Raw genomic sequence first — 43,302 nt, forward strand, 5'->3', positions numbered from 1 at the left:
GCAGGGGCGTGTAGCAGACGCGCACGTCGCGGTCGTCGCCGATGGGCAGGGCGGCCAGCGCGGCGGTGTAGTCGGCGGTGAGGCCCTCGGGGGCCGGGGCGACGGCGGTGCCGCGGGGCAGCTCGTCGGCGAAGGGGGTCCGGTCGATGGCGGCGGAGATGTCCGCGTCCGAGGGCGGGACGATCTGCGCGCCCACCTCGCCGGGCGCGGCGTCCCCGGCGGTGCCCTGGAAGACCTTGTAGCCGCTGTCGCGGGCGGGGTTGTGGCTGGCGGTGACCATCACCCCGGCGGCGGCGCTCAGGCGGCGCACGGCGTAGGCGAGCACGGGGGTGGGCAGCGGGGCGGGGAGGAGGACGGGGCGGCACCCGGCCCCGGCGAGCACCTCGGCGGTGGCGCGGGCGAAGTCGGCGGAGCGGTGGCGGGCGTCGTACCCGACGGCGACGACGGCGCCGGTGCCGACCCAGTCGGCGACCCCGGCGGCCGCGCGCATGGCGACGGCGGTGTTCATCCGGTTGGGGCCCGCCCCGAGCTCGCCGCGCAAGCCCGCGGTGCCGAACTCGAGGCGGGCGCCGAACCGGTCGGCGAGGGCCGCGTCGTCACCGGAGTCCAGGAGGGCGATGAGCTCGGCACGGGTGGCGGGGTCGGGGTCGTGGGCCAGCCATTCGCGGGCACGGTCGCGCAGGACGGCCGCGGTCTCCTCCATGCGAACGCCTTTCTTACGCAGAGGGTGCGCCCCGGTCGCCCGGGCGCCGCCAGCCTACTCCGCAGGCGCCGACAGGGGGCGGGCCTTGCGCCGAGGGGCGAAGGGCGCGGCGCCCCTCACCCCGAACCCACCCGGCGCAACCAGGTGTAACGCCGCATCTCCGCGAGCGCGGAGTTCGGCTGCAGCCGTTCGAGGTGCAGGCCGCCATGGCCGACCCGCCTCCGCCTGCGCCGGGCTCGGGGCCCGATAGTGCGCGCGGCGCATCTGCGGCGGTCCATCTCCGCCTGCGCGGAGTTCGGCCCCCGTCCCCGAGCAGACGCGGACGAAGGCCGGCCCATCACCGCGTGCGCGGAACTCGGAGCGAATGACCTGCGGCGACGCCAGGCATCATCTTCCGGCGACCACCCCGGCGCCCCGGGCGTCAGAGCTTGGCCACCACCCCTGCCAGCAGGTCGCCCAGTCCGGCGGCGGCCTCGCGGCCGGTGTCCAGGACCTCCTTGTGGTCCAAGGGCTGGTCCGACAGTCCCGCCGCGACATTGGTGACCAACGAGATGCCGAGCACCGACGCCCCCAGGGCACGGGCCGCGATCGCTTCCAGGGCGGTCGACATGCCCACCAGGTCGGCCCCGAGCGCGCGCAGCATGCGGATCTCGGCCGGGGTCTCGAACTGCGGGCCCGACATCGCCGCGTACACGCCCTCCGGCAGCGACGGGTCGACCTCGCGCGCCAGCGCGCGCAGGCGCGGGTCGTACAGGGTCGTCAGGTCGACGAAGTCCGCACCGCTCAAGGGCGAGCGCGCGGTGAGGTTGATGTGGTCGGCGATGAGGACCGGGCTGCCGACGGGCACGTCCGAACGCAGTCCCCCAGCGGCGTTGGTCAGCACCACGTTCCCGGCTCCGGCCTGGACCGCCGTGCGCACCGCGTGCGCGACGGCGTCGGTGCCGTGCCCTTCGTACAGATGGGTCCGGCCGAGGAAGACGAGCACTTCACCACCTCCGGAGCTCACGACCCGCACCGTCCCGGCGTGTCCGGTGACGGCGGGCGGCGGGAAGCCCGGGAGGTCGGTCACGGGGACCTCCTCGACGGTCTCCCCCAGCGCATCGGCGGCCGGTCCCCAGCCGGAGCCCAGGACGACGGCGGCGCGGAAGGAATCGGTACCGGTGCGCTCGCGCAGCGCGTCCGCGGCCTCTCGGGCTCTGGCGATCGGGTCGGTGCTCACGGGTCGCGTTCTCCTCACGGTGGTCCGGGTGATCGCGGCCGCCCGCACGGGGGGACGGTCGCGGGAATGCCGCTTGGGGCATCCTTTCCCGTCCCGGCGGTCGAAGGCAATGGTGGCCGCGCCGGGCGCCCCCGTGTGTCGCGAAGGGCGCCCCGGCAACCGACCACTCGACGAACGCCCAGTTCACGCCCTTACGGGAGGGTGCCCCAGCCCTGCTTGCCGGGCGGCGGGTTCCTCGCGGTCCGGGTCGGCGGCGGCTCGGCCCTCTCCGCGATGATCTCGACGGAAGTGCTGTCGTTCCGGCGGTTCTGGCAGCACTTTTGTCGAGATCATCGCGGGGAGAGCCGACCCCAGGTCACACCAGGGGCATCGACAGCACGTGCTGGGGCCCCGCATCGGCGCCCAGGTATCGGCGGCCCGTGTCCTCGAACCCTCCGGCGGTGTACGCCCTGTACCCGGCGGGGTTGGCCGTCTTCACCGTCGCCAGGACCTCCTCCGCCTCCGGGGCGGCCTCGCGGGCCAGCGACGGCAGCAGGCGGCAGGCCCGGCGCGCCACCCCTTCGCCCTGCCATCGGACCTCGATCAGGAACGACCTCAGCATCACCGCCCGCTCCGGCGCCGCCGTCAGGCTCGACCCGTCGCCAGGGACGATCCCTGTTCCCGACGGCACCGCCTTGTCGAGGATCCCGAAGCCCGCCGTCGCGCCGTCCACCAGGACCGCGAAAGGCACCTGCCCGGGGACGGCGTCGGCCTTGGGGAGCGTCACCACCGGCGGGTCCACGAACCTGCCCTGCCCCGGTGCCAGGCGCAGGCGCAGGACGTCGGCGCGGACGCGCGCGATGAACGCGAGGCGCGCGTCCGCGCCGGCCGGATCGTCGCCCGGCTCCCTGCCCGACTCATCGCGGGCCTCGCGCGGCCCACCCGACTCATCGCGTGACGCTTCACCTGGCGGCTCGTCCCGGGCCTCGCCCGGTGGCTCGTCCGACACTCCGTCCGGCTTGTCCAAACGCAGCAGCTCGACGGCTCCACGGTGCCCCGTGGAGCCGGTCACGCCGGGCATCGCCTCTCCTCCAGGTCTCCTCGGCGGGCCGGATGACGGCCCATCGCCCCGCCCGCGGCGCCCCAGGCGACCTCAGGCGCCCCAGGCGCCCGAGACCGGGCACCTCAGGCGCCACAGACGCCGCCCGGGCACCTCGCGCACCTCAGGTGCCGACGGGGTGCCACACGGTCTTGGTCTCCAGGAACGGCCGGATACGGCCCAGCCCCGGGTCGGCCTCCCACTCCACCGCCGGGTCCGGGCGCAGCACCCGCTTCAGGGTCTCGGCCGCCGCCTCCTCCAGGTCGGCGGCCAGGTCTCCCGCTCCGGCCACGTCCAGCGCCCCGGCCAGGTCCAATGCGTTCACATCGGCGTGCGCGGCCAGCGGCGGGGCCAGCTCGGCCGTGCGGCCGGTGAGGATGTTGGCGACCCCGCCCGGCAGGTCCGAGGTGGCCAGCACCTCGGCCAGCGCCACCGCGGGCAGCGGCGCCCGCTCGGAGGCGACCAGCACCGCCGTGTTGCCCATGGCGACCACCGGCGCCAGCACCGACACCAGCCCCAGCAGCGGGGCGTCCTGCGGCGCGAGCACCGCCACCACCCCGGTCGGCTCGGGCGCGGACCGGTTGTCGTAGGGCCCGGAGACCGGGTTGGTGCCGCCGAGCACCTGGGCGGCCTTGTCGGTCCAGCCCGCGTAGTACACCCACCGGTCGATCGCGGCGGACACCTCGCGCTCGGCCTCGGGGCGCCCCGCACCGGTGGCGGCCGACAGCTCGGCGGCGAACTGGGCCCGCCGCCCCTCCATCATCTCCGCCGCCCGGTACAGGACCTGCCCCCTGTTGTAGGCGGTGCGCCCCGCCCACCCGGGGAAGGCCTTGCGGGCCGCCGCCACCGCGTCCCGGGCGTCCTTGCGCGAGGCCATGCCCGCGTTGGCCAGGTGTTCTCCGTCCGCCGACGCCACGGGGTAGGACCTCCCCGACTCCGATCGCGGGAACGCCCCGCCGATGTACAGCTTGTGGGTCTTGCGGACGGCGACGCGCGGCGCCGCCGCCCCGTCGTGCCGGTGCTCAGACAAGGTAGGCCTCCAGTCCGTGGCGCCCGCCCTCCCGGCCGTAGCCGGACTCCTTGTACCCGCCGAAGGGGCTGGCCGGGTCGAACCTGTTGAAGGTGTTGGACCACACCACCCCGGCTCGCAGCCGCTCGGCGGTCCACAGCATCCGCGACCCCTTCTCGGTCCACACCCCGGCCGACAGCCCGTAGGGCGTGTTGTTGGCCTTGGCGACCGCCTCCTCGGGGGTGCGGAACGTCAGCACGCTCAGCACCGGCCCGAAGATCTCCTCGCGGGCGACCCGGTGGGCCTGCGTCACGCCGGTGAAGACCGTCGGGGGGAACCAGTGGCCGCGCTCGGGCAGCGGGCACGGCGGCGACCAGGCCTCGGCGCCCTCGGCACGCCCGGTCTCGGCCAGCGCGCGGATGCGTTCGAGCTGGGCGGCCGAGTTGACCGCGCCGATGTCGGTGTTCTTGTCGAGGGGGTCGCCGAGCCGCAGCAGGGCCATGCGGGCCCGCAGCCGCTCCAGGAACTCCTCCGCGACCGACTCCTGGACGAGCAGCCGCGACCCGGCGCAGCACACGTGCCCCTGGTTGAAGAAGACGCCGTTGACCACGCCCTCCACGGCCTGGTCCAGGGCGGCGTCGTCGTAGACGATGTTGGCGCCCTTGCCCCCGAGCTCCAGGGTGAGGCGCTTACCGGTTCCGGCGAGGGTGCGGGCGATGCCCCGGCCGACCTCGGTCGAGCCGGTGAAGGCGACCTTGTCGGCCCCCGGGTGGGAGACCAGCAGCCGCCCGGTCTCCCCGTCCCCGGGGACGATGTTGACGACGCCCGGAGGCAGTCCCGCCTCCTGGCAGACCTCGGCGAACAACAGCGCCGACAGCGGGGTGGTCTCGGCGGGCTTGAGGACGGCGGTGTTGCCGGCCGCGAGCGCCGGGGCGATCTTCCAGGCGAGCATCAGCAGCGGGAAGTTCCACGGCACGACCTGCGCGCACACGCCGACCGGCCGGGGGTCGGACCCCATACCGGCGTAGGCGAGCTTGTCGGCCCACCCGGCGTGGTAGAAGAAGTGCGCGGCGGCCATGGGCACGTCGAAGTCGCGCGTCTCCTTGATGGGCTTGCCGTTGTCGAGGGTCTCCAGCACGGCGGTCTCGCGGGCCCGCTCCTGGAGGACGCGGGCGATGCGGAAGAGGTACTTGCCGCGCTCGGCGCCGGGCAGGTCCCGCCAGACGGTGTCGTAGGCCCGACGGGCGGCGGCCACGGCCCGGTCGACGTCGGCCTCCCCGCAGACCGCCACCTGCGCCAGCGGCTCCTCGTCGGCGGGGTTGGCGGTGGTGAGGTGCTCGCCGCTCTTGGCGGGCGCGAACTCCCCGTCGATGAACGGGTCGTAGGCCTCGCGCAGCCGCACCACCGAGCGCGACTCGGGGGCGGGTGCGTACTCCAGGGGCTGTCCGTCCAACCGCGAACCCTTCCTGCTCGTGCCGTGACCGTCGGCCGCTTCTCCGCCGACTTCTCCGCCGCCGGCTCCGGCGGCCTGCTCCTCCGGCGCCCGGGGCCGGTCCTCGCTGCTCATGGGGGCCGCCTCAGTCGATGGTGAAGTAGTCGGGACCGGCGTAGGCGCCGGTGCGCTGCTTGGCGCGCTGCATCAGCAGGTCGTTGAGGAGGCTGGAGGCGCCGATCCGGAACAGTGCCGGGTCCAGCCAGCGAGGCCCGGCCACCTCCTGCACCATGACCAGGTTGCGGATCGCGTCCTTGGCGGTGCGGATGCCCCCGGCGGGCTTGACGCCGACGGCGCGGCCGGTGGCCGCCAGGTTGTCGCGGACGGCCTCCAGCATCACCAGCACGACCGGGGGCGTGGCGGCGGGCGCCACCTTCCCGGTGGAGGTCTTGATGAAGTCGGCGCCCGCGCCCATCGCCAGCCAGGAGGCGCGGCGCACGTTGTCCAGGGTGGCCAGTTCGCCGGTCTCCAGGATGACCTTGAGGTGGGCGCCGCCGCAGGCCTCCCGGACGGCGGTGATCTCCTCGTGGACCTTGCGGTAGTCCCCGGCGAGGAACGCGCCGCGGTCGATGACCATGTCGATCTCGGTGGCGCCGTCGGCCACCGCGCGGCGGGTGTCGGCGAGCTTGGCCTCCAGCGGGGCGCGCCCGGAGGGGAAGGCGGTGGCGACCGAGGCGACGCCCACGCCGCTGCCGCGCACCGCCTCGGCGGCGACGCCGACCAGGTCGGAGTAGACGCACACGGCGGCGGCCGCGGGGGCGTCCGGGTCGTCGGGGTCGGGGCGGCGGGCCTTGGCGGCCAGCGCGCGCACCTTCCCGGGGGTGTCGGCGCCCTCCAGGGTGGTCAGGTCGACCATGCGCACGGCAAGGTCGAGCGCGGCGGCCTTGGCGGTCGTCTTGACCGAGCGGGTGGCCAGCCCGGCGGCGCGTTCACGGGCGCCGACGTCGTCCACGCCGGGCAGCCCGTGCAGGAACTCGCGCAGGGCCCGGTTGGTGGGGGCCTGCTCGGCGGCGATGGCGGTCTGGGGCACGGTCCACCTCGTGAGCGGTCGTCGTGAGCGGTTCCTCGTCGTCGGCCGGGGATCGTCCGGCCCTCGCCTGGGGCCACCCTAGCGCGCGGCCGCGGGGGCGCCCTCCTCCGCGGGCCGGGCCGCCGCGGCGGCCGCCGCCGGAGCCGCGGCCCGCCCTGTTGCCGTCCACGGATGCGACGACGGAATCACGGCTCGGACAGACCGCGCCCTGGCCTTCGCCGTGCAGGGATGCCGACCGGGCGCGCCCCGCCCGCCTGGCTCACCCGCGGCTTCCGGCACCGCCCGCCGGTCCTGGGACTCCACCGAGGCCGAGGCCGGGGACCGGGCCGGGGCCCCGGCGGGGCGCGCCCGCCCCGCCACGGCGGCCCGTACCCTGAACAGGCGAGGGACGTCGGCACCGGGCCGACGCCGCGCCGGAGGGGGACATGGCCGAGTTCCGGATCGTCTCGCAGGACGGGTTCGACCTGAAGCGGCTCGCGGCGGCGCTCGCCGAGTCGCAGGGCTGGCCGCGCGAGCGCATCGGCATCTGGGAGAACCGGCGCGACGGGGAGGTCGTCGTCACCGTCGACGACGAGCTGCTGGCCCCCTCCTCCGGCCCCGACCCGCTCACCCTGCCCATGCACACCCCCCGGGACGTGCACCGCGCCTGCGAGCTGATCCGCCGCCGGGACGTCTCGCTGCGCGGGGTGGACTTCGCCGAGCTGCGCCGCGAGGCCGCCCGCTTCTTCTCCGCGGGGTGGTCGGTGGCCGACCTGCTGCACGCGCTCAGCCACCGCCCCGACGGCGCCCCCTGGCCGCGCGGCGAGGGCTACCAGGGGGTGGAGTGGCTGCGGCACCGCCTCAAGCACTGGACCACCCCCAGCGGCGACATCCGGCCCTCGGTCTCCCAGGAGACGGTGCAGATGCGCATCGTCGGCCGGGCCGGGCTGCCCGAGGACATCGGCATGCCCCCCGACGGGACGGAGGAGGACGCCGGGCCGCGCACCGGCCGTGCGGCCCCCGACCGGGTGCGCGCCGCCGCCGACGACGCGCGGCGGCTGATCCGCGCCGCGACCCGCACGACCAGCGACGGCCTGTCCCACCAGGAACGCACCGCAACCCGTATCAATCGGACACCGGACGCGGATCAGTAGCTTCGGGGCACGACACCCCAGTCGGTGATGCGTTACATTCCTCCGGAAGCGCCGTAACGTTGGACACGGTCCGCACCGCGGACCCGCGGCCGCGGCCCGCCGCGGCCCCGACCGTCCCTCGCGTCCCGCCGCCGGGAGGGCCCATGGCCGACACGTCCCTGTCCACCCTGCTGCCCGCCGACGCCATCGTGACCGGGATCGCGGCCGACGACTGGCGCGCGGCGATCCGCGCCGCCGGTGAGCTGCTCGTCGCCGGAGGCGTGGCGACCTCGGACTACATCGGCCAGATGCAGGACGCGGTGGACGAGTACGGCCCCTACATCGTCATCGCGCCGGGGCTGGCCCTGGCGCACGCCCGGCCCAGCGAGGCGGTGCTGCACACCGGCATGTCCTGGGCGAGCCTGGCGCGGCCGGTCGCCTTCGGCCACCCGCAGAACGACCCCGTGGAGCTGGTCATCGGGCTGGCGGCGGTGGACCACGACGGCCACTCCGGCGCCCTGTCCCGCCTGGCGCGCATGCTGGGCGACCCCGAACGGCTGCGCGAGCTGAAGGCGATGCGCGAGCCCGAGGCGATCCACAAGGCGATCACCGAGTACGAGAGGGGCGAATAGGTGAGGATCCTCGCCGTGTGCGGCATGGGCATCGGCACCAGCGTGCTGCTGAAGGCCAATGCCGAGAAGGCCGTCCAGGACCTGGGGCTGGACGCGGAGGTGGAGGTCGCCGACATCGGGACCGCACGCGGCGCCGCGGCCACCGCCGACCTGGTGCTCACCTCCGGCGAACTGGCCGCCGAGCTGGGCGACGTGGGCGTTCCGGTCACGGTGGTGGCCAACTTCATGGACGCCGAGGAGATCCGCCGGGCCGTCGCCGGGGCCACCGGGCGCTGACCCCGGGGAGCCGGCGCCGAGACCACGCCGGCAAGGGCGTTCTTCCCGAGATCGACGCGGTCCGTCCGCGCGGCCTCGACCCCCGGTAGTCGGACAGGCGGGAGCCCCCCATGGACGCGGTCCTCGCGATCGCCCGGTTCGTCGTCAACGAGATCCTCAGCGTCCCGGCCTACATGGTCGGGCTGATCACCGCGGTCGGCCTGATCGCGCTGCGCCGCTCCGCCGGGCAGGTGGTCGGCGGCGGCATCAAGGCCGTGCTGGGCTTCCTGCTCATCGGCGCCGGGGCGGGCCTGGTCACCGCCGCCCTGGAGCCCCTGGGCACGATGATCCAGGGCGCGGCCGGCGCACAGGGCGTGGTGCCCACCAACGAGGCGATCGTGGCCATCGCCCAGCAGGAGTTCGGGGCCCAGGTCGCCTGGATCATGATCGCCGGTTTCGCGCTCAGCCTGGTGCTGGCGCGCTTCACGCCGCTGCGGTACGTGTTCCTCACCGGCCACCACACCCTGTTCATGGCCACCCTGCTCACCATGGTGCTGGCGACGACCGGCCTGCCCGCCGCGGCCGCGGTCGCCCTGGGCGCGCTGCTGCTGGCGGTGGTGATGGTGTCCCTGCCCGCGCTGGCCCAGCCGTGGACCCGGGCGGTGGGCGGCGACGGCAAGATCGCCATCGGCCACTTCGGCACCCTGGGCTACGTCGCCGCCGGCGCCACCGGGCAGCTCGTCGGCAAGGGCAGCCGCAGCACCGAGGACATGAAGCTGCCCGAAGGGCTGCGGTTCCTGCGCGACTCCATGGTGGCGACCGCGTTGAGCATGGTCGTCATCTACGTGGCGGTGGCGCTGCTGTACTGGGCCCGCCAGGGCACCGGGGCGGCGCTGGAGATGTTCCCGCCGACCGAAGGGGTCGAGCCCACCGTCGGGCACTTCCTGATGGCCTCCGTGATGCAGGGACTGCAGTTCGGGATCGGCGTGGCGGTGATCCTGTACGGCGTGCGCACCATCCTGGGCGAGCTGGTCCCGGCCTTCCAGGGCATCGCCGAGCGCGTCGTTCCGGGGGCGGTGCCCGCCCTGGACGCCCCGATCGTCTTCCCCTTCGCGCAGAACGCGGTGCTCGTCGGGTTCCTGGCCAGCTTCGCGGGCGGGCTCGTGACGCTGGCGTTCATGGCCGCGGTGGTCAACCCGGCGTTCGGGCTGGCGCTGATCCTTCCCGGGCTGGTGCCGCACTTCTTCACCGGGGGCGCGGCGGGCGTGTACGGCAACGCGACCGGCGGTCGGCGGGGCGCGGTGCTCGGCGCCTTCGTCAACGGCGTGATCATCACCGTGCTGCCCGCGCTGCTGCTGGGCGTGCTGGGCTCGTTCGGGGAGGCGAACACGACCTTCGGCGACGCCGACTTCGGGTGGTTCGGCATCGCGGTGGGCTACTCCTTCCGGGCCGGGGACGCCGCCGGTGTGGTGCTGTCGCTGCTGGTGGCGGCGGTCCTGTTCGCGGCGGCCGTGCTGGTGCAGCGCAAGGCCGTGCTCGGGGGCTGGGACCCGGCCGCGCGGCACAAGGCCGCGCTGGAGCGCCGCACGACCGGATAGACGGCGGGTGCGAGGAGGCCGTGTCCGGGGGCCGGGCCGCCGCCCGGGCTCGCGGACACGGCGCGCGCACGGCGGAAGGGGGCGGCCCGCAGGACCGCCCCCTTCCTCTCCGCTCAGGTCACAGGTGGACGGCGGGCTCGGGCGCGGCCCCGCCCTCGGCCCCCTCCTCCTTCGCGGCCGGCTTCATGAACAGGGACAGCACCGCCGCCCCGGCCATGACCGCCGCCGCCACGCTGAACGCCAGGAACAGGCCGTCCATGAACGCCAGGTGGCTCGCCCGGGTGACCGCCTGGGCGACCGCGTCGGAGGCGCCCTCCGGGACCACCGCGGAGCCTTGGGCGACGGCGCTCTGCAGCGCGGCGAGCCCCTCCCCCTGCGGCAGTTCCAGCCCGGCGTCGCCGAAGTGGCCGGGCAGCGTCGCGGCCACCCGCACCGACAGCACCGCGCCCAGCACCGCCGTGCCCAGCGACCCGCCGAGCTGCATCGCGGCCTGCTGCATGCCCGAGGCCACCCCGGCCAGGGAGACCGGCGCGCTGGTGAGGATCGCGGCGGTGGCGCCGGTCATCACCATGCTCAGCCCCACGCCCAGCAGCACGAAGCCGACCGAGGTGTAGACGACCCCGGTGTCGGGGGTGAGCCGGGAGAGCATGAACAGCGCGACCGAGGCGCTGACCAGGCCGCCCACCGTGGGCACGCGCGTGCCCACGGTGTCGATGAGGCGCCCGGCCGGGGTGGCGCAGATCGCCATCATCGCGGTCAGCGGCAGCAGCTGCAGCCCGGCCTGCAGCGGTGTCAGCCCCAGCACCCCCTGCAGGTAGAAGGTGATGAAGAAGAGCGAGCCCATCAGCCCCAGGGCCATCAGCACCATCAGCACCACGCCGATGGAGATGGGCGCGGAGCGGAAGATGCCCAGCGGCAGCAGCGGCGCCTCGGCCTTGCGCTCCCACAGCACGAACACGGTGCCGAAGGCCAGGGCGACCGCGAGCACGGTCAGCGTCTCGGCGTGGGCCCACCCCTTGACCGGGGCCTCCACCAGCGCCCACACCAGGGCGAAGATCGCGACGCTGAGCAGCGCGATCCCGGGCAGGTCCATCCGCGAGGAGGTGTCGGTGGGGCGGTTGGGGCCCAGCAGCCACACCCCCAGGCCCAGGGCGGCCAGACCGACGGGGATGTTGATCAGGAAGGCGGCGTGCCAGCTGAACGCCGACACCAGGATGCCGCCGACGATCGGCCCGGCCGCGGTGGCGCCGCCGATCAGGCTGCCGAACATGCCGAAGGCCCGGCCCAGCTTGTCCGGCGGGAAGCTGGAGCGCAGCAGCCCCATCGCCGCGGGGGCGATGGTGGCGCCGAACACGCCCTGCAGGATGCGGAAGGCCACCAGCGGGACCACCGCCGAGGACAGGGCGATCGCCACCGAGGTGAGGGTGAAGCCGACGACGCCCACCATGAACACACGGCGGTGGCCGTAGCGGTCGCCGAGCTTGCCCGCGGTGATCAGGAAGACCGCCAGGCCGAGCAGGTAGCCGTGGGTGACCCACTGCAGCTCGGCCAGGGAGGCGTCCAGGTCGGCGCCGATCGCCGGGTTGGCCACGGCCACGATGGTCCCGTCCAGGGCGACCATCATCACCCCGAAGGCGATGGCCACCAGCGTGCCCCAGGGGCCGCCGCGCGGCCCCGGGCGCCGCCCTGGCGGCGCCTCCCGTGGTGCCGTCTGCGTCATGCGTCCCCCGTTCCCCCGCGGGCCGCCCCGCGGTGCCTACCGATCCGTCGCGACCCGGCAACACTAGTGGCAGCCGCTGACAGATGACAATCACTGACGTATTTTGCGCCCGGCGGTATCCTCGGACCGACCGATCCGCGAAAGCGGAGGTGGCGCCGCCCCCGCACGCGCCCCCCGGCGGGGCGCGCGGCCGAACCGGAGGAGCACGTGACCGGAATCACCGCCGGAGCCGACGCACCGGACCACCCGGCCGGCCTGCGCGAGCGCAAGAAGGCCCGGACCCGCGAGGCCCTGGTCGGGGCCGCGCTGGACCTGTTCGCCGAGCGGGGGTTCGAGGCGGCGACCACCGAGGAGATCGCCGCCGAGGCGGAGGTCTCCCAGCGGACCCTGTTCCGCTACTTCCCGTCGAAGTACGACATCGTCCTATCGGTCTACGACGACATCGAAGAGGTCTTCCTCCACAGGCTCCGGGAACGGCCGCTCAACGAGCACCCCTTCACCGCGATGGCCCGGGCCGTCCAGAACACCCGCGCGGACCTGAGCCCGACCGTGGTCGCGGGCCAGCTCCGGCTGCTGCCGGTGCTGGCCGAATCGCCCCACCTGCTCGCGGCCCGGTTCGACTCGGGCAACCGGCACACGGCGCGCCTGGAGGCCCTGATCGCCGAGCGGTGCGGCGCCTCGCCCCGCGACCTCCGGCCCCGGCTCCTGGCCTCGGTCTTCGGATGCGCCATGAAGACCGCGGTCACCCAGGCCTGCATGGTCGCCGAGCCCAGCGCCGACCGGTTCTACGCCCTCATCGAGACGGCGATGGACACGCTCGTCCCAACGCTCACCGAGCCCTGGCACCTTCCGGCCGGGAAGGAGGCGCCTCCCACAGCGGAGGGCGCGGGGCCGGCGGGTCAGGGCCCGACGGCTCAGGGGCCGATGGATCAGGGGTCCGGTTCCGATTCGTCGAACACGGCCGATGATGCTTCCATAGCGCCGTGAGCCTCCGCCACACGTTTTCCACCTGCGAGGACGCGGTCGGCTGAGGCGCGGCGGCGCGGCGCGGGAGAAGGGCCGCTCACTCCTCGCCCCCGGGGCGGGGCCTCCTCCGCCGCCACAGCAGGGAGCCGACGACCGCCGCGGCCGCCGCCACGCCCGCGCCCGCCACCGGGACCGCTCCCCAGGTCTCCATGGCGGCCTCCACCATCCGGCGGCTCTCCGCCCGCGGGTCGGCCAGCACGGTCAGGCAGAACACCGCCACCAGCAGGGACACCGCCCCGGTGAGCAGGGCCCGCTGGAGGCGGCCCGGCTCGGTCCGGCGGTGCAGGACACGGCCCGCCTTCAGGATGCGGCCGGCCCGCAGCAGCCTCAGGGACACCGCCACGCGCGCCAGGCGCAGCATCTGCAGCGGGCCGACCACCAGCACCACCGCGAGCACGGCGGCCACGGCCGCCAGAGTGGTCCAGCGGTGATCGCGCAGCCACGCCCGCTTGCCCTCGGCGAGCAGGAACAGCAGACCCCATTCGGCCCACAGCACCGCCCCGGCGGCGATGTTGGCCCAGCGGCCCGTCGCCGCCACCGCACCGGAGCCCCAGACCTCGAAGAACACGGCGGGGACCGAGACGAGCGCGGCCGCGATCACCACGGGGGCCATGCGGCGCTCGGCTTCACGGGCCCGGAGGTTCACCGCCCCGTCGCCGCTGCCGCCGCCCATGCGAGCGAGGCTACTCCTCCGGTTCCGGCGCTCCGGCGGCCGGTGTCCGCGTCGGTCCGCGATCCGCGCCGCCGTCCGCGTCCGGCTCGCCGCAGTCCGGGAACCGCCACCCCGTCTCCCGCTCCCAGCGAGCGGTGGCCTCCAACAGCGCTTCGGAGGACATGGCGAAGAAGGCCCCCACCTCGTCCAGGCGGGCACCGGCCGGGGTCCCGGCCCCGAGGATGCGCGCGCCTTCCCGAGCCGCCTCGGCCAGCTGCAGGTTCGCCCGGATGCTCGCCTCCCACGCCCGGACCCACGCGGTCCGGTCGGCGAAGTACAGGTCGCGGCGCCCGCCCGGAGCGCGTTCGCGCCGCAGCAGGTCCTGCTCCTCCAGGTAGCCGACGATCTTGGACACCGACGCGGGGCTGAGGCCGAGCCGTTCGGCGAGCTCGGCGGCGGTGAGACCGGCGTCGGCCACGAACAGGGCGGCCACGACCCGCGCCGGGGTGCGCGGCAGACCGGTCGCCTGGAGCGGCCCGATGACGATCTCCTCGGCCCGGCGCCGCGCCCCGTCCACTGGGCCGGGGGCCTGGGACGCCGAGCGCGGCGGCGCCGCAGGGCCGCGCCGGGCGCGGCGCTCGGCCTCCCTCTGGGCGCGGTCGGGCCGGTAGTCGTTCGGCCCCCCGTTGCGCATCACCTCGCGCGTCACGGTGGATGTGGGCCGCCCCAGCCCGCGCGCGATCCCGGCGTAGGACAGCCCGTCGCCCAGACCGCGGGCGATGCGGCGGCGCTCGTCAGGGGTGAGGCGTCCTCCGGGCATGCGCTTCCCCCTTACTCGTCGGCGGGCCGTGCCGAAATGCGCGCCCCTTCACCCCATTGTGCGTTCACTCGACCTTCATTGCAACGTAGCGACCACGGGAAGGTTGCATTCACCCCACACCCACCGCAACGATTGTCGCCTTACACCAGGCATGACAGGCGATCTGACCTCTGCCCGCATTGATGAGTTTTTGAATGCAACGTAGCGTTTCATTCGATCGAAACTCTGACGGGGGAGATCCACCATGACCACGGCACCGTTGCCGGAACTGCCCGGGATGCCCACCGCCCGCCCCGCCGGGCACCCCTTCGACCCGCCCGAGGAGCTGGCCGGGGTGCGCCCGCTGGCCCGCATCCCGCTCGCCGACCGAACCCCGGGGTGGCTGGTGACCGGCTTCGCCGCCGCCCGCGCCGTCACCTCCGACCCGCGCTTCAGCACCCGGTCGGAGCTGCAGCGCCTCGTACTGCCCCGGTTCGGGATGCCCGACCGCATGCCGCCCGCCCCGCCCGGGATGTTCCTCCAGGCCGACCCGCCCGAGCACACCCGCTACCGGCGGCTGCTCACCGGCAGGTTCACCGTCCGCCGGATGCGGCTGCTCACCGAGCGCGTGGAGCGGACCGTCGCCGACCACCTGGACGCCATGGAGCGCGCGGGCGGCCCCGCCGACCTGGTCACCGCCTACGCCCAGCCCGTCCCCGCCCTGGTGATCTGCGAGATCCTCGGGGTCCCCGCCGAGGACCACGCCCGGTTCAACGGGGCCGCCCGCACCTTCAACGACCCCGCGGCGACCGCCGAGGAGACGGACCGCGCGTGGCAGGAGCTTTACGCGTACCTGCGGGACCTGGTGGCCGCCAAGCGCTCCGCCCCCACCGACGACATCCTCAGCGAGCTGACCGACTCCGACCTCACCGAGGAGGAGCTGGTCAACGTGGCCACACTGCTGCTGGCGGCCGGGCTGGACACCACCGCCAACATGATCGCGCTGGGCACCTTCGCCCTGCTGCTCCACCCGGACCAGCTCGCGGTCATGCGCGACGAACCCGCGGCCGTCGACAAGGGCGTGGAGGAGCTGATGCGGTACCTGAGCATCCCGCACACAGGCCAGCGCGCCGCCCTGGAGGACGTCGAGCTGGAGGGGCACACGATCAAGGAGGGCGACACGGTCGCCGTGTCCCTCGCCGCCGCCAACCGCGACCCCGAGCGCTTCCCCGACCCCGACCGGCTCGACCTGAGGCGGGACGCGCCCGGGCACCTGTCCTTCGGCCACGGCGTGCACCAGTGCCTCGGCCAGCAGCTCGCCCGTGTGGAGATGCGGGCCGCCTTCCCCGCACTGCTGCGGCGCCTCCCCGACCTGCGCCTCGCGGTGCCGCCGGAGGAGGTACCGCTGCGCTCCGAGGCGGACATCTACGGCGTGGAGGCCCTGCCCGTCACCTGGGGGCCGGAAGGGGGCGGGCGATGAGGATCGGCGCCGACCGCGACCGGTGCATCGGGGCGGGGATGTGCGTCCTGACCGCCGCCGACCTATTCGACCAGGACGAGGAGGAGGGGCTGGTGCGGGTGCTGGACGGGGCGCCCGCCGCCGACCGGGAACGGGACGCGCTCCGGGCCGCCCGCCTGTGCCCGTCCGGCGCGCTGGCCGTCACCGACGGCGCCTGACCGGCCCCGCCCCGCGCCGCGTCCCGTGACGCGGCGCGGACCTCGGCGTACCGTCGGTTCATGAGCAGCAACGACCGTGTCCTCGTGGAACGCTCCGGACCGCACGCCACCATCACCATGAACCGGCCGGAACGCCGCAACGCCCTCTCCGAGGGGTTCATGGAGGAGCTGACCGCGGCCTTCGAAGAGGCCGCCGCCTCCGACGCGCTCGGCATCACCCTCGCCGCCAACGGCCCGGTGTTCTCCGCCGGGCACGACTTCGCCGACCTGGCCGGCGCCGACCACGCCGCGACCCGCCGCACCCTGCTCACCTGCGCCCGGCTCATGCGCACCGTGCAGTCGGTGCCCCAGGTCGTCCTCGCCCGCGTGCACGGGCTGGCCACCGCCGCCGGGTGCCAGCTCGTCGCCACCTGCGACCTGGCCGTGGCCGGGTACAGCGCCGGGTTCGCGGCCCCCGGCGGGAAGGGAGGCTGGTTCTGCCACACGCCGATGGTCGCCGTCTCCCGCAACGTGGGGCGCAAGCGGGCCGCGGAGATGGCGCTGACCGGCGACGTGATCGACGCGAGCACGGCCGCCGAATGGGGGCTGGTCAACCGCGCCGTCGCCGACGCCGAGCTGGAGGAGACCGCGCGCGACCTGCTGGAGCGCGCCACCCGCGGCTCCCCGCGCAGCAAGGCCCTGGGCAAGCAGGCGCTCTACGCCCAGATGGAGCGGCCCGAGTCCGACGCCATGGCGTACGCGGTGGAGGTGATGGCGGCCGCCGCCCAGACCCCGGAGGCCCAGGAGGCGATGGCGGCGTTCCTGGACAAACGCACCCCCAAGTGGCCCGCCTGACCGGCAGGTGATTCGCACCGCACAGGCGATCGCCGGGGCGAACGGCCGGTACGAGCACCCTCACCCTCCTGCCAGGGAGGCGGCGATCGACGTCCGCCCCGCCCGCCGTGCGGGGAGCACGGCCGCCGCCATGGCCGCCAGGCCCGACCCGGCCACGACGAGGGCCAGTTGTCCGACCGGCACCGCCGGAACCGCGTCGGCGCGCATCGCGGTGATCACCGCCAGGCCGTACAGGCCGCCCACGGCCGCGCCCGTACACGCCCCGACCGCCCCCAGGACCAGGGCCTCGACCGTCAGCATCCGGCCGAGCTGGCGCCGGGTGACCCCCAGGGCGCGCAGCACGGCCGACTCCCGGGTCCGCTCCACCACCGACAGGCTCATCGTGTTGGCGATCCCGATCAGGGAGACGACCACGGACAGGGCCAGCAGCCCTCCGACGATCATCACCAGGTTGGACAGCGCCTCCTCCAGCTGCCGCCGCGCGTCGTCGGTCCCGGTGATGGACACGGCCGGGTACTCCTCGGTCCCGGCCTCCACGGCGGCGCGGCCCTCCTCGGGGCTCAGGCCCGGGTCGGTGTTGATCATCAGGGCCCCGTAGCCGCGTTCACCGAACAGGGCGGTGAAGCCCTCCCCGGTCATGGAGAACGGCGGATAGGGCGAGGCCCGGACGACCGCGGCGACCTCCAGTTCGGCGGTCCGCCCGTCCCCGGTGGCCACGCCCACCGTGTCGCCCACGCCGATGCCGAACTCCTCGGCCCGGTCGGGGGTGACGGCGATCTGTCCGGGCCCCATCGCGTCCGGGCGGGCGCCCTCGACGACCACCGGCTCCTCGAACGGGCCGCCGGGGACCACGCTCGCCAACCCGGCCTCCTTCCCGTCCAGCTCGACCACCGCCTCGCGCTGTGCGCCGATCTCGGCGACGCCGTCGGTTCCCCGGAGCCGCTCGACCACCCCGGGCGGGATCTGCGCCTGCTCCGCCGTCCCGGGCGCCGTCACCATGAAGTCGACCGGGAGCGCCTGCTCCACGCCCTTGTTCACCGACGCCTCGAAGCTCTCCGCGGCCACCGAGACACCGGACATCAGGGTCACCCCGACGGCCAGAGCGATCGCGGTGGTCGCCGCCCGCCGCGGGGCGCGGCGGGCATTGGCCACCGCGAGGCGCCCGGGGGTGCCGAACAGCCGTCGCGGCAGGAAGCCGACGACCAGGACGGCCGGACCCACGAGCATCGGCCCCAGGGCCACCAGTCCCAGGAAGAAGAGCATGCCGCCGACCACGACGGTGCTCAGCGCCGCGGCCCCCGGCCCCAGGGCCGGCACGGCCGCCGCCGAGGCGCCGGCGCCCGCCGCGGCCGCCAGCAGGCCCAGCACTCCGCGCACCGACCCGAACCGCCCGCCTTCGCGCTCCCGGGTGCTGTTCAGCGCGGCGACCGGGGGCACACGGGTGGCGGCGTGCGCGGGAACGGCCGCGGCGCCGACGGTGACCGCGACCCCGGCGGCCAGGCCGACGGCGATGGTCAGCGGCGTGACCGCGACGACGGAGTAGGGGATGTCGCTGCCGAAGGCCCTGAGGACGGGGACGGCCGCGTACCCGGCGGCGACGCCGAGGGCCGCCCCCACCACCGAGGCGGCGGCCCCCAGGGCGGCGGACTCGGCGAGCACGCTGCCGAACACCTGGGAGCGGGCGGCCCCCACGCACCGGAGGAGGGCCAGCTCGCGCTTGCGCTGGGCCACCAGGATGCTGAACGTGTTGAAGATGACCAGCCCGGAGACCAGCAGGGAGACGAGGCCGAGCATCGCGAGCCCGGCGCTGAGCAGGGCCGGGTCCACACCGCTCCCCGCCGCCTTGGCGTCGGCCCACTGCCTGCCGGTCAGGACCTCCTCGCCTCCCCCGCCCATGGCCGCGGCCACGTCGGCGCGCAGGTCCTCGGGGGCGGGGCCGGACGAGGTGATGTAGATGCCCGCGTAGTCCGCCTCCCCGGTGACCGCCTTCGCGGTCGGGAGCGTGAAGACCGCCGCCCCGCGCAGGGCCATGGAGCCCTCGCCCCGGGTGTCGACCAGCCCGGTCACCGTCATTTCGCGCGGCCGCCCCTGGGCGTCGAGCACGCCGACCGTGTCGCCGACGCCCGCGCCCGCGTCGTCGGCGGTCGACGCGGCCAGCGCGACTTCGTGGTCGGCCTCGGGGGCGCTGCCCTCCACCGTGGAGGTGCGCAGGGTGACCGAGGCGGCCACGGGCTTCTGGCTCAGGGGGCGGCCGTCCGCGCCGAGCAGGGTCGCCTGCCCCTCCACGACCCCTTGGGCGCGCTCCACCCCGTCGAGCGCGGCCAGGTCGTCGACGGTCTCCTGCGGCAGCTTGCGCAGGCCGCTGGAGGTGAGCACCGCCACGTCCACGTCGGCCGTGTTGGCGGTGACGGTCCGTTCCGCGTCCGCGCGGAGGGTGCCGCCGAGGACGAGGGTTCCAACGGTGAAGGCCGCCCCGACCACGGTGGCCAGGGCGGCCATCGCCAACCGCGCCTTGTGGGCACGGAGCCCGGCGAGCGTCGTCCTCCACACTGGTCGTCACCCCTCCGGCATCGCTTGGAGCGCGGGGCGCGATACGCCGCCGCCTCGGACACGGCCGTGACGGTAGCCGGGCGGTCACTCCGCAGGGATCGGCCGATCGGCCGAGAGGCTCCGGGGCGTGGGCGCCGCGGGCGGGGCGGGCCAAGTGTGGGGCGCGGCTTCGGCGGGTGGCCGGATGCGGACGAGGGGCGGGGGCGGGCTCAGCCCTGGCGGGCCGGGTGGGCCCCCCGGTCGGGGACGAGGTCGGCGCCGCGGTCGGCGAGCCACCCCAGGGCGCGTTCCAGCGGTCCCCGGCCCAGCAGCAGCTTCCACACCGTGCACAGCACCAGCGCCGCCACCACGAAGGCCTCCCACCGGAACGGAGCGGTGTCCTGGAAGGACATGCCGCCGAGCGCCATGACCACGATGTGCCCGGCGTAGACCGTCAGCGCCATGGCCCCGGCCGCCGACAGCGGGTACAGCGGCACCCGCGCGTGCTCGGCCGCGTACAGGCAGGCCACCAGTACCAGCAGGGACGTGCCGATCGCGCCGACGGCCTCGTAGCTGGTGCCGCTGTGCGGGCTGGCGATGAGCAGCCACAGCGGGGAGTCCGTCGGGACCTGCCCGTGCATGTTGCCCAGCTCCCCGACGACCCAGTCGCGCATCGGCGCCAGCCCGGCGGCGTCCAGGCCGGTGGCACCCCAGGTCGACGCCGCGAGGTCGGCCGCCAGGCGGTCGATCCCGCCCAGGGGGTACAGCAGCAGCCAGGACCCGCCGTAGCCGAGCAGGGCGAGTGCGGCCCCGGTGCCCAGCATGCCCAGGCGCACCCGGGCCGCGTTCAGGTCCAGCCGTCCGACCGCCATGCCCGCCACCACGAACGCCATGAACGTGAACGCCGGGTAGTAGCCGGTGAGGAGGAGGTCGGTGATGCCGCCGATGGAGTTCTCCCGGAACCCCTGGTCGCCCATGGCCGAGCGGATCAGGAACGATGCCTGCGGCCCGATGAGGGCGACCGCCGCCGCCGTGCAGCCCAGCGCGACCGGGCCCAGGGTGAGCAGCGGCAGGGCCAGCACGAAGAACCCGGCGTAGTAGGCGAGGATCACCGCGACCGGCGCGTCGAGCACGTCCAGGGCCATCCCGAGCAGGGCCAGCACCACCGCGCGCACCAGGATGCGCGCCACGGGGCGCTGCAGCGCCAGGCCGGGGAGGGGCTGCGACCTGCCGGTCATCAGCGCCAGGGAGACCCCGGCGAGGAAGGCGAACAGCGCCGAGGACCGGCCGCGGGTCAGCCCGTGGAAGGCCTCGGCCGCCTCATCGCCCGCGAGCCCGGCGACGCCGAGCGAACCGACGCCGAGGTGCACGGTGAGCATGCCGAAGACGGCGAGGGCGCGCGCGGCGTCGATCCCGGCGATGCGCTCGCGCGCCGCGGGCGCCGCCGACCCGTCGGGGAGGCGGGGGTCCTGGGGCGGAGTCACGACGCCCACCTTAGGAGGTATTGCGGTGTTTTGGGGCGGCCCGCGGGGGCCGGTTTCGGGGCCTGCGCTGGAGTCGCGGCCCCCACCGGCCGGGGGCGGCACGGCGCCGCCCCGCCCCCGGCAGCCGCCGCTCAGTCCCCGCCGCGCGCGAGCGTCGAGAAGTAGTCCAGCGCCTCAGGGTTGGCCAGGGAGTCTCGGCTGGCCACCTTCTCGGCGGGCTCGCCCATCAGGATGCGCTTGACCGGGACCTCCAGCACCTTGCCCGAGAGGGTGCGCGGCACCTGGGCGATGGCCCGCACCGAGTCCGGGACGTGCCGGGGCGAGCAGTCCTCGCGGATGCGGCGCGCGATGGCCTTGGTGAGCGCCTCGCCCAGGTCGGCGCCCTCGCGCAGGACGGTGAACAGTTCGATGCGCGAGCTCCCGTCCTCCTGGGGCACGTCCACCACGAGCGCGTCGACGACCTCGTCCAGGGACAGCACCGCCCGGTAGATCTCGCTGGTGCCCATCCGCACCCCGCCCCGGTTGATGGTGGAGTCGGAGCGGCCGTAGATGACGGCGGTGCCGCGGTCGGTGATGGAGATCCAGTCGCCGTGCCGCCACACCCCCGGGTACATGGAGAAGTAGCTGTCGCGCAGGCGCTCCCCGTCGTCGTCGCCCCAGAAGTACAGGGGCATGGACGGCGCGGGCTCGGTGACCACCAGCTCGCCGACGTCGCCGACGAGCTCCTTGCCCTCGGGGTCCCAGGAGGCCACGGCCATTCCCAGGGACCGGGCCTGGATCTCCCCCTCGTACACCGGAAGGGTGGGCACGCCGCCGACCAGGCAGCTGCAGATGTCGGTGCCGCCGCTGGTGGAGAAGAGCCACAGCCCGTCGCCGAACTCGCGGTAGCACCAGTCGAACCCCTCGGGGCTGAGCGGCGACCCGGTGGAGCCGATGGCGTGCAGCGCCGACAGGTCCCGCCCCTCCGTGGGGTGGATGTCGGCCTTCATGCAGGTGGAAAGGTATCCGGCGCTGGTGCCGAAGACGGTGACCCCGGCGCGTTCGGCCAGGTCCCACAGGGTCCCTAGGTCGGGGTGGCCGGGGTTGCCGTCGAACAGCACGATGGAGGCCCGGGTGAGCAGCACGCTCACCAGGAAGTTCCACATCATCCACCCGGTGGTGGTGAACCAGAACACCCGGTCGGTCTCCTGGGCGTCCAGGTGCAGGTGGAGATTCTTGAGCTGCTCCAGCAGGATGCCGCCGTGGCCCTGCACGATGGCCTTGGGCAGCCCGGTCGTCCCGGAGGAGTAGAGCACCCACAGCGGGTGGTCGAAGGGGAGCCGCTCGAACTCCAGCTCGGCGCCCTCCCCGGCGCGCTCCAGCGCCTCCCAGGCCAGGGCGTCCTCGGGCACCTCGTCGCCCAGGTAGGGCAGCACGACGGTGTGCTCCAGGCCGGGCAGCTGGGCGCGGAGCTCGCGCACCGTTCCGGTGCGGTCGAAGTCCTTGCCGCCGTAGCGGTAGCCGTCGACGGTCAGCAGCACCTTCGGCTCGATCTGGGCGAAGCGGTCGATCACGCTGCGCACGCCGAAGTCGGGCGAGCAGGAGGACCAGACCGCGCCGATGGAGGCGCAGGCGTAGAACGCGGCGGCCGTCTCGGCGATGTTGGGCAGGTAGGCGGCGACCCGGTCGCCGGGGCCCACACCGAGGCGGCGCAGCCCGGCCGCGATGGCGGCGGTGCGGCGCTTGAGCTCGCCCCAGGTCCACTCGCCCAGGACGCGCAGCTCGGAGGCGTGGCGGATGGCCACGGCGTCGTCGTCGCGGTCGGCGAAGACGTGCTCGGCGTAGTTGAGGCGGGTGCCGGGGAACCAGCGCGCTCCGGGCATGGCCCGCTCGGCGAGGACCTCGGTGGGCGGGGTCGAGGAGCGGACGCCGTAGTAGTCCCAGATCGCCGACCAGAACCCGTCGAGGTCGGTGGTGGACCAGCGCCAGAGGGAGTCGTAGTCGCCCTCGTCGACGGCCGCCCCCCGCTCCTCGCGCGCCCAGCGGGCGAACGCGGTGATGTTGGCCCGTTCCCGCCGTTCGGTGTCGGGGGTCCAGAGCACGGGGGGTGGTGGCTGCGTCATTGCTGGCGCCCTCCTCATGTAACGCAGGCGAGCGGTCGGCCGCGCCCGCCGGTCAGGCGGGGCCGCCGCTGTGATGTGACGCCCATCTAACAACACGGTCGGAGTGTCGCGCATCACGGGGGTCGGTGAGCCCGGCTGGCGAAGCGCAGGTGGGCGGGGTGCCCGAGGGTGTCCCGCCGCGACACAGCCTGACGGCGGGACGGCACGGGCGCCATGGAGGCGCGGCACACAGTACGGCGGAGGACGGTGGCGCGGCGGGCCACGGGGTGGGGAGAGCCCCGACTACATGTAGCGCTCCAGGCTGCGCGTCCGCACAGCCCAAGGCAGAGAGGGCACGCCGACGAAGTCCCCCATCGGCCCCTCGGCGATCTCCGTGTACTCCTCCTGCTCAGGAGCGCTGTACAGGGTCCACAGGTCACCGCTCTGCCGAACGATCAGATAGCAGGGAACGCCCAGCTGCGCATACAGGTCCTTCTTCGACACCTCGTCGGTGATCCGGGATGACGGGGATACGACCTCGGCGACGAGCAGAACCTTGTCTCCTGGGCGCATTCCCGAGGCGGGAAGCCGCGTTCCCTCCTCGAAGACCGCCACGTCCGGCCTGAGTTCGTCATCGCACCCTGGGAACCGCACGGAGGCATCCATCGTGGCGGGGTAGCCGTTGTGCCTCGACTGCAGCAGAATGTCCAGCTGGATCTCCTGGTGCAGCTGGCTCGGAGACGGCGAAATGATGATCTCCCCGTTGATGATCTCGTAGCGAACCTCATGCTGATCAAGCAGACCGGCGACTTTGGACTGCCCTCTCAGCTCGTCGGAGACCGTCATCTCGCCCACTCCCTCGAAGCGTCATGTACGAGCGCCGCGGCTACCCACCGTCGTCATCCATGCTAGCCCGAGGGCCTGTGCCTTGGTGGCGAACTCTTCAGGCGCCAGCTCCGCCATGCCCTCGGGCAATGCCCCCAGCAGCGGCGCCCCGGCCTCCTTCGGGAGGTCTCCGAGGTTGCACCGCTCGGCCAGGCCCGGCCGTCGGGGCCAGCTGCCGATCACCACCCCCGCGCACATGATCCGGCGGGCGCGCAGCGCCTCGGCCGTCAACGCCGTCTCGTTGAGCGTTCCCAGGCCCGCGCGCGCGACCAGCAGGACCGGGGCCGCCAGGGCCGCGGCCACGTCGGCCAGGCTCGACCCCTGCTCGTCGAAGCGCACCAGCAGCCCGCCCGCACCTTCGACGAGCACCAGGTCGTGCCCCTCGTCGACCAGCTCCACGGCGGCCCGCGCCGCCCGCTCGGCGGGCAGCCCCTCCATCCCGGCCCGGCGGGCGGCGGTGGCCGGGGCCAGCGGGTCGGGGTAGCGGACCAGCTCCCGAACCGTCGTCCCCGGGGCCAGGCGGGCGACCTCGTCCGCGTCCCCGGGCTCACCCGGCCGCACCCCGGTCTGCGCGGGTTTGAGCACGGCGACCCGCCGTCCGGCCCTTACGGCGAGGGCCGCGAGCGCGGCCGTGCACACGGTCTTGCCCACCCCGGTTCCGGTCCCGGCGACCGCCATCACCGTCACGCGGTCGCCTTCAGGGAGGCCTCGGCGGCGGCGAGCATTCCGCCGGTGACGGCCTCCAGGTCGGAGGTGTCGCAGATGTAGGGCGGCATCGCGTAGACGTGTTCGCGGAAGGGCCGAAGCCAGCACCCGGCGTCGACGGCGGCGCGCGTGGCGGCGGCCGTGTCCACGGGCCGGTCCAGCTCGATGACGCCGATCGCCCCCAGGACGCGCACGTCGCGCACCCCGGGCAGAGCGCGCGCGGGGGCCAGGCCGTCGCGCAGCCCCTGCTCGACCCGGGCGACGTCGCCGCGCCAGTCGCCGCCGGTCAGCAGGCCGACGCTCGCCGCCGCGACCGCGCACGCCAGCGGGTTCCCCATGAAGGTGGGCCCGTGGGCGAGCACCGGCACCTCCCCCTCCGAGATGCCGCGTGCCACCTCCGGCGTGCACAGGGCGGCGGCGAGCGTCAGGTATCCGCCGGTCAGCGCCTTTCCCAGGCACATCACGTCGGGGACGACCCCGGCGTGTCCGGCGGCGAACATGGAGCCGGTCCGGCCGAAGCCGGTGGCGATCTCGTCGAACACCAGCAGCAGGCCGCGCTCGCGGGTGATGCGGCGCAGCTCGCGCAGGTAGCCGGGGCTGTGGAAGCGCATGCCGCCCGCCCCCTGCACCACCGGCTCCACGATGACGGCCGCCAGCTCGTCGGCGTGCGCGGCGACCAGCCGCTCCAGCCCGGCGACGTAGGAGGGGTCCGGGTCGGCATCAAACCCTTCGGGCGGGGCGTCGGCGAAGACCTGGCGGGGCAGGACGTCGCCCCACAGGGAGTGCATCCCGCCCTCGGGGTCGCACACCGACATGGCGTGGAAGGTGTCCCCGTGGTAGCCGCCGCGCCAGGTCAGGATGCGGCGCCGCTCGGGGCGGCCTTGGGAGCGCTGGTACTGCAGGCACATCTTGAGCGCGACCTCGACCGCCACCGACCCGGAGTCGGCGAGGAAGACGTGGCGCAGGTCGCCGGGGGCGGCGGCGGAGAGCAGCGCGGCCAGGCGGGCGGCGGGCTCGTGGGTGAGGCCGCCGAACATGACGTGCCCGAACCGGTCGAGCTGCGTGCGGGCGGCCGCGTCCAGGACAGGGTGGCGGTAACCGTGGATGGCCGACCACCAGGACGCCATGCCGTCGACGACCTCGCGCTCGCGCCCGTCGTCGCCGACGAGGCGCAGGCGCGTGCCGTGCGCGTCGGTCACGACGTAGGGGGCGCCGGCGGCGCCGGGGCCCACGGACGAGTAGGGGTGCCAGAGCAGGTCGCGGTCGACCTCGCGGACCCATTCGGCGGCGGCGCCGGTCGCGGCGTCGGCCTCGGTGCCGTCGGGGGCCGGTCGGAGCGGAGACGTCATACCCGCACATCCTTCCGAGGGGCCCGGCGCAGGGCGATGGTCCCTCCCACAGAATCGGGCGGGGGATGTTTGTGCGTTCCCGCGCATGACGGGGGCGCCGAACACGTGTGAGGCTCCACGTGACCGTTTTCCAGGCGGTCCGGGCGGGCGGCGGTACCCCGCCGCCCGCCCGTGGGGAAGAGCAGGGGGCCAGGGGCCGCGCCCGGCCCGGCCGAGCCGGTCCGCGTACAGGCGTGTCTCCCCATCGAGGACGGACACCGCGGCCACCGGGCGGGCCGTACGGCCTTGATCGGCGCAGGAGCCCGCTCGGGGGCGGGGGCCTCCGCCCATCCGCGTCGGCACGGTCGACCACCCCCCGGATCAGGGCCGCCCGGGCCGAGACCAGGAAGGCGGGAGACCCGAGCGTGACCGCGACGACCGACGACACCGCCGACGACACCTCCCCCGCGCCGCCGTTCCGGTGGCTCGCCGGGGCCGCCCGGGAGCGGGCCGCCGCCGGGCTCACCCGGGTCCTGCGGCCGCGCCCCCACGACGAGGACGTGCTCGACCTGGCCTCCAACGACTATCTCGGGCTCGCCCGCGACGCACGGGTCACCGGGGCCGCCGCGCAGGCCGCCCGGCGGTGGGGCGCCGGGGCGACCGGGTCGCGTCTGGTCACCGGCGACACACTGCTCCACCGCGCGCTGGAGGAGGAGCTCGCCGACTTCTACGGCACCGAGTCCGCGCTCGTCTTCTCCTCCGGCTATGCCGCCAACCTCGCCATGGTCACCGCGCTCTCCGGGCGCGGGGCACACCTGGTGTGCGACCGCCTGAACCATGCCTCCCTCATCGACGCCGCCCGGCTGGCCAAGGCCTCGGGCGCCCGTGTCTCCCTGTTCGGCCATGCCGATCCCGATTCCGCCGCGCGCGCTCTGGACGAGGCGTCCGAGGGCTCAGAGGCCGAACGCCGCGCCCTCGTGTCCGACACCGTCTTCTCCGTCGACGGAGACCTGACCGACCTTCCCGGCCTCTCCCGCGCCTGCCGCAGCACGGGCGCGGCATTGCTGCTGGACGACGCCCACGGCCTCGGCGTCGTCGGGCCCGGCGGCGCGGGGGCCCTCACCGCCGCGGAGCTGCGCGGCGCACGGGACACGGTCGTCTCGGTGACGCTGTCCAAGTCCCTCGGGGCGCAGGGCGGCGCCGTCCTGGGGCCGTCCTGCGTCGTCCGCCACCTGGTGGAGACGGCGCGCACGTTCATCTTCGACACCGGCCTCGCCCCTGCCTCGGCCGGTGCGGCACGTGAGGCGCTCCGCCTTCTCCGCACGGATCCGGGGCTCGCCGAGCGCCTGAGGGGCCGCGCACGCGCGCTCTGCACCGGCCTGAGCGAACACGGCCTGGACACGTCGGCCCCCGACGGCGCCGTCGTCTCGGTCATCGCGGACTCGCCCGAGGAATGCACCCGGTGGGCGCGCCGGTGCGCGGAAAGGGGCGTGCGGGTGGGGTGCTTCCGCCCGCCGTCGGTCCCGGACGGCCGCCCCCGCCTGCGCCTGACGGCCCGAGCCGACCTGTCGCCTACCGACATCGACCGCGCGATCGACACAGTGGTGCGCTGCCGCCCGGCCCCTCCATCGTCGATCCCGGGAGAAACGACGCCACCGACGGGACTCTAGGGGCGTCATCCCCGAGACCAACGAGGATCCGGGCCGCCGGGACCCCGCGGAAATCCGTTCAGGTGCCCCCCTCCGGCCCCGGTCGTCGGCGAGGGCCCATGACCGTGTGCGGACGAACGGGGGAAGGCCTCTCTTGGACGCGACCGCCGGAGCCGCCCCCTTCCGGTTCCGGCCACGGTGTGATGCGCGCCTCTCCCCCGCATCCTCGCTGGTCGTCGGCGTCCCCTCGCGGCCCGCCGCCCTTCCGGTGCCCGGGACGCCTCGGAGGCGGCCGCGCCGTTACCCCTGCACCCCCGTGGCCGCGGGTACTCTGCCCTTCGGAACCCGGCCGACGGAGCTATCGAGGGGCGGTGGCCGACAGTGCTCAGACCCGGGAGCGGCCGCCGCGGCGTCCTCCTCGTCGCGGCCGCCGCGGTGTCCCTGCTGCTCGTCCTCGTGCTCGCGGTGCCCGTCACCCGCGGCGGCCTGGCCGGGGCCTGGTGCTCGCTGACCGGGTCGGGGTGCGCGCCCGGAGAGGGGCCGCCGGGCGGGAAGCCGGGCTCACAGGACGACTGGCGGCTGGCCATGGATCCGGTCGAGGCCGCCACCTGGGGCCACTACCTCGCCCTGGGCGACTCCTACTCCTCCGGCGACGGCGCCGGCTCCTACCTGCCCGGCACCACCGGCGAGGACGGCTGCTTCCGCTCGGCCGACGCCTACCCCTCCCGCACCTCCGAGTCCTTCGACTTCGCCGGGGGCTTCGGGTTCGTCGCGTGCAGCAAGCACAAGGGCTCCCAGCTCCTGGAGGAGGCCGGGGCCGAGGACGCCCAGCTCGGCGCCGTCGACGAGTACACCTCCCTGGTGAGCCTGGGCATCGGCGGCAACGACCTGGGCTTCACCCCCGTCCTGCGCACCTGCATGGTGCGCGTGCCGCTGGTCTCCGGCGGCGTCTGCCAGGGCCAGGAGGAGGACGTCGACCGCCGGATGCGGGCCTTCGACGACACCCTGGACGGGATCATCGCCGAGGTGCGCGACCGCGCCCCCGACGCCCGCCTGCTGCTGGTCGGCTACCCGCGCCTGTTCCCCGAGGAGCCGTCCGGCATGTACTACACGCTGACCGCCGAGGACCAGGCCTGGCTGAACGGGAAGGTGCGGGCCTTCAACGACCGGCTGCGCTCCGCCGCCCGGGAGGCCGACCGGGAGATCGCCGAGGAGGGCGACGTCGGCAGCGTCGAGTTCGTCGACGTCTACACCGCGCTCGCGGGCCACGAGGTGAACGCGGAGGAGGCGTGGCTGAACGGGGTCGTGCTGCGGGACCTGTCCGACGGCATCCAGGTGCACCGCAGCAGCTTCCACCCCACCGCGGCCGGACAGCGCGCGTTCGCCGAGCGGATCGCCGCCCGGATCGAGGAGGGGCCCGAGCGGGACCTGTACGTCGCCCGCGAGACCGTGGACTCCGCCGGGCCCGAGGTCCTCGCCCGCGACCTCGACTGAGCCCGGACCGGCGCGGTCCGGTCCGGGCGGACCGCCCGCTGCGGCCCGCCCGGTCCGGGACACCGCCCTTAGGCCCGTCCCGCCTTCAGGTCGGCCAGGACCGCCCCGAGCTGGTCCAGGCCCCAGTTGAGGTCCTCCTCGCTGATCACCAGCGGCGGCGACAGCCGGATCGTCGACCCGTGGGTGTCCTTGACCAGCACGCCCCGCTCGGCGAGCAGCTCGCACATGCGGCGGCCGGTGGCCAGCGACGGGTCGATGTCGATGCCCGCCCACAGCCCGATGCTGCGCGCGGCGGCCACACCGTCGCCCACGAACTCCTTCAGGCGGGTGCGCAGCACCTCCCCCAGCGTCCGGGCGCTCTCCAGGTAGGGCCCCTCCTTGAGCATCCGCACCACGGTGCGGCCCATCGCCCCGGCCATCGGGTTGCCGCCGAAGGTGCTGCCGTGCTGGCCCGGCTGGATGACGCCGAGCACCGACTCGTCGGCGACCATCGCCGACACCGGCAGCACGCCGCCGCCCAGCGCCTTGCCGAACAGGTAGGCGTCGGGCACCACCCCGGTGTGCTCACAGGCCCGCACGGTGCCGGTGCGGCCGAGCCCGGACTGCACCTCGTCGGCGATGAGCAGCACCCGCTCGGAGTCGCACAGCTCGCGCAGCCGCGGCAGGTAGTCGGGCGGCGGCACCACCACTCCGGCCTCCCCCTGCACCGGCTCCACCAGCACCGCGGCGGTGGTGCCGTCGACCGCCTCGGCCACGGCCTCGGCGTCGCCGTAGGGCACCGACCGGAACCCGGGGGTGTAGGGGCCGAACCCGCCGTAGGCGTCGGGGTCGGAGGAGAAGGAGATGATCGTGGTGGTGCGGCCGTGGAAGTTGCCGCCCGCCACGACGATGGTGGCCTCCCCGTCCGGGACGCCCTTGACCTCGTAGGCCCATCTGCGGGCCACCTTGATGGCGGTCTCCACCGCCTCGGCCCCGGTGTTCATGGGCAGCACGCGCTCCTTGCCCGCCAGGTCGCCCAGGGCGGTGACGAAGGGCGCGAACTGGTCGTTGTAGAAGGCGCGGCTGGTGAGCGTCACCCGGTCCAGCTGGTGGTGGGCGGCGGCGAGCAGGTCGGGGTTGGCGTGCCCGAAGTTCATCGCCGAGTACCCGGCGAGCATGTCGAGGTGGCGCCGCCCCTCGACGTCGGTCACCCAGGCCCCCTCGCCGGAGGCGATGACCACCGGTAGGGGCGCGTAGTTGTGGGCCGAGCGGGCCTGGGCCAGGGCGATGTGGTCGGCGGTGGAGACAGGAGGGCCGGAGGGGTCGCCCCCGGAGGGCCTGCTTCCCAGAACGCGGGTGTCGCTCATCCAGGTGTCCCTTTCCGATCAGCGCTGATCGTGTCGCTCTTGGGATACCCCGCGGCCCGCGGACGATACGCGTGCCGGTCGGGGACCCACAGCAGAAGAACAGACGCCCAGGAGCAGGCACAAGGGTCCGTTCGGAGACGAAGAGGACGGGAGGCCGCACAGGAGTCGGCACTGGACATATGGATCGGCGGGGCCCTCGGGCTCGGCCGTTAGCCCAGGGTCGCGGCGGAGATGTTTGCGGTGCGTCCGGAGCGGGACCGGTCCCGCGCTCCGCGGCGGTCTCGACGAAGGTGCCGGCACACCGGCGGTGGTACCCCCATGAGAGAGGGCCGGCTTCGACTCCGTCGGCCACGAGAGGGCGGCACGGGCGGTACGGGCGGCCCTTCGGCCCGAGGCGGGGGACCACCGCACCCGCCCGGTTGCGGTCTTCCGCACACCACCGCGCGGACTTCCCGAAAACCCGCTCCTCGGGCCTCTTCCGGCGCCCCTGGCCGGGCGGGAGTCCTTACACTAGGGCGTGTTTCCCGCGCTCCGCGCGAACCCGCTGAGCCCGAGCGGACTCGGAACGGGTGACGGTCGGCCACCGCCGCGACCGTCCGGGAAGACGAGACGTCCGGGGCGCGGCGTCCCGACGCCCGCCTCCCCGCGGCCGGTGCCGCGCGCCCCGCCTCCCAGACCCATCGACGAAACGCGAGACATGGCCAAACCAATCGGCACCCACGCCCTCAACCTGGTCCGCGGCGCCCTGATCGGCACCGCCGAGGTGGTGCCCGGCATCAGCGGCGGCACGGTCGCCCTGATCACCGGCATCTACGAGACCCTGATCACCTCGGCGGGCCACGTGGTCAGCGGCATCCGCCTCACCGTCTCCGACCTGCCCCGCGGGCGCGGCCTGGCGCGCGCCGGCACCGAGTTCCGCCAGGCCGACTGGGCGGCCGTGTTCGCCGTGCTGATCGGCATGGCCACCGCCGCGCTCACCGCGGCCAAGCTGCTGGCCCCGCTCGTGGAGTCCGAGCAGCAGTTCGCCTACGCGGTCTTCTTCGGCCTGGTGGTGGCCTCGGTGTACGTCCCCTACTCCAGCACCCTGCGGCGCTGGCGGGTGGGCGACTACCTGCTGGCCCTCGTGGTGGCGGCGGTGGCGTTCGTCCTCATCGGGCTGCCGCCCTCCCAGGTCGACCCCAACCCGCTGATCGTCACCGCGGCGGCGGCGGTGGCGGTGTCCGCCCTGGTGCTGCCCGGCATGTCGGGCTCGCTGATCCTGCTCACCCTGGGCCTGTACACCTCCACCATGAACGCGGTGAACGACCGCGACCTGGGCTACCTCGGGTTCTTCTTCCTCGGCGCACTGATCGGCGGCGCCCTGTTCGTCAAGCTGCTGCAGTGGGTGCTGGAGCACCACCACCACCTGGCGATGGTGGTCATGACCGGCCTGCTCGCCGGGTCGCTCCGGGCGCTGTGGCCCTGGCAGGAGGAGGACCGCACGTTCACCGCCCCCACCGAGGTGCCGTTCACGGTCGTCCTGATGGCCGTCGGCTTCGCGGTGGTGGTCGCGGTGCTGTTGCTGGAGCGCGCGACGCGTTCCCGGCGCGGGGACGCCCACGGCGGCCACGGCGGCCGCGGCGGCCACGGCGGGGACTCCGGCGGCGGCCACCGCGGCGGGGGCACCGCGCCGCAGGGCGGGCGCCACGCGCGCCCCGCCTCGGGCTCGGCCCCGCGCATGTGACACCCTGATCGCACGCTGGGCCGCCCGGGGCGCACCCCGGAGCGGCCCGGCCTCCAATCGAACACCGGCGCGGGGTGCCGCGGACCCTCCTCCCACCGCGGCTGAGAACACACCCGTCGAACCTGCACTAGCTCGCACTAGCGAAGGGACGCCCATGAGCTCCTTCAACATCCTGTCCATCGCCGGGACCGACCCCAGCGGCGGCGCGGGGATCCAGGCCGACCTCAAGGCCTTCTCCGCGCTGGGGGGCTACGGCATGAGCGTGGTGACGGCCCTGGTCGCGCAGACCACCACCGGGGTCGCCGAGGTGCACCGGGTGCCCCCGGAGTTCATCACCCGCCAGCTCGACGTGCTGCTGGAGGACGTGCGGGCCGACGCGGTCAAGATCGGCATGCTGGCCGACACCGAGGTGATCGACGCGGTGGCGGAGGCGCTCGACGCCCACCGGCCGCCGCACGTGGTGCTCGACCCGGTCATGGTGGCCAAGAGCGGCGACCGGCTGCTGGCGGCCGACGCCATCGGGGCGGTCCGCGCCCGCCTGCTGCCGCGCGCCGACCTGATCACCCCCAACCTGCCCGAGGCCGCCGAGCTGCTCGGCGTGGAGGAGGCGGTCGACACCGCCGGGATGGAGCACCAGGCGCGCGGGCTGCTCGACCTGGGCGCCCGCCGGGTGCTGATCAAGGGCGGGCACCTGGACACCGCCGAGAGCACCGACCTGCTGGTGGAGCCGGGCCGCCCGGCCGTCCCGTTCACCGCGCCCCGGGTCGCCACGAAGAACACCCACGGCACCGGCTGCACGCTCTCGTCGGCGATCGCCGCGCTGCTCCCGCAGCGGGACGGCTGCGCGGACGCGGTGCGGGACGCCAAGGAGTACCTGACCGAGGCGCTGCGCCGCGCCGACGACCTGGACGTCGGCGCGGGCAAGGGGCCGGTGCACCACTTCCACGCCTGGTGGTGACGCGGGGCGGCGCGGCCCCGCACCGCCCCTCGGGGGACGGCCGAACGGCCGAAGGGCCTGTCCGTTGCGGACAGGCCCTTCTCATGCGGTGTCGCGCACCCGCGCGCTACTGCTTCTCGGGGACCCGGAAGTCCGGGTTCTTCCACTCGGGGTTGGCGAAGTAGCGCCGCGTCTCGGCGACCACCACCGGCGACAGCAGCAGCAGCCCGACCAGGTTGGGCAGCGCCATCAGGCCGTTGGCGATGTCGCTGAACAGCCAGACCGTGTCGAGCTCGGCGGTGGCGCCCACGAAGACCACGGCCACGAACAGCACCCGGTAGAAGACCACCGCGCGGTGCCCGATCAGGTAGTCGATGCAGCGGTCGCCGTAGTACGACCAGCCGAGGATGGTGGTGAAGGCGAACACCACCACCGCGATGGCGAGCATCGGCCCGGCCATCGCGCCCAGGGCCGGGCTGACGCCGCCCAGGCCTTCCTGCAGCCCGGCGGAGGTCAGCGCGGCGCCGTCGTCGTCACCGGTCCGCCACACCCCGGTGACGATGATGACCAGGCAGGTCATGGTGACCACGATGATGGTGTCGATGAAGGTCTGGGTCATCGACACCATCGCCTGGCGCACGGGCTGGTCGGTCTTGGCGGCGGCCGCCGCGATGGCGCCGGTGCCCAGGCCGGACTCGTTGGAGAAGATGCCGCGGGCGACGCCCATCTGCAGGGCGATCAGCACGGTGGAGCCGACGAAGCCGCCGGTGGCCGCGGTGCCGGTGAAGGCGTCGGTGACGATCAGCGCCAGGGCCGCGGGCAGGTCGGCGACGTGGACGATGAGGACCAGCAGCGTGACGGCGATGTAGAGCAGGATCATCACCGGCACGACCGCCGAGGCGACGCGGCCGATGCTCTTGATGCCGCCGATCACGACGATGCCGATGAGCACCATCATCACCAGGCCGGAGACCCACGGGGCGATCCCGAAGTTCCCGTCGAGCTGCTGGGCGACGGTGTTGGCCTGGGTGCCGTTGCCGATGCCGAAGGCCGCGACCGCGCCGAAGAGCGCGAACAGGAAGCCCAGGGTGGTGCCGAGTCCGCCGGACAGGCCGTGCTTCAGGTAGAACATCGGCCCGCCGCTCTGCTTGCCGACGTCGTCGCGCTGACGGTACTTCACGCCCAGCAGCGCCTCGCTGTACTTGGTGGCCATGCCGACCAGGCCGGTCATCCACATCCAGAACAGCGCGCCGGGCCCGCCGATGCCGATGGCCAGGCCCGCGCCGGCGATGTTGCCGACGCCGACGGTGGCCGCCAGCGCGGTGCTGAGCGCCTGGTAGTGCGAGATGTCGCCCTCGCCCTCGGCCTCCTTGCGGCGCACGAAGGCCAGCCAGAGGGCGTGGAAGAGCTTGTGGAACTGCAGCAGTCGCAGGCGGATCGTGAGGAACAGCCCTGTGATCAGCAGCAGGGGGATGAGGACCCAGGGTCCCCAGATGATGGACGACAGGTCTTCCAACAGGCTCACGGTCTGATCCACGTGAGGGCTCCCAATCGATCTCGGACGGGGGACGGGGGCGCGGCGCGCCCGAGGATCACCGGGCGCTCCGAGGGGGTGCTCCCCTTCCGGACACGGCTTCCGGGGTACGGAACCGCGGTGTTCCGCCAGGTTCACACCGATTCGTCACATTCACGTCACGGTCCCTCGACACACCGGTTGCGGAGGGGCCGTGACCAGCGGAGATCACCCGGTCATCCGCTGTTCCCGCTCTCCGGCCCTCCGCTGTCGGCACCGTCGGCACCGTCGGCGCGGCTCAACGCGAGCCGGGTGAGCACGCGGGCGGCCTCGTCCGGGTCGGCACCGCGGCCGACCGCGATGCCCATCAGGAACGTGGTGAGCGGTGCCGCCGGCCGGGCCACCGAGTGCGCGGCGTCCCGGGCCAGGTCGAGGACGCGGTCGACGTCCTCCTTGACGACCTCCTCGGGGAGGTCGAGCTCGGCGCACACCTGGCGCGCCCACTCCACGAGCGTCATCGCTGCTCCTCAGCAGAAGGAAAATGCGGTGAAGACTGCTCGCGATCCTAGAGCCATCCGGCGCCCGGCGCGCGGTAGAGGCGCGCTGCAGGCGCGCCACGAAGGTGAATGCGCCTCCGGAAGGGGGGCGGCGGCGAGGCGTTCGGCGGCGCACGGGTCCCGCCCGCCGCGACCGCGGGGGCCTAACGCTAGGGTGGCCCGCGCAGAGGAGCGGGACCGGCCCTTCCGCGATGTCCGGCCCCGCTCCTCGCCCCCGTTCTCCGGGTTCGCCTCGGCGTTGGTGTCCCGTATCCGGTTGTCGGCGCCCTCCGGCGCCCCGCGTGGCGGGCGGCGCGCTCAGACGGCCGCGGCCACGGGTTCGACGACCTCGGACAGCACCTCCTCCAAGCGGTCGAGGTGCGCGCGGATCCACGGCAGGGAGGTCGGGTCGTCCACGGCCAGCGCGGCCCAGCGCTCGGCGTCGGTGTCGCCGTAGAGCAGGCTGGTGGCGACGCGCAGGCGCAGGGCCTCGGGGCACTCGCCGAACTCGACGCCGGGCAGCGCCCCCAGGCCGTAGCGTTCGAGCAGCATCCGGCCCAGGCCGGGACCGTCGGCCACGCCGAAGTCGGCGGCCAGGCGCTCGCGGTGCGGCTCGAAGTCGGGGTAGAGGTAGAAGGCGGCGCGCGGTGCGGCCACGGCCGCCCCGGCGGCGGTGAAGCGCTCGGCCACCGCGCGCGCGACCGTGCCGTGCAGGCGCCGGCTGCGCCCGATGTGCTCGGTCAATTCGGCCGGTTCACTGAAGGCCAGGGCCCCGGCGCGCTGGACCGGTGAGCTCGGGCTCGACCACAGCTCGCTGGCCACCCCCAGCAGCTCGGCGCGCAGGTGCGCTCCCCGGGGCCCATCCGGCATCCGCGCCACGCCCAGGCGCCAGCCGCCCAGGGCCAGGTTCTTGCTCAGACCGGTGGTGACCACGGTCCGCTCGGGGGCGAACTCGGCGGGGCTGCGCACCTCGGTGGCGGCCGGGTCGTGCACCAGGTCGCGGTAGATCTCGTCGGAGATGACCACCAGGTCCAGGGCGCGGGCCACCTCGGCCAGGCGCCGGACGGTGTCGGCGCCGGCGACGGTGCCGGTCGGGTTGTCGGGGACGGTGGCGATCACGGCACGGACGTCGCGGCCCTGCCCGCGCGCGTCCCGCACGGCCTCGGCGAGCAGGTCGGGCTGGGGGACGCCGCCCTGTCCGCGCTCGGTGGGCACGAACAGCGGGCGGTTGCCCGCCAGGCGGCTCTGGGCGGCGTAGCTGACCCAGCTCGGGGCGGCGACGGCCACGTCCCCGCCGATGCTCATCAGCAGCGCGTACAGCAGCGGCTTGCTGCCCGGCCCGGCCACGACCGCGTCGGGGCCGGTGTCCAGGCCGCGGCGGGACCAGTACCCGGCGGCGGCCTCGCGCAGGCCGCGCTCCCCGGCGACCGGCCCGTAGGAGTTGCACCCGCCCCCGGCCGCGAGCGCGTCCCGCAGCGCCGGGTGGACGGGCAGTCCCGCCTCGCCGAACCCCAGGGGCAGGACGGCGGCGCCGGAGCGGCGCCGGGCCTCCAGGGCCTCGTTCACGGCGAGTGTGGCGGAAACGGCAACAGACATGAAGAGATCGACCCCGCATACGTCCGGCGGCTGGTGGGAGGCCTGGGGCGGCTGGTGCTCCCGGCCTCGCACTTTCACCCTGCCCGGTTTCACCCATCAGTACAAGCGACTCTTTTCGATGGTGAGCGTAAGGTGGTCTTATGCTCGATCTCCGCAGGCTCCAACTGCTCAAGGAATTCGCCGATAAGGGGACGATCGCGGCGGCCGCCGCCTCGCTGGGGTATACGGCTTCGGCCGTTTCGCAGCAATTGTCCGCTCTGGAGCGCGAGGCGGGGGCCCAATTACTGGACCGCACCGCACGCAGCGCCGAACTGACCGAAACCGGAAGGCTGTTGGCCGACCAGGCCGAGCAGATCCTCGCGCTGGTAGAGGCGGCCGAGGCGGTGCTGGATGAACGGCGGGGGCGGGTGACCGGCCGGGTGACCGTGGCGGCCTTCCCGACGGCGGCGGTGGCGTTCGCGCCCCGCCTGGCGCAGAGCCTGCGCCGCCACACCGGCATGCAGCTGGTGCTGCGCCAGACCACCGAGGGGGCGGGGGTCCGCCAGGTCAGCGCCGCCGAGGCGGACATCGCCCTGGTCGACGATTGGACGGGGCGACGCCCGGACACCGGCGCGGGCAAGCTCCGCCACGAGCACCTGCTGCGCGACCCGATGGTGCTGGCGGTGCCGGAGGGGCACCGGCTGGCGGACCCGGCGGTCCCGGTGGAGCTGGAACGGCTGCAGGACGAGGCGTGGATCGCCGCCCCGCAGGGTGAGCCGTCCCGGTACGGCACCGACGCCCTGCTCGCCGAACTGGGCGGCGCCCCGGCGGCGGCGTGGGAGTTCGAGGGGTTGGGGACCATCCTGAGCCTGGTGTCGCGGGGCATCGGCATCGCGGCCGTCCCGGCGCTGTCCCTGAGCACGGGCACGGGGGGACTGGCGTTCCGCAGACTGCCGGAGGACGCGCCGTCACGGGACGTCTACATGGCGGTCCGGGCGGCGAGCCTGCGCCGACCGGCGATCGGGGTGACGCAGCGGGCCTTGAAGGAGGCGGCGATCGACGTCCAGCGCGGCATGGAGGAGGTCCTTGACCGCATCCCGGGCCACCACCCCGGCCCCAACGGCGGAAGAGGGTGACTCCCTCAGGGAAGGGGCGGCACAGCAGGTACCCCGCTCCGGGCCCCGGCCGGGCGGCGGGATACCTGCTCTCCCGTCGCCGCCCAGTACGGCGACCAGGCACGCTCCGCGCAGTCGTTGGAGCCGCGGCACGCACCGTCCTCCTCCGTCCTCCGGACGGCCTACTCGCGGGGGCGCCGCCGGTCGCCGTTGGCGCGCTTCCAGCCGACGCGGGGGCGCTGGCGTTCCCGGTCACCACCGACTCCACCGGACCCGCCGGTGCCCTCGGCGTCCTCGCGCTGGGACGGAATCGGGCCCGAGCCACCCGCCCGGCGGCCGCCCGGACGGCCGTTCGCGCCCTCTTCGGCGGTGTCCGCCCTATCCATGTCCGCCCTATCCGCGCCGGGCGGCCGGCCCCGGCCGGACCACGGGTCCGCCCAACGGACCGCCGGCCCGTTCCGCTCCGCCCGGCCGCCCTCCCCCGCACGGTCCCCGCCATCGGGGTGGCCGACGCCACCGGGGTAGCCGGAGTGGTCGGGGTGGCCGGACCGCTGCGGGCGGACCGCGCCGTCTGGGCCCTCGGCTTGGGCCGGGACGTCCACCGCCCGCCCGTCCTCCGCCGCCCCGGCGGGCGCGGCCCGGCCGCGGGCCGTCTCGCGGCGGTGGATGCGCTTCAACCGGCGCCGGAGCCTGCGCGCCACGTGGCGGGCCCGGTCGCGGTCCTCGCGGCAGTTCCACCAGCGGGCGAACGCCTCCAGCTTCTCCCGCCGCGCCTCCGCCAGCTCGGCCTCCAGGCGCTCGACCCGTTCCTCCAGCTCACGGTGGGCGCGGTCGTAGTCGCCGAGGACGTCCTGACACGACCTCTCGTCGGATTCGGCCTTGCGGAGCCGGGCGGCCACGCCGTCGGCGTGCGCCGCCCCCGCCCGTCCGGTACCAACGAACCACACACTCTGGATATGTCCCGCGAACCGGACCTTACATCAGCTTGTGACGCAAAAACCACGGAAAGTCATCACGCGGCCGCCGCGGCCCGGCCCCGCTCCCCCGGTCCGGCGACCGCGCGCAGCGACCGGTCGGCGACGGGAGCCCCCGGGCGGCGAGGGCGCACCGACCGGTAGATCTCCTCGAACCGGTCCAGCGAGCGCCGGTGGTCGTGCGTCAGCGCCAGCGCCCGGGACGCCTCCCCCATCGCCGCGCGCCGGTCCGGGCCCAGCACGTCCAGCAGCCGCCCCGCCAGCGCCTCGGCGTCCCCCGGCGGGAACAGGTACCCGTTGCCGCCCTCGTCCACCAGGTGCGGCAGGGCGAGCGCGTCCGCGGCCACCACCGGCAGCCCCGTGGCCATCGCCTCCAGGGTGGCGATGCTCTGCAGCTCGGCCACGCTCCCGATGGCGAACAGGTCCCCGGCCACGTACACCTGCGGCAGCTCCTCGTCGGGCACGAACCCCAGGAACCGGACCCGGTCGGCCACGCCCAGCTCCTCGGCCAGCCGGGCCAGCTCCGCCTGGCGCTGGCCGGTCCCGGCCAGGGCGAGCTGGAGGTCGCGCCGGTCCTTCACCAGCGCCAGGGCGCGGATCAGGTCGTCGATGCGCTTCTCCTCGTCCAGGCGCCCGACGAACACCATCGTCTCCCGGTCCTCCAGCCCGAACCGCTTGCGCACGTCGGCGCGCTCGGCGGGCCGGGGCCGGAACCGCTCCAGGTCGATGCCGCAGGAGACCGGCTCCACCGGGCGGCTGAACCCCTTGGCCGCCAGCAGGTCGGCGGCGCGGCGCGTCGGCGTGGTCACGTGGTCGGCCTCGTAGGCCACCCGCACCATGTCCCGCCAGGCCAGGCCGCCCGCGACGCCCTGAAGGGAGGCGGGGATGTGCGCGTGGGCGAACAGGTTGTCCGGCATGAAGTGGTTGGTGAGCACCACCGGCGCCCCCGACAGCCGCGCCCGGCGCACCGCCGCCCTGCTCACCGTGAAGTGGCTCTGGGCGTGCACGACGTGCGGGGCGAGGCGCTCGATGATCCGCGCCACGTGCCCGCCCACGCCCGCGGGTACGGCGGTGCGCATCGTCGGGTGCACGACCACCGGGGCCGAGCGCAGCCGGTGCAGCACGACGCCGTCCTCGTACTCGATGCCGGGGCGGCCCGTCGCCGACGCGCACACCACGTGGACGTCGTGGCCGCGTTCGGCCAGCCCGGTGGCCAGCCGGTAGGTGAAGTACCCCGCGCCGTTGACGTCCGGCGGGTAGGTGTCGGTCGCGATCAGCAGACGCAGGCGGTCAGGCCCCCCGCTCGGTCGGCTGCCCTGGCCGGCGGCCCCCGGGGTTCTCTCCTTCATTGCGGTCATCAGGCTGCTCCTGTGCAGATGCGGAGGTGGACAACGGCGAGGCTTGCCCGGGGGCGGGCGCCGAGCGGCCGCCCGGCACCGGTGCGCCGCGGCGCACCACGGCCTCCGGGTTCTGGTTCCTGGCCTTGGCCAGCACGGCGATGCCGGCCGCGGCGACGGCGGCGGAGGCGGTGGCCCCCGCCTGGGCGAGCGGAGTCGTCGGCAGCCCCTCGCCCAGCAGCAGCGCCCCCAGCCCGGCGCCGACCACCGGGTCGGCGACCAGGAGCACCGCGTAGGCGGCCGCGAAGTGGCCGGTGCGGTAGGCGTTCTGCATCATCAGGCCGCCGAACAGGGCCACGCCCACGGCGATGGGCGTGAGCCAGCTGACCACCGCGCCGAGGTCCTGGACGGCCCCCGCGGCGATCACCCGCGCGATCGCCGAGGTCGTGCCCAGGGCGGTCCCGCCCACGGCCGCCAGCAGCACGCCGCGCGCCCCCGCACGCAGGTACCGGGCGGCGGCGAAGGCGGCGAACCCGGCCCCCACCACCGTGCCGGCCAGCACCAGCGCGGTGGCGGTGGTCATCTCCGGCGGCTCGGCGGTGTGCGGGAACAGGGTGATCACGCCCACGAGGCCGGCGGTGACCGCCAGCCCGGCGAGGATCTGCCCGGTGCGCACCCGGCGCCGGGTGAAGAACATGGACAGCACGATCGCGAACAGCAGTCCGGTGACGCCGATCGGCTGGATGATGGTGAGCGGCGCCCCGCTGAGCGCCACCAGGTGCAGGCAGACACCGGCGCCCGCCGCGACCGTGCCCAGGATCCAGCGCGGACGCTGGGCCAGGTGCACGAGCAGGCTGAAGCGGGCCACGCTCTTGCCCGGCGCCCGGACCGCGTCGCGCTCTTGCAGCGCCGACCCGAGCGCCATGCAGAAGGCCCCGGCCAGGGCGATGAGGACCGATCCGATCAGCACGGCGGCCCCGCATCCCCCTGGGGGCGGCGCGGCGGGCGCCCGCCGACCGCGACAGGGAGGGCGCGCTCCGCGCCCCGCCTCGATCGCACCACGGTCTCCCCCCTCCGTACGGCCGCCGCGCGGCCCACTCGCTCCATCGGGGAAAACGGTACGGATGATCGGCGGCGAAGTGCGATAACGCCACCACCCTGTCCGGGGTGGTGCTCGCCCCACCCCTGGAGGAGCGGTACGCCCCACCATGAATCGCGCGGTGCGCCCGCGCGCCCTTTCCCCCGTGCGTACACGCGGCACGGGCCGCACCCGGTCCGATGTCCTCCGGTCCCTCGCACGGCACCCCCGGTACTGCGGTCGGACAATGCGGTCGGCGCGCGCCTCCCCCGCGCATCACCGAGAAGGACGCAGGCCCGTCCTCTCCTCCCAAACGTAGATAACCCGCTTGTCCTTCGCGTCCCTCCTCAGGCGTAGATATAGGGGAAACAGATCGTCAAAAGTCGGTGCCCCGGTGCGCACGGGTCGTCCGTTCGTCGCCCGTGCCGCCCGGTACCCCAGGGGAGGGATCGGCGATCTGTCAAGTCGGCTCCCGCCCGCCCGCACCGCGTACGAGGCGCTCAATGTGCAGAATTGGGGGGAAATTCCCCCACTGGATAGGTGAGCGCCCATGGGCGGTATGGAGCTGGACGAGACCGATTCGGCGATCGTGCGCGAGCTGGGCGCGGACGGCCGCCTGCCGTTCGAGACCCTCGCGGGCCGCGTGGGCCTCTCCCGCGCCGCCACCCGCCTGCGGGTGCGGCGGATGCAGGAGGCGGGGCGCCTGCGCGTCGTCGGCATCGTGCACCCGGCCGTCCGCGGGATCACCGCCCGCGCACAGCTGGCGGTCTCGGTCCGGGGCACCACCGCCGCCGCGGTCGCCGCGGCCGTCGCCGAACTGCCCGAGTGCCACCGGGCCGAGCTGGCCGCCGGGCGCGCACCGGTGGTCGCCGAGGTGGCCGGGGGCGGCCTGGACCGGCTGACGGCCGCGGTGGACCGGGTGCGCCGGGTGGAGGGGGTGTCGGGCATCGACGCCACCGTGTACACCCGGGTGCTCAAGGACCCCTACCTGGCGTCGGCCCCGCCGCCGGAGGCCTCCCCCGACCAGGTCGACCTGCGGCTGCTGGGGCTGCTGGAGCGCGACGGGCGGCTCTCCTTCGCCGAGCTGGCCGGGTACGTGGGGCTGTCGCCGGGGGCGGTGCGCAGCCGGGTGATGCGCCTGCTGGAGGGGCGCGCACTGCGGGTGACGGCGCTGCTGGACCCGGCCACGGCCGGCCAGGCGTGCCACGGGGGGTTCGCGCTGACGCTGGGGCCGGGAGCCGAGGAGGCCGCCGCGACGGTGGCGTCCTGGGAGGAGGTCCGGTTCCTGACCCGCTGCCTGGGCCGGAGCGACCTGGTGGGGTCGGTCGCGGCGGAGAGCCCGGAGGCGGTGCGCGAGGTGCACGAGCGGCTCCGGGTCCTGCCGGGGGTGGAGCTGCGCGACACCTGGCTGCGGCTCGACCGGGTCAAGGACGGCGACGCGGCGTGACGGCCGCCCCGCCCTGCGCCGCGCCCGGCACGGGGCGGGGCGGCCACGGAGCGCGGCCGGGGCGATACCCGCGGCTGGCCGGACCCGGCCCTCCGCATCCCGGCACGTCGCCGCGGCCGTCCTCATCCGGCCAGGCGGGGTCGGCACGGTTCCCGTCCCGCGGAGCGGACGGGACCGCCGGGGCCCAGGGTGCGGGACGGGGCGGCGCCGGCGGCATCCGGTAGCGTTGTGCGGCGGCGCAGGGAATTCCGGGGCGGAACGCGCACCGGACACGGGGCGCGGGAAGGGAGCGCGATCGCGGTTGTCCGTGCACGAGCGGCTGAGCGTGCCGATCGGACGTGTCGCGGAGGAATGGTCGACACGCCCGGGCTGCCGCCGCGTTCTCGCGGTCGCGCACACCGTCACCGCGGTGACCCGGCTGATGGACGTCCTTCCGCTCTTCGAATCGGACTTCCGCGTGCAGGTGGTTTTCACCCGCGCCCGCACCTCGAATTTCCGGGAAGGGGTCGACGGATACCTGTCGGACCTGGGAGCCGCCGTGGCCCCATGGGAGCAGGCCGTCGAGGAGGAATTCGACCTCGCGGTGACCGCCAGCCTCGGCGATGATCTGCACCTGATCAAGGCCCCTGTGGTCGCCGTCTCCCACGGCGCCGGATACAATAAGCTGGGGAAACCGGAAACCGGAAACCGGAAACCGGAAACCGGAAACCGGAAACCGGAAACCGGAAAC

General features: G+C 74.7%; 35 protein-coding genes, 2 pseudogenes and 1 riboswitch. Of the genes and pseudogenes, 15 read left to right on the forward strand and 22 right to left on the reverse strand.

Annotated elements, in window-relative coordinates; all coding sequences use genetic code 11:
* The 6 genes and pseudogenes from O4U47_RS25090 to deoC form a co-directional block, all read right to left on the reverse strand.
* Positions 1-703, reverse strand: a pseudogene (locus O4U47_RS25090) (phospho-sugar mutase); the annotation flags it as partial.
* A 421-nt stretch (positions 704-1,124) separates the two neighbouring features.
* Positions 1,125-1,922 carry a purine-nucleoside phosphorylase gene (locus O4U47_RS25095; RefSeq protein ID WP_270680434.1) on the reverse strand — a complete coding sequence of 266 codons (798 nt, stop codon included), beginning with the start codon at positions 1,920-1,922 and terminating at the stop codon, positions 1,125-1,127.
* A 355-nt stretch (positions 1,923-2,277) separates the two neighbouring features.
* Positions 2,278-2,982, reverse strand: coding sequence for a GNAT family N-acetyltransferase (locus O4U47_RS25100; protein ID WP_270680435.1), 705 nt, complete (start codon positions 2,980-2,982; stop codon positions 2,278-2,280).
* A 142-nt stretch (positions 2,983-3,124) separates the two neighbouring features.
* Positions 3,125-4,030, reverse strand: coding sequence for an aldehyde dehydrogenase family protein (locus O4U47_RS25105; RefSeq protein WP_270680436.1), 906 nt, complete (start codon positions 4,028-4,030; stop codon positions 3,125-3,127).
* Positions 4,023-5,462 carry an aldehyde dehydrogenase family protein gene (locus tag O4U47_RS25110; protein ID WP_270680437.1) on the reverse strand — a complete coding sequence of 480 codons (1,440 nt, stop codon included), beginning with the start codon at positions 5,460-5,462 and terminating at the stop codon, positions 4,023-4,025. The genes O4U47_RS25105 and O4U47_RS25110 overlap by 8 nt, the downstream gene beginning before the upstream one ends.
* Before the next feature lie 124 nt (positions 5,463-5,586).
* Positions 5,587-6,531, reverse strand: coding sequence for a deoxyribose-phosphate aldolase (gene deoC / locus O4U47_RS25115; protein WP_270680438.1), 945 nt, complete (start codon positions 6,529-6,531; stop codon positions 5,587-5,589).
* Positions 6,532-6,956: 425 nt separating this feature from the next.
* Between deoC and O4U47_RS25120 the strand changes: the two genes are divergently transcribed.
* The 4 genes from O4U47_RS25120 (at position 6,957) to O4U47_RS25135 (ending at position 10,128) form a co-directional block, all read left to right on the forward strand.
* Complete coding sequence (locus O4U47_RS25120) at positions 6,957-7,664, forward strand: hypothetical protein (RefSeq protein ID WP_270680439.1); 708 nt, start codon at positions 6,957-6,959, stop codon at positions 7,662-7,664.
* A 143-nt stretch (positions 7,665-7,807) separates the two neighbouring features.
* Complete coding sequence (locus O4U47_RS25125; RefSeq protein ID WP_270680440.1) at positions 7,808-8,275, forward strand: PTS sugar transporter subunit IIA; 468 nt, start codon at positions 7,808-7,810, stop codon at positions 8,273-8,275.
* Positions 8,276-8,551 (forward strand): PTS sugar transporter subunit IIB, encoded by a 276-nt coding sequence (locus O4U47_RS25130; protein ID WP_270680441.1) that lies wholly within the window; start codon positions 8,276-8,278, stop codon positions 8,549-8,551.
* Positions 8,552-8,661: 110 nt separating this feature from the next.
* Complete coding sequence (locus O4U47_RS25135; RefSeq protein ID WP_270680442.1) at positions 8,662-10,128, forward strand: PTS ascorbate transporter subunit IIC; 1,467 nt, start codon at positions 8,662-8,664, stop codon at positions 10,126-10,128.
* Positions 10,129-10,246: 118 nt separating this feature from the next.
* Here O4U47_RS25135 and O4U47_RS25140 read toward each other — a convergent pair whose 3' ends face one another.
* Positions 10,247-11,848, reverse strand: coding sequence for an MFS transporter (locus tag O4U47_RS25140; protein ID WP_270680443.1), 1,602 nt, complete (start codon positions 11,846-11,848; stop codon positions 10,247-10,249).
* Positions 11,849-12,055: 207 nt separating this feature from the next.
* On the opposite strand from O4U47_RS25140, the gene O4U47_RS25145 reads away from it, so the two are divergent.
* Complete coding sequence (locus tag O4U47_RS25145) at positions 12,056-12,835, forward strand: TetR/AcrR family transcriptional regulator (RefSeq protein WP_270680444.1); 780 nt, start codon at positions 12,056-12,058, stop codon at positions 12,833-12,835.
* 76 nt (positions 12,836-12,911) lie between these two features.
* On the opposite strand, the gene O4U47_RS25150 is transcribed toward O4U47_RS25145, so the two are convergent.
* Both O4U47_RS25150 and O4U47_RS25155 read right to left on the reverse strand, forming a co-directional pair.
* Complete coding sequence (locus O4U47_RS25150) at positions 12,912-13,547, reverse strand: hypothetical protein (protein WP_270680445.1); 636 nt, start codon at positions 13,545-13,547, stop codon at positions 12,912-12,914.
* A 10-nt stretch (positions 13,548-13,557) separates the two neighbouring features.
* On the reverse strand, positions 13,558-14,346 hold the full coding sequence (locus O4U47_RS25155) for a GbsR/MarR family transcriptional regulator (protein ID WP_270680446.1): 789 nt from the start codon (positions 14,344-14,346) through the stop codon (positions 13,558-13,560).
* Positions 14,347-14,590: 244 nt separating this feature from the next.
* On the opposite strand from O4U47_RS25155, the gene O4U47_RS25160 reads away from it, so the two are divergent.
* The 3 genes from O4U47_RS25160 to O4U47_RS25170 are packed head-to-tail and all read left to right on the forward strand — an operon-like array spanning position 14,591 to position 16,836.
* Positions 14,591-15,805 carry a cytochrome P450 gene (locus tag O4U47_RS25160; protein ID WP_270680447.1) on the forward strand — a complete coding sequence of 405 codons (1,215 nt, stop codon included), beginning with the start codon at positions 14,591-14,593 and terminating at the stop codon, positions 15,803-15,805.
* Positions 15,802-16,002, forward strand: a complete 201-nt coding sequence (locus O4U47_RS25165; protein ID WP_270680448.1) for a ferredoxin — start codon at positions 15,802-15,804, stop codon at positions 16,000-16,002. Before O4U47_RS25160 ends, O4U47_RS25165 begins: the two co-directional genes overlap by 4 nt.
* A gap of 60 nt (positions 16,003-16,062) precedes the next feature.
* Positions 16,063-16,836 (forward strand): enoyl-CoA hydratase-related protein, encoded by a 774-nt coding sequence (locus O4U47_RS25170; protein ID WP_270680449.1) that lies wholly within the window; start codon positions 16,063-16,065, stop codon positions 16,834-16,836.
* Positions 16,837-16,896: 60 nt separating this feature from the next.
* Here the strand turns inward: O4U47_RS25170 and O4U47_RS25175 are convergent, their stop codons facing one another.
* The 6 genes from O4U47_RS25175 to O4U47_RS25200 form a co-directional block, all read right to left on the reverse strand.
* Positions 16,897-19,386 (reverse strand): ABC transporter permease, encoded by a 2,490-nt coding sequence (locus tag O4U47_RS25175; protein WP_270680450.1) that lies wholly within the window; start codon positions 19,384-19,386, stop codon positions 16,897-16,899.
* Positions 19,387-19,595: 209 nt separating this feature from the next.
* Positions 19,596-20,849 carry a heparan-alpha-glucosaminide N-acetyltransferase domain-containing protein gene (locus tag O4U47_RS25180; RefSeq protein WP_270680451.1) on the reverse strand — a complete coding sequence of 418 codons (1,254 nt, stop codon included), beginning with the start codon at positions 20,847-20,849 and terminating at the stop codon, positions 19,596-19,598.
* Positions 20,850-20,980: 131 nt separating this feature from the next.
* Positions 20,981-22,951 (reverse strand): acetoacetate--CoA ligase, encoded by a 1,971-nt coding sequence (locus tag O4U47_RS25185; protein WP_270680452.1) that lies wholly within the window; start codon positions 22,949-22,951, stop codon positions 20,981-20,983.
* Positions 22,952-23,233: 282 nt separating this feature from the next.
* Positions 23,234-23,776, reverse strand: a complete 543-nt coding sequence (locus tag O4U47_RS25190; protein WP_270680453.1) for a Uma2 family endonuclease — start codon at positions 23,774-23,776, stop codon at positions 23,234-23,236.
* Positions 23,777-23,797: 21 nt separating this feature from the next.
* Entirely contained in the window at positions 23,798-24,502 is a 705-nt protein-coding gene (gene bioD, locus O4U47_RS25195) for a dethiobiotin synthase (RefSeq protein WP_270680454.1), read from the reverse strand.
* Complete coding sequence (locus O4U47_RS25200; protein ID WP_270680455.1) at positions 24,499-25,869, reverse strand: adenosylmethionine--8-amino-7-oxononanoate transaminase; 1,371 nt, start codon at positions 25,867-25,869, stop codon at positions 24,499-24,501. The genes bioD and O4U47_RS25200 overlap by 4 nt, the downstream gene beginning before the upstream one ends.
* A gap of 404 nt (positions 25,870-26,273) precedes the next feature.
* On the opposite strand from O4U47_RS25200, the gene O4U47_RS25205 reads away from it, so the two are divergent.
* Positions 26,274-27,518 carry an 8-amino-7-oxononanoate synthase gene (locus tag O4U47_RS25205; protein WP_270680456.1) on the forward strand — a complete coding sequence of 415 codons (1,245 nt, stop codon included), beginning with the start codon at positions 26,274-26,276 and terminating at the stop codon, positions 27,516-27,518.
* A 360-nt stretch (positions 27,519-27,878) separates the two neighbouring features.
* Entirely contained in the window at positions 27,879-28,991 is a 1,113-nt protein-coding gene (locus O4U47_RS25210) for an SGNH/GDSL hydrolase family protein (protein WP_270680457.1), read from the forward strand.
* A 68-nt stretch (positions 28,992-29,059) separates the two neighbouring features.
* Here O4U47_RS25210 and rocD read toward each other — a convergent pair whose 3' ends face one another.
* Positions 29,060-30,337, reverse strand: coding sequence for an ornithine--oxo-acid transaminase (gene rocD, locus O4U47_RS25215; protein ID WP_270680458.1), 1,278 nt, complete (start codon positions 30,335-30,337; stop codon positions 29,060-29,062).
* 697 nt (positions 30,338-31,034) lie between these two features.
* Here rocD and O4U47_RS25220 point away from each other — a divergent pair.
* The gene (locus O4U47_RS25220) at positions 31,035-32,060 is read left to right on the forward strand and encodes a DUF368 domain-containing protein (protein WP_270680459.1); all 1,026 of its coding nucleotides are present in this window, start codon (positions 31,035-31,037) and stop codon (positions 32,058-32,060) included.
* Between the two features lie 60 nt (positions 32,061-32,120).
* Positions 32,121-32,226, forward strand: a riboswitch (TPP riboswitch).
* Positions 32,215-33,018: a bifunctional hydroxymethylpyrimidine kinase/phosphomethylpyrimidine kinase gene (gene thiD / locus O4U47_RS25225; protein ID WP_270680460.1), complete on the forward strand. Its 804-nt coding sequence runs from the start codon at positions 32,215-32,217 to the stop codon at positions 33,016-33,018. Its footprint overlaps the riboswitch before it by 12 nt.
* A 106-nt stretch (positions 33,019-33,124) precedes the next feature.
* Here the strand turns inward: thiD and O4U47_RS25230 are convergent, their stop codons facing one another.
* The 3 genes from O4U47_RS25230 to O4U47_RS25240 form a co-directional block, all read right to left on the reverse strand.
* Positions 33,125-34,534, reverse strand: coding sequence for an alanine/glycine:cation symporter family protein (locus O4U47_RS25230; RefSeq protein WP_270680461.1), 1,410 nt, complete (start codon positions 34,532-34,534; stop codon positions 33,125-33,127).
* Between the two features lie 212 nt (positions 34,535-34,746).
* Positions 34,747-35,028: a DUF6457 domain-containing protein gene (locus O4U47_RS25235; RefSeq protein WP_270680462.1), complete on the reverse strand. Its 282-nt coding sequence runs from the start codon at positions 35,026-35,028 to the stop codon at positions 34,747-34,749.
* Positions 35,029-35,364: 336 nt separating this feature from the next.
* A complete protein-coding gene (locus tag O4U47_RS25240) occupies positions 35,365-36,642 on the reverse strand; it encodes a pyridoxal phosphate-dependent aminotransferase (protein WP_270680463.1) in 1,278 nt (425 codons plus the stop codon).
* A 140-nt stretch (positions 36,643-36,782) separates the two neighbouring features.
* Here O4U47_RS25240 and O4U47_RS25245 point away from each other — a divergent pair, with 140 nt between their 5' ends.
* Complete coding sequence (locus O4U47_RS25245; RefSeq protein WP_270680464.1) at positions 36,783-37,757, forward strand: LysR family transcriptional regulator; 975 nt, start codon at positions 36,783-36,785, stop codon at positions 37,755-37,757.
* Positions 37,758-37,918: 161 nt separating this feature from the next.
* Here the strand turns inward: O4U47_RS25245 and O4U47_RS25250 are convergent, their stop codons facing one another.
* The 3 genes from O4U47_RS25250 to O4U47_RS25260 form a co-directional block, all read right to left on the reverse strand.
* Positions 37,919-38,683, reverse strand: coding sequence for a hypothetical protein (locus O4U47_RS25250; RefSeq protein WP_270680465.1), 765 nt, complete (start codon positions 38,681-38,683; stop codon positions 37,919-37,921).
* 65 nt (positions 38,684-38,748) lie between these two features.
* Positions 38,749-40,059 carry a glycosyltransferase gene (locus tag O4U47_RS25255; protein WP_270680468.1) on the reverse strand — a complete coding sequence of 437 codons (1,311 nt, stop codon included), beginning with the start codon at positions 40,057-40,059 and terminating at the stop codon, positions 38,749-38,751.
* Positions 40,001-41,017 (reverse strand): DMT family transporter, encoded by a 1,017-nt coding sequence (locus O4U47_RS25260; protein WP_270680466.1) that lies wholly within the window; start codon positions 41,015-41,017, stop codon positions 40,001-40,003. The genes O4U47_RS25255 and O4U47_RS25260 overlap by 59 nt, the downstream gene beginning before the upstream one ends.
* 658 nt (positions 41,018-41,675) lie before the next feature.
* Here O4U47_RS25260 and O4U47_RS25265 point away from each other — a divergent pair.
* Positions 41,676-42,572, forward strand: coding sequence for an Lrp/AsnC family transcriptional regulator (locus tag O4U47_RS25265; RefSeq protein WP_270680467.1), 897 nt, complete (start codon positions 41,676-41,678; stop codon positions 42,570-42,572).
* A gap of 307 nt (positions 42,573-42,879) precedes the next feature.
* Positions 42,880-43,302 (forward strand): annotated as a pseudogene (locus O4U47_RS25270) (hypothetical protein); the annotation flags it as partial.

Origin of the sequence: Nocardiopsis suaedae (assembly GCF_027706745.1) — a bacterium.
Lineage (GTDB): Bacteria > Actinomycetota > Actinomycetes > Streptosporangiales > Streptosporangiaceae > Nocardiopsis_A > Nocardiopsis_A suaedae.

Excerpts from the sequence above, each read along its gene's own strand:
- O4U47_RS25240 (WP_270680463.1), bottom strand. The coding sequence starts at position 36,642 with ATGTCTGTTGCCGTTTCCGCCACACTCGCCGTGAACGAGGCCCTGGAG.
- O4U47_RS25165 (WP_270680448.1), top strand. The coding sequence starts at position 15,802 with ATGAGGATCGGCGCCGACCGCGACCGGTGCATCGGGGCGGGGATGTGC.
- O4U47_RS25135 (WP_270680442.1), top strand. The coding sequence starts at position 8,662 with ATGGACGCGGTCCTCGCGATCGCCCGGTTCGTCGTCAACGAGATCCTC.
- rocD (WP_270680458.1), bottom strand. The coding sequence starts at position 30,337 with ATGAGCGACACCCGCGTTCTGGGAAGCAGGCCCTCCGGGGGCGACCCC.
- O4U47_RS25155 (WP_270680446.1), bottom strand. The coding sequence starts at position 14,346 with ATGCCCGGAGGACGCCTCACCCCTGACGAGCGCCGCCGCATCGCCCGC.
- O4U47_RS25265 (WP_270680467.1), top strand. The coding sequence starts at position 41,676 with ATGGGCGGTATGGAGCTGGACGAGACCGATTCGGCGATCGTGCGCGAG.
- O4U47_RS25190 (WP_270680453.1), bottom strand. The coding sequence starts at position 23,776 with ATGACGGTCTCCGACGAGCTGAGAGGGCAGTCCAAAGTCGCCGGTCTG.
- O4U47_RS25125 (WP_270680440.1), top strand. The coding sequence starts at position 7,808 with ATGGCCGACACGTCCCTGTCCACCCTGCTGCCCGCCGACGCCATCGTG.
- O4U47_RS25140 (WP_270680443.1), bottom strand. The coding sequence starts at position 11,848 with ATGACGCAGACGGCACCACGGGAGGCGCCGCCAGGGCGGCGCCCGGGG.
- O4U47_RS25220 (WP_270680459.1), top strand. The coding sequence starts at position 31,035 with ATGGCCAAACCAATCGGCACCCACGCCCTCAACCTGGTCCGCGGCGCC.
- O4U47_RS25150 (WP_270680445.1), bottom strand. The coding sequence starts at position 13,547 with ATGGGCGGCGGCAGCGGCGACGGGGCGGTGAACCTCCGGGCCCGTGAA.
- O4U47_RS25100 (WP_270680435.1), bottom strand. The coding sequence starts at position 2,982 with ATGCCCGGCGTGACCGGCTCCACGGGGCACCGTGGAGCCGTCGAGCTG.
- O4U47_RS25235 (WP_270680462.1), bottom strand. The coding sequence starts at position 35,028 with ATGACGCTCGTGGAGTGGGCGCGCCAGGTGTGCGCCGAGCTCGACCTC.
- thiD (WP_270680460.1), top strand. The coding sequence starts at position 32,215 with ATGAGCTCCTTCAACATCCTGTCCATCGCCGGGACCGACCCCAGCGGC.
- O4U47_RS25170 (WP_270680449.1), top strand. The coding sequence starts at position 16,063 with ATGAGCAGCAACGACCGTGTCCTCGTGGAACGCTCCGGACCGCACGCC.
- O4U47_RS25200 (WP_270680455.1), bottom strand. The coding sequence starts at position 25,869 with ATGACGTCTCCGCTCCGACCGGCCCCCGACGGCACCGAGGCCGACGCC.
- O4U47_RS25160 (WP_270680447.1), top strand. The coding sequence starts at position 14,591 with ATGACCACGGCACCGTTGCCGGAACTGCCCGGGATGCCCACCGCCCGC.
- O4U47_RS25255 (WP_270680468.1), bottom strand. The coding sequence starts at position 40,059 with ATGAAGGAGAGAACCCCGGGGGCCGCCGGCCAGGGCAGCCGACCGAGC.
- O4U47_RS25120 (WP_270680439.1), top strand. The coding sequence starts at position 6,957 with ATGGCCGAGTTCCGGATCGTCTCGCAGGACGGGTTCGACCTGAAGCGG.
- O4U47_RS25245 (WP_270680464.1), top strand. The coding sequence starts at position 36,783 with ATGCTCGATCTCCGCAGGCTCCAACTGCTCAAGGAATTCGCCGATAAG.
- O4U47_RS25185 (WP_270680452.1), bottom strand. The coding sequence starts at position 22,951 with ATGACGCAGCCACCACCCCCCGTGCTCTGGACCCCCGACACCGAACGG.